Source organism: Phocaeicola sp. HCN-6420 (genome assembly GCF_037890145.1).
In the GTDB taxonomy this organism is placed as follows: Bacteria; Bacteroidota; Bacteroidia; order Bacteroidales; family Bacteroidaceae; genus Phocaeicola.
This window is the reverse complement of record NZ_JBBKBJ010000023.1, coordinates 1-57,518: the sequence shown is the minus strand read 5'-3', so window position 1 is coordinate 57,518 and position 57,518 is coordinate 1. Positions and strand designations below refer to the sequence as shown.

The 57,518-nt window shown below is 44.8% G+C and carries 45 protein-coding genes, 1 tRNA gene and 3 pseudogenes; 24 read left to right on the top strand and 25 right to left on the bottom strand.

Features of this window, described 5'->3' with window-relative positions; translation table 11 throughout:
* Positions 1–304: 304 nt before the first annotated feature.
* Positions 305–1,738, top strand: coding sequence for a cardiolipin synthase (cls, locus tag WKT12_RS12530; RefSeq protein WP_340319871.1), 1,434 nt, complete (start codon positions 305–307; stop codon positions 1,736–1,738).
* 94 nt (positions 1,739–1,832) lie between these two features.
* Here the strand turns inward: cls and WKT12_RS12525 are convergent, their stop codons facing one another.
* From WKT12_RS12525 to WKT12_RS12515, 3 genes are read right to left on the bottom strand one after another with little or no spacing between them, the layout of a single operon-like run.
* Entirely contained in the window at positions 1,833–2,363 is a 531-nt protein-coding gene (locus tag WKT12_RS12525; protein ID WP_340319870.1) for an RsmD family RNA methyltransferase, read from the bottom strand.
* Entirely contained in the window at positions 2,354–3,178 is an 825-nt protein-coding gene (locus tag WKT12_RS12520; protein WP_340319869.1) for a DUF3822 family protein, read from the bottom strand. The genes WKT12_RS12525 and WKT12_RS12520 overlap by 10 nt, the downstream gene beginning before the upstream one ends.
* Before the next feature lie 7 nt (positions 3,179–3,185).
* Entirely contained in the window at positions 3,186–3,872 is a 687-nt protein-coding gene (locus WKT12_RS12515; protein ID WP_340319868.1) for a hypothetical protein, read from the bottom strand.
* A 96-nt stretch (positions 3,873–3,968) separates the two neighbouring features.
* Between WKT12_RS12515 and WKT12_RS12510 the strand changes: the two genes are divergently transcribed.
* Entirely contained in the window at positions 3,969–5,390 is a 1,422-nt protein-coding gene (locus WKT12_RS12510) for an ATP-dependent DNA helicase (RefSeq protein ID WP_340319867.1), read from the top strand.
* Positions 5,391–5,449: 59 nt separating this feature from the next.
* Here WKT12_RS12510 and WKT12_RS12505 read toward each other — a convergent pair.
* From WKT12_RS12505 to WKT12_RS12485, 5 genes are all read right to left on the bottom strand, one after another.
* A tRNA-Leu gene (locus tag WKT12_RS12505) sits at positions 5,450–5,531 on the bottom strand.
* A gap of 76 nt (positions 5,532–5,607) precedes the next feature.
* The gene (locus tag WKT12_RS12500) at positions 5,608–6,624 is read right to left on the bottom strand and encodes a S41 family peptidase (protein WP_340319866.1); all 1,017 of its coding nucleotides are present in this window, start codon (positions 6,622–6,624) and stop codon (positions 5,608–5,610) included.
* Between the two features lie 3 nt (positions 6,625–6,627).
* Complete coding sequence (locus tag WKT12_RS12495) at positions 6,628–7,479, bottom strand: DUF3316 domain-containing protein (RefSeq protein WP_340319865.1); 852 nt, start codon at positions 7,477–7,479, stop codon at positions 6,628–6,630.
* A gap of 10 nt (positions 7,480–7,489) precedes the next feature.
* Positions 7,490–10,123 (bottom strand): DNA gyrase/topoisomerase IV subunit A, encoded by a 2,634-nt coding sequence (locus WKT12_RS12490; protein WP_340319864.1) that lies wholly within the window; start codon positions 10,121–10,123, stop codon positions 7,490–7,492.
* Positions 10,124–10,396: 273 nt separating this feature from the next.
* Entirely contained in the window at positions 10,397–11,731 is a 1,335-nt protein-coding gene (locus tag WKT12_RS12485) for an MATE family efflux transporter (RefSeq protein WP_340319863.1), read from the bottom strand.
* Between the two features lie 179 nt (positions 11,732–11,910).
* Here WKT12_RS12485 and WKT12_RS12480 point away from each other — a divergent pair, with 179 nt between their 5' ends.
* Complete coding sequence (locus WKT12_RS12480) at positions 11,911–13,455, top strand: glycine--tRNA ligase (protein WP_021970374.1); 1,545 nt, start codon at positions 11,911–11,913, stop codon at positions 13,453–13,455.
* 14 nt (positions 13,456–13,469) lie between these two features.
* Positions 13,470–14,114, top strand: coding sequence for an FKBP-type peptidyl-prolyl cis-trans isomerase (locus WKT12_RS12475; RefSeq protein WP_340319862.1), 645 nt, complete (start codon positions 13,470–13,472; stop codon positions 14,112–14,114).
* Between the two features lie 254 nt (positions 14,115–14,368).
* Here WKT12_RS12475 and WKT12_RS12470 read toward each other — a convergent pair whose 3' ends face one another.
* Genes WKT12_RS12470 through WKT12_RS12430 form a run of 9 tightly spaced genes read right to left on the bottom strand, consistent with a single transcriptional unit; the run spans position 14,369 to position 29,526 of the window.
* Complete coding sequence (locus WKT12_RS12470) at positions 14,369–14,845, bottom strand: lipocalin family protein (RefSeq protein WP_021970372.1); 477 nt, start codon at positions 14,843–14,845, stop codon at positions 14,369–14,371.
* A gap of 25 nt (positions 14,846–14,870) precedes the next feature.
* Complete coding sequence (locus WKT12_RS12465) at positions 14,871–15,689, bottom strand: DUF1573 domain-containing protein (RefSeq protein ID WP_021970371.1); 819 nt, start codon at positions 15,687–15,689, stop codon at positions 14,871–14,873.
* An 18-nt stretch (positions 15,690–15,707) separates the two neighbouring features.
* Positions 15,708–17,795, bottom strand: coding sequence for a S8 family serine peptidase (locus tag WKT12_RS12460; RefSeq protein ID WP_340319861.1), 2,088 nt, complete (start codon positions 17,793–17,795; stop codon positions 15,708–15,710).
* A 24-nt stretch (positions 17,796–17,819) separates the two neighbouring features.
* Complete coding sequence (locus WKT12_RS12455) at positions 17,820–19,751, bottom strand: BACON domain-containing protein (RefSeq protein WP_021970369.1); 1,932 nt, start codon at positions 19,749–19,751, stop codon at positions 17,820–17,822.
* 28 nt (positions 19,752–19,779) lie between these two features.
* Positions 19,780–22,488 (bottom strand): DUF4458 domain-containing protein, encoded by a 2,709-nt coding sequence (locus WKT12_RS12450; RefSeq protein WP_021970368.1) that lies wholly within the window; start codon positions 22,486–22,488, stop codon positions 19,780–19,782.
* Positions 22,488–24,119, bottom strand: coding sequence for a hypothetical protein (locus tag WKT12_RS12445; protein ID WP_340319860.1), 1,632 nt, complete (start codon positions 24,117–24,119; stop codon positions 22,488–22,490). Before WKT12_RS12445 ends, WKT12_RS12450 begins: the two co-directional genes overlap by 1 nt.
* 17 nt (positions 24,120–24,136) lie before the next feature.
* Entirely contained in the window at positions 24,137–25,021 is an 885-nt protein-coding gene (locus tag WKT12_RS12440; protein ID WP_021970366.1) for a DUF4984 domain-containing protein, read from the bottom strand.
* Positions 25,022–25,038: 17 nt separating this feature from the next.
* Positions 25,039–26,577, bottom strand: coding sequence for a RagB/SusD family nutrient uptake outer membrane protein (locus WKT12_RS12435; protein ID WP_021970365.1), 1,539 nt, complete (start codon positions 26,575–26,577; stop codon positions 25,039–25,041).
* An 18-nt stretch (positions 26,578–26,595) separates the two neighbouring features.
* Complete coding sequence (locus WKT12_RS12430) at positions 26,596–29,526, bottom strand: SusC/RagA family TonB-linked outer membrane protein (RefSeq protein ID WP_340319859.1); 2,931 nt, start codon at positions 29,524–29,526, stop codon at positions 26,596–26,598.
* Positions 29,527–30,917: 1,391 nt separating this feature from the next.
* Here WKT12_RS12430 and WKT12_RS12425 point away from each other — a divergent pair.
* The 8 genes from WKT12_RS12425 to WKT12_RS12390 all read left to right on the top strand — a co-directional run bounded on the left by WKT12_RS12425 (position 30,918) and on the right by WKT12_RS12390 (position 37,303).
* Positions 30,918–31,460: a TetR/AcrR family transcriptional regulator gene (locus WKT12_RS12425; RefSeq protein WP_269877121.1), complete on the top strand. Its 543-nt coding sequence runs from the start codon at positions 30,918–30,920 to the stop codon at positions 31,458–31,460.
* Positions 31,461–31,470: 10 nt separating this feature from the next.
* On the top strand, positions 31,471–31,926 hold the full coding sequence (locus tag WKT12_RS12420; protein ID WP_340319858.1) for a DUF2867 domain-containing protein: 456 nt from the start codon (positions 31,471–31,473) through the stop codon (positions 31,924–31,926).
* A gap of 11 nt (positions 31,927–31,937) precedes the next feature.
* Entirely contained in the window at positions 31,938–32,786 is an 849-nt protein-coding gene (locus WKT12_RS12415) for an RteC domain-containing protein (protein ID WP_269877119.1), read from the top strand.
* Between the two features lie 227 nt (positions 32,787–33,013).
* Positions 33,014–33,367, top strand: coding sequence for a helix-turn-helix domain-containing protein (locus WKT12_RS12410; RefSeq protein WP_055095684.1), 354 nt, complete (start codon positions 33,014–33,016; stop codon positions 33,365–33,367).
* Positions 33,330–35,375, top strand: coding sequence for a bifunctional DNA primase/helicase (locus WKT12_RS12405; protein ID WP_269877118.1), 2,046 nt, complete (start codon positions 33,330–33,332; stop codon positions 35,373–35,375). Before WKT12_RS12410 ends, WKT12_RS12405 begins: the two co-directional genes overlap by 38 nt.
* 19 nt (positions 35,376–35,394) lie before the next feature.
* Positions 35,395–35,673 carry a helix-turn-helix domain-containing protein gene (locus WKT12_RS12400; protein WP_055095680.1) on the top strand — a complete coding sequence of 93 codons (279 nt, stop codon included), beginning with the start codon at positions 35,395–35,397 and terminating at the stop codon, positions 35,671–35,673.
* 401 nt (positions 35,674–36,074) lie between these two features.
* Positions 36,075–36,581, top strand: a complete 507-nt coding sequence (locus tag WKT12_RS12395; RefSeq protein ID WP_269877117.1) for a dihydrofolate reductase family protein — start codon at positions 36,075–36,077, stop codon at positions 36,579–36,581.
* A gap of 35 nt (positions 36,582–36,616) precedes the next feature.
* On the top strand, positions 36,617–37,303 hold the full coding sequence (locus WKT12_RS12390) for a hypothetical protein (protein WP_249053071.1): 687 nt from the start codon (positions 36,617–36,619) through the stop codon (positions 37,301–37,303).
* A 97-nt stretch (positions 37,304–37,400) separates the two neighbouring features.
* On the opposite strand, the gene WKT12_RS12385 is transcribed toward WKT12_RS12390, so the two are convergent.
* Together WKT12_RS12385 and WKT12_RS12380 are read right to left on the bottom strand one after the other, a co-directional pair.
* A complete protein-coding gene (locus WKT12_RS12385) occupies positions 37,401–39,488 on the bottom strand; it encodes a type IA DNA topoisomerase (protein ID WP_340319857.1) in 2,088 nt (695 codons plus the stop codon).
* A 26-nt stretch (positions 39,489–39,514) separates the two neighbouring features.
* A complete protein-coding gene (locus WKT12_RS12380) occupies positions 39,515–40,837 on the bottom strand; it encodes a DUF3945 domain-containing protein (RefSeq protein WP_340319856.1) in 1,323 nt (440 codons plus the stop codon).
* A 301-nt stretch (positions 40,838–41,138) separates the two neighbouring features.
* On the opposite strand from WKT12_RS12380, the gene WKT12_RS12375 reads away from it, so the two are divergent.
* The 3 genes and pseudogenes from WKT12_RS12375 to WKT12_RS12365 all read left to right on the top strand — a co-directional run bounded on the left by WKT12_RS12375 (position 41,139) and on the right by WKT12_RS12365 (position 45,042).
* Positions 41,139–42,308 (top strand): AAA family ATPase, encoded by a 1,170-nt coding sequence (locus WKT12_RS12375; RefSeq protein ID WP_269877113.1) that lies wholly within the window; start codon positions 41,139–41,141, stop codon positions 42,306–42,308.
* Between the two features lie 17 nt (positions 42,309–42,325).
* Positions 42,326–44,794 (top strand): annotated as a pseudogene (locus WKT12_RS12370) (S8 family serine peptidase).
* Positions 44,795–44,811: 17 nt separating this feature from the next.
* Positions 44,812–45,042 (top strand): DUF2188 domain-containing protein, encoded by a 231-nt coding sequence (locus WKT12_RS12365; RefSeq protein WP_269877111.1) that lies wholly within the window; start codon positions 44,812–44,814, stop codon positions 45,040–45,042.
* A 27-nt stretch (positions 45,043–45,069) separates the two neighbouring features.
* On the opposite strand, the pseudogene WKT12_RS12360 reads toward WKT12_RS12365, so the two are convergent.
* From WKT12_RS12360 to WKT12_RS12350, 3 genes and pseudogenes are all read right to left on the bottom strand, one after another.
* Positions 45,070–46,086: pseudogene (locus WKT12_RS12360) on the bottom strand (TraM recognition domain-containing protein); the annotation flags it as partial.
* 118 nt (positions 46,087–46,204) lie between these two features.
* Complete coding sequence (gene ltrA, locus WKT12_RS12355) at positions 46,205–48,010, bottom strand: group II intron reverse transcriptase/maturase (RefSeq protein ID WP_143722931.1); 1,806 nt, start codon at positions 48,008–48,010, stop codon at positions 46,205–46,207.
* A gap of 33 nt (positions 48,011–48,043) precedes the next feature.
* A complete protein-coding gene (locus WKT12_RS12350; protein ID WP_270244982.1) occupies positions 48,044–48,274 on the bottom strand; it encodes a hypothetical protein in 231 nt (76 codons plus the stop codon).
* A gap of 32 nt (positions 48,275–48,306) precedes the next feature.
* Here WKT12_RS12350 and WKT12_RS12345 point away from each other — a divergent pair, with 32 nt between their 5' ends.
* Positions 48,307–48,489, top strand: coding sequence for a hypothetical protein (locus tag WKT12_RS12345; protein ID WP_165356980.1), 183 nt, complete (start codon positions 48,307–48,309; stop codon positions 48,487–48,489).
* Between the two features lie 86 nt (positions 48,490–48,575).
* On the opposite strand, the pseudogene WKT12_RS12340 reads toward WKT12_RS12345, so the two are convergent.
* The 3 genes and pseudogenes from WKT12_RS12340 to mobA all read right to left on the bottom strand — a co-directional run.
* Positions 48,576–49,565, bottom strand: a pseudogene (locus WKT12_RS12340) (YWFCY domain-containing protein); the annotation flags it as partial.
* A 17-nt stretch (positions 49,566–49,582) separates the two neighbouring features.
* Positions 49,583–50,824, bottom strand: a complete 1,242-nt coding sequence (gene mobB / locus WKT12_RS12335; protein WP_269877108.1) for a conjugal transfer protein MobB — start codon at positions 50,822–50,824, stop codon at positions 49,583–49,585.
* Positions 50,809–51,231 (bottom strand): conjugal transfer protein MobA, encoded by a 423-nt coding sequence (gene mobA / locus WKT12_RS12330; protein WP_269877106.1) that lies wholly within the window; start codon positions 51,229–51,231, stop codon positions 50,809–50,811. The genes mobB and mobA overlap by 16 nt, the downstream gene beginning before the upstream one ends.
* 566 nt (positions 51,232–51,797) lie before the next feature.
* Between mobA and WKT12_RS12325 the strand changes: the two genes are divergently transcribed.
* The 8 genes from WKT12_RS12325 to WKT12_RS12290 all read left to right on the top strand — a co-directional run.
* Positions 51,798–52,583: a ParA family protein gene (locus WKT12_RS12325; protein ID WP_269877105.1), complete on the top strand. Its 786-nt coding sequence runs from the start codon at positions 51,798–51,800 to the stop codon at positions 52,581–52,583.
* A 1-nt stretch (position 52,584) separates the two neighbouring features.
* Positions 52,585–53,013 (top strand): DUF3408 domain-containing protein, encoded by a 429-nt coding sequence (locus tag WKT12_RS12320; protein ID WP_195210769.1) that lies wholly within the window; start codon positions 52,585–52,587, stop codon positions 53,011–53,013.
* Between the two features lie 2 nt (positions 53,014–53,015).
* Positions 53,016–53,642, top strand: coding sequence for a hypothetical protein (locus tag WKT12_RS12315; RefSeq protein WP_269877104.1), 627 nt, complete (start codon positions 53,016–53,018; stop codon positions 53,640–53,642).
* Positions 53,643–53,803: 161 nt separating this feature from the next.
* A complete protein-coding gene (locus tag WKT12_RS12310) occupies positions 53,804–54,100 on the top strand; it encodes a DUF4134 domain-containing protein (protein WP_072531504.1) in 297 nt (98 codons plus the stop codon).
* Positions 54,101–54,110: 10 nt separating this feature from the next.
* Entirely contained in the window at positions 54,111–54,446 is a 336-nt protein-coding gene (locus WKT12_RS12305; RefSeq protein ID WP_269877102.1) for a DUF4133 domain-containing protein, read from the top strand.
* Positions 54,443–56,956 carry a TraG family conjugative transposon ATPase gene (locus tag WKT12_RS12300; RefSeq protein WP_269877101.1) on the top strand — a complete coding sequence of 838 codons (2,514 nt, stop codon included), beginning with the start codon at positions 54,443–54,445 and terminating at the stop codon, positions 56,954–56,956. The genes WKT12_RS12305 and WKT12_RS12300 overlap by 4 nt, the downstream gene beginning before the upstream one ends.
* 11 nt (positions 56,957–56,967) lie before the next feature.
* Positions 56,968–57,318 carry a DUF3876 domain-containing protein gene (locus tag WKT12_RS12295; RefSeq protein WP_269877100.1) on the top strand — a complete coding sequence of 117 codons (351 nt, stop codon included), beginning with the start codon at positions 56,968–56,970 and terminating at the stop codon, positions 57,316–57,318.
* A partial coding sequence (locus WKT12_RS12290) for a DUF4141 domain-containing protein (RefSeq protein ID WP_340319855.1) occupies positions 57,318–57,518 on the top strand: 201 nt, incomplete at its 3' end. The genes WKT12_RS12295 and WKT12_RS12290, both read left to right, overlap by 1 nt.

Here is a 57,518-nt window from a genome sequence, read left to right as displayed (position 1 = left end):
AGGGTCCTGCAGCAACGGTGCTGCGGGACCTTTTTTTATGTCCCTGCCCCAGGGGGTTCCGACTTTCTCTGCCCCGGCGGAATCCCGGAAGAAAGAGTTCCTTCTGCTGCGAGGATTTAAAGCGTGATGATGTCGTTTGATTATACCGTTTTGAAGTAGGCTGTAAAAGGTTATGAAGATGGTATAACGTAAATCATCTGCATTAATCTGATAAGTGTTTTAAAGAGGTTTATAGAAGAAGGTAGATGTGTGTATTTGTTTTTCCGTAGAATTTCTTGTACTTTTGTTTTAAACCTGATTTCTTATGGATACGATTGTTATCAATGAATTGTTTTCTGCAATATTCAATGTATTGTATTTTGGCATCATATTGGCAACAATATTTATTGTCATTTTAGATAACCGTAATCCGGTGAAAACAATGGCCTGGATTTTAGTGCTCTTTTTTCTTCCTATAATAGGACTCGTTTTTTATTTCTTCTTTGGACAAAATACCCGAAAAGAACGACTAATCAGTCGAAAAGGATACTCACGCCTTAATAAGCGTCCGATAGCTGAATATGAAGCTCAGGAACATTTGAGAGAACAAGCAAGTACAAGTCGCCTGATGTCTTTTTTTACCCGCGTAAATAGCGCGTGGGTTTTCGAAGGAAATACTGTAGATATTTATACGGATGGTTACTCAATGTTACAGGCACTGATGCACGATATCAGTTTGGCGAAGCATCACATTCATTTGCAGTTTTATATATTCGAAGATGATGCAGTCGGTCGTTTACTTCGTGATTTACTAATAGATAAAGCACGTCAGGGAGTAAAAATTCGTTTGTTGTACGACGATGTAGGATGTTGGAGAGTCGATCCTATGTTTTATGATCAGATGATGTGTGAAGGCATTGAAGTACAAAGTTTCCTGAAAGTTCGTTTTCCTCGCTTTACAAGTAAAGTCAACTATCGTAATCATCGTAAAATTGCTATTATTGATGGTCGAGTAGGATTTATTGGCGGAATGAATATTGCGGAACGGTATATAAAAGGAGTATCCTGGGGAATATGGAGAGATACTCATGTGCGTATAGAAGGGAAGGCTGTATACGGACTTCAGAGTTCATTCTTGACTGATTGGTATGTGGTAGAACGTACATTGTTGACCTCTGCCGAATATTATCCCAAATTATCTGCTTATGGATCTACTATAGCTCAGGTTGTGACATCCGATCCTGTGGGTGAGTGGCACGATTTGATGCAAGGCCTGATGAAAGCTGTTTGCAGTGCCAAACATTATTTTTACGTAGAAACTCCTTATTTCCTTCCTACTGAAGAAGTCATGACGGCTTTTCAGATTGCTGCTTTAGGAGGAGTTGATGTGCGTATTATGTTGCCGAAGCGTGCAGATACGTTTCTTACTCATATGGGCTCGTTGTCATATTTAGATGAATTGATGAAAGCTGGTGTAAAGATATATTTGTATCGCAAAGGCTTTTTACATTCCAAATTATGGGTATCCGACGATGAGTTTGCATCAGTTGGATCGACTAACATGGATTTTCGAAGTTTTGAGCACAATTTCGAAGCGAATGTCTTTTTTTATGACAGAGAAACCATAAGGCGACTGAAGAATATCTTTTTGACTGACCAGAAATTTAGCTTACTGCTATCTCGCAAAATCTGGGCACAGCGTTCATGGAAGAATAAAGTAATGGAGTCGGTTGTACGATTACTTGCCCCGTTACTGTAGGCATTGAAATAAAAAATATCCCTTGTAGTATCAGATAATGTTGGGTTACTACAAGGGATAATTATTATATAATACTCAGGTTTTGAAGATTTGTTTATCGGAAAAAGGAAAAATTCACACTTCCATAATGTCTATGTTCGATAAAGTGTGGATTACTTTCGAAATTTTGGTCTTTTCCGTGCTCTAAAACGAAGATTCCATCAGACTTAAGTAGATTATACTTAAAAATTTTATCGGGGATTGTAGCCAATTCTTTTAGTGCATACGGAGGATCGGCAAAAATGAAGTCGAACTGCTCGTTACACCGTTCCATATATCTGAATACATCTCCTCGTAGAGGAAGGCACTTGTCTGTTTTCACTTCGTTCATTACTTTACAGATAAAGGCGTGATGCTGGGGATCTTTTTCTACGGAAATGACACGTTCGCATCCGCGTGAAACCAGTTCAATGCTGATGCTTCCTGTGCCGGCAAAAAGATCCAGTGCCGTGATGCCTTCAAAATCGATGTAGTTGGTCAGTACATTGAAGAGATTTTCTTTTGCAAAATCTGTTGTTGGTCGTGCTTTGAATGTATGAGGAACATCAAAGCGGCGACGTTTATAGATACCACTGATTACTCGCATATAAGTAAAGATTGTATATCAAACGGAATATCTTCGATACGGGCCGTGTGCGACGTATTGAAGTCCGCTTGTGGATTAATAATAAATATTCGCCGAAGATATTGTTTCAACTGTTCAGACAGCTGTTGTCGATAAACTATGTTATCTCCTGTGAGGTGCAGTTCATCGTGTTCCTGGTCGTATGTCAGTTGTTTCCAGATATTCAGCAAGTAGTATGCACAGTCGCCTGCATTATTTACGGCATACGAGTTGACGAGCTGTAGTCTGCCTTTGTCGAGAGCAAAGACATCCATGCTATTGGCATGTATATTGGCATACAGTTTATTATTGTTACCTAACTTGCTTCGACTCGTAAGATATTCAATTTGCGGACTGATAGTAGAGAAAAAACGAGCATTGGGGAATTGCTCTGAAAGAAACAGATGAGTCAGTTTGTCTATGGAAAATAACACAACAACATTGCTCTTTCCCAATACATTGCATAAGACGATTTCGTTATTCTGTTTCCGGAAGTTCTGGTAGTAGATGGTTTCCATCTGTTCATCTTCGAATAGCTCGAGAGGTACAGACGTGTAGCGGACTGTATGGATAAGAATATTTATCTGTCGGTAAGTATATTTCAGTTCATCCGTTTGTGCAAGAAAGGCTTTCACATTGGCAGCCATCGACTGTTGTGTGTTTACGGAATAAGTCCGAAAATAAAAGTCACATTCTTCCAGAGGATTGTAGACAGAAAAAGAAAATCCATCCGTACTAAGACGGATGGATAATGTATATTGGTTCGATTTTGTAAAATCAATATTTCCGTTGGTCATAAATAAATTATTCCCAGTTACCAGCGTTGTTGTTAGGCTGTTCGATATCACCAACTTTCAAACCACAGTATTTACCAAGTTTTTCCTGAGTATCTTTCAAGTTGATCAATTGTTGTCTGTCTAAGTCATTCAAATATACATCGTAGCTAACCTGAGCCTGGAACAAGTTCAGAGGAGCACCCGATTTAGTAGTATCTTTACGGATAGCCATTTCGAATTTAGCTCCGTTTCCGTAAGGAACGAATGCCAATGAATCAGGGTTGAATCCTTTTTCGAAGATAGTATCCATAACAGCTACCCACATAGTATCACGACGGAAGTTCTGCAAACCTGCTTTTTCTACTTCACTCCAGTTACCGGTCTTCTTAGCCTTGTTAATCAGTTCCATTGCTTTCTTTTCAGTCATGCCGTTGTTCAGCTGATCATCTGTCAAAGCACCTACTTTCATGATGAACGGCAGTTTGGCTGTTTTTACGAAGTTGATCAAAGTATCGAAGCTTGCAGTGTACGCACCAGCGTGTACTGAACGATATTCCTGCTGAGCTTTACGAATATCAATTAAGCGTGCGATGATAGCATCTTCGCGGACTTTTTTCTCTTTGTCAAAGTTGATAGGACCCATAATACTACCGTAGCAAATGTATACCAAAACAATAGCGCAGGCAGCTAACACAAGATTAATAACTGTTTTCATGATAATATTTGTTTTTTTAGTTTATATTCGTAGCGCAAAAATAAAATAAATAACTTGAACCACGTCAAAGTTATCTGAACTTTTTATTAGATATTTATGTTAAATAATGATTTATCGCAGCAAATTAAACGAAATTTTTTCTATAAACCAACAGGTGAGCAAGAAATTACTATCGAATCTTTTGTAAATTTTTTGTTTTCCCCGAAAACCGATGCTGTTTTCCTTTTGAAGGGCTATGCAGGAACAGGTAAAACTACTTTAATCAGTGCGTTGGTCAAGACGCTCGACCAGTTGAAACAGAAGTGCGTACTACTTGCTCCGACCGGACGTGCGGCAAAAGTCTTTTCGCATTATGCAGGACATCCTGCTTATACCATTCATCGTAAGATCTATCGTCAGCGAACATTTTCCAACGAGTTGGATAATTTTGTAATGAATGCGAACTTGCACCAGCATACATTGTTCATCGTCGACGAAGCCTCGATGATAGCTAATGAAGGGTTGTCAGGGGGAATGTTTGGTACCGGACGTCTGTTGGATGACTTGATTCAGTATGTGTATGCCGGACAAGGTTGTCGGCTGATGCTGATAGGTGATACGGCACAGTTACCTCCTGTGGGAGAGGAGGAAAGTCCTGCTCTGTCGGCTTCCATGCTGGAAGGGTACGGGCTGGAGGTTACAGAACATTGTCTGACACAGGTCGTTCGTCAGGAACAGGATTCCGGCATTTTGTATAATGCAACTTCCCTCAGACGATATATTGCTGAAGAAGATTTCTTTTCGTTGCCACAGATAAAGGTAAACGGTTTTCCTGATATTCGGATTATTTCAGGAAGTGAATTGATAGATACCATCAATGAATGTTATGACAAGGCAGGCATGGATGAAACGATGATTATTTGCCGTTCAAACAAGCGTGCTAACCTATATAATAAAGGCATCCGCAATACCATATTATATAGAGAGGATGAACTGAATACCGGCGACCTGCTGATGGTTGCCAAAAACAATTATTATTGGGGGACAGATTGCAAGGAGCTGGATTTCATAGCTAATGGAGATATTGCAGTAGTACGTCGGGTACGTCGTACGCACGAAATGTATGGTTTCCGTTTTGCCGATGTCGCCTTATGCTTCCCCGATTACAACGATCTGGAACTCGATGTAAAGATTTTGCTGGATACCTTGCATTCGGATGCTCCTGCTCTTACACGAGAGGAAAGTGAGAGATTGTTTCAGGCTGTACAGGAAGACTACAGTGACATTACCGTAAAACGTGAACGGATGAAAAAGATAAAGGAGGATTCATGGTATAATGCGCTTCAGGTGAAATACGCCTATGCCGTAACATGCCATAAGGCCCAGGGTGGCCAGTGGCAGCGTGTGTTCGTCGATCAGGGATATATGACGGAGGAGATGCTTACCCCCGATTATTACCGCTGGCTGTATACTGCCTTTACCCGTGCTACTGAAACGCTTTATCTGGTGAACTGGCCCGAGGAGCAGACCGAAAAGTAATAAAAACAGAAAAGGATTTAATAAATTCTCCGAGAAGATTTTATTAAATCCTTTTTATGTGCGCCTGATAGGACTCGAACCTACACGCCTCGCGGCACCAGATCCTAAGTCTGGCGCGGCTACCAATTACGCCACAGGCGCAAGCGGAACATACGAGATGTTTCCTTTTTGCGTGTGCAAAGATATACTATATTTTTGAAAAAGCAAAATATCAGGGCTATTTCTTTAGTATTTCGCAAGCTGTTTCAATGATCGTATCTTTTCCTCGCTGCATATCTTCACTTTTCATGTCTACTTTTACATCAGGATCGATACCGAACTCCAGTTGGTTCATGTTGGGATCGAACATCGGACTGGCCGAGAAGCGGATAGACCAGCCGTTGGGGATTTCGGAACTGAACGGAAGTCCCGAACCGCCTCCTGTCTTGTCACCGACGAGAGTTACATTGGGAAACTGGTTCATGCTGTTCACGAAATCGTTTGTTGCGCTATAGGAACGTCGGTTAGTAAGCACCACTACCTTTTTTTGCCATCGTATGCCGTCGGACGGTTCGATATATACCGGCTTCGGTTCCGAAAAATCATTGTGTCCGGGACCTGTCTTGTGACACATGTATCCCACGAGGACTTTCTCGTTGGTAAACCGTGCCGCCAGCTTCTGTGCCGTGGTCAGGTTGCCACCGCCGTTGTTGCGCACGTCGATAATCAGGCCGTCGCAGATAGCCAGCTTGTTCAGCGTCTGGTCCAGATTACCGTCGCCTATCCCGTTGGAGAAGCTGGAGCAGTAGATGTAACCGATGTTATTCTCCAAGATGCTGTACGTCAGTCCTGAAGAGTTGGTATAATCCTTTCCTAAATAGATGCTTTGGATACTGTCGCTGAAATTGCGCGGGTAACTGTCGAACCATTCGCGGTACTGCGAGGTAGCCAGCGAGCTGGAAAGATTCACATGTCCGTCGTGCAGTTCGTTTACCATATCCGAGAGGACCTCGAAGAGGTTTTCCCATGTCATATTCGAGGTGATGCGGCGTGCATAGCGCTCGTGCACTTCGTTCCAGTCGAGTCCGTATTCCTGATTTTTATAGTCAAGGAAACAATACTGTTCGTCGATGATTTTCCACAGCGCCTCGAAATTATCTTCGGGTGTATTGCCGGAGATGTCTTCCCGTATGCAGGAAGAGAAAACCAGCAGTCCGGTCAGCATTGTATATAATATGTGTGCAAGTCGTTTCATAAGCTAAAAGGGAGTTATTTTAAGTGGCATGCTGATGCGGTTCTTTCCGCGCAGCAGATACAGGTTGCGTACGAAACCTATCATGAAATCATGCGAGTAGGCGTGGCTTTTCAGGTTGTTCACCTTCGACTGCTGAATGTCGCATACATAGCCCACGCGCATCGTTACGTTGCGTATCGGGAAGTCCAGCGTCACCATTTGCCGTAGTGATGGATTGTTGTGCAGCGAAGTGAACACTACGTTTCTGCCTCCGTTACCCAATGAGAATATTTCGTAGTACGATTCACCGTATTCGGGTGAGAACATGACCCCCAGTAGCGGGAGGTTGGCCTGGTAGCGTACCGTGAGCGGATAGCGTGCTATATGGAACTTGTAGATGAGCATACCCGATGCGCCCAGTCCGCCGTAGGCCTTTGCCTGAGCGGGATTGTTGGAGTTTCGCCGGTTGTAAACCACCCCTCCGTTCAGGTCGAGCATCGGTCCGACCAGGATTTTCAGCTTGTCGTCGTTCATGCGGAACTGATAGTGCAGGGCATAGCTCCAGTTTATCAGCCCGGCATACATCTCTGCCGTCTGCGAAATATTCTTGTTGTATGAAGCGTTGACCTGAAGCAGGCTTTGCCCGGAAACCTTTCCTCCAAGTATGCGTGTCATACGCATGCTTTCGTGCATGAAGCGTACCTCGGTTCCCGTATATTCCAGCGGAGAAAGATATGTTTCGAATACATTGCTGTGTCCTACCCCGACCAGAGTAGACCGCATCACGTAGCGTGTGGCTTGCAGACTATCTTCCTGAGCGTATACAGACAAGAATGTTCCCAGGGCGACGAGCAGTATAATTAACTTCTGTTTCATTGTTCCGGTTTTAGAATAAAGTCATTTGTTCGTTGTCTTCGTCCGTATCGTTGTCTGTATCCGGAACATCTGTTTCTACAACTTCTTCTTGAGGTTCAGGCTTGCGGGTAGGTTCCAGTTCTTCTATATGGTCGACGGTGAAGGTTGTCAGACGTTTCCCTTTTGCCTTGAAGCTCTTTACTCCTACAAAATCGCTGGCTTCTACAATCAGTGCTTCCCTGAAGCTGTCGTGACCGCCGAATACGACTTGCAGACGCGGATAAGCCTCGCTCGACAGCAGAATAAGCTGATTATGCTTGTTCTCGCCCAGATAATTCTGCCGTTTCGAGGTCTGCTCGAAGGTAAATCGTTTCAGGTACGGATAGTTCTGCTGGTCGGCATCGTAGAGTACCGCCGTCCATACCTTGTCGGCATTGAATTTCTCGATGAACTGGATGTCGGCATCGTAATGGTTGTTCAGGTCGAAGTCGGTCGTATAGAATTCTCCGTTCTTGTGTACCACCAGAATACTTTCTCCGCTCTGGAACTCACCCAGATACTGTCCGCGTCCGTCGTAGTTCAGACGCAACACATCGTGGTCGAACCATACTTTTCTGCCACCCAGTGTAGAGCCGCCGCGCTGTTTCAGGCTGATTTTGTGTACCTCGTACTTGGTCAGCAGGTTACCCATCGACTGGCGTCCCTTGATGTTGATGGTACTGAAATCTTTCTCGAATATCAGTTTCTTGATACGCGGGTTAGGACGGAGCGTCACTTTGATGACCTCTGCTTCTCCGTTCGGGTTGGCGGTGAAATACACGATTTTCGAGCCGGGTGTACCCTGTGTTACGTCATATTCACGGTCGCGGATCATCGAAGTTATGTTAAAACGTTTGATGTAGTGGAATCCTTCTTTCCCGTCGCGGTAAATCACGTTGTAGATGGTACGCTTGTCGTTCTTCTTGAAGATGTTCACGTAAAGGATATTCTTGCCTACAAACAACTTGTCGGATATACGTACAATCTTATATTTTCCATCTTTGTAGAAGATAATCACATCGTCGATGTCGGAACAGTTGCAGATATATTCGTCCTTCTTCAGGCCTGTACCGATAAATCCTTCCTCGCGGTTGATATACAGTTTTTCGTTGGCTTCCGCCACTTTGGTTGCCACAATCGTATCGAAGTTTCGTATTTCCGTACGTCGTGGAAAGTTCTTTCCATATTTTTCCTTGATACGTGTATACCAGTCGATAGTATATTCGGTGATATGTGCCAGATGGTTGTCTATCTCCTCGATGTCAGCCTTCAGCTTGGCGATGAACTCGTCCGCCTTGTCTTTGTTGAATTTCAGGATGCGTGCCATTTTTATCTCCATCAGCTTGAGAATATCCTCCTTGGTCACTTCACGCACAAACTGCGGGTAGAAAGGAGTCAGTCGCTCGTCAATGTGTTCACAGGCAGCATCCATATTTTCAGCCTGTTCAAACTGCTTGTCCTTGTAGATGCGTTCTTCGATGAATATCTTTTCCAGTGAGGCGAAATGCAGCGTTTCCAGTGTTTCGTTACGCTGGATATTCAACTCCTGACGCAGCAGCGACAGCGTATTGTCCACCGATTTGCGGAGCACCGCACTGACCGAAAGGAAATGCGGTTTCTTGTTGTCGATGACACAGCAGTTGGGCGAGATGTTTACCTCGCAGTCGGTAAAGGCATATAGCGCGTCCAGCGTCTTGTCCGATGAAACGCCCGGAGCCAGATGTACCAGAATCTCCACCTTGTCGGCTGTATTGTCGTCCACCTTCCGCACCTTGATTTTACCTTTCTCGATAGCTTTCAGAATAGACTCTATCAGCGAGGATGTTGTTTTTCCGTACGGAATTTCACTGATGCAGAGTGTCTTGTTATCTATTTTCGAAATCTTGGCACGCACACGCACTACACCACCGCGTTCGCCGTCGTTGTAGCGTGACACATCGATGGATCCTCCCGTCTGAAAGTCGGGATAGAGGTGAAATTCCTCCCCATGCAGATAGGAGATGGCGGCATCACACAATTCGTTGAAGTTGTGTGGCAATATTTTCGATGAAAGACCTACGGCAATACCTTCTACGCCCTGAGCCAGCAGGAGCGGGAACTTTACGGGGAGCGTTACCGGTTCGCGGTTTCGTCCGTCATAAGAAGCCTGCCATTCGGTTGTTTTCGGATTGAATACCACGTCGAGTGCAAATTTGGAAAGACGGGCTTCGATGTATCGGGGAGCCGCTGCATCATCTCCGGTAAGGATATTACCCCAGTTTCCCTGACAGTCAATAAGCAAATCTTTCTGTCCCAGTTGTACCAGCGCGTCGCCGATGGATGCATCGCCGTGCGGGTGGAATTGCATCGTATGTCCTACAATGTTTGCAACTTTGTTGTATCGTCCGTCGTCCAGTCGTTTCATGGAGTGCAGAATGCGTCGCTGTACGGGCTTCAGTCCGTCGTTGATATGAGGAACCGCACGTTCCAGAATAACATACGAGGCATAGTCCAGAAACCAGTTTTGGTACATGCCACTCAACTGATGTTTTACGTTTTCGTCTCCCTGATCGACAGGTTTATAGTCAGAATGTGCTTCTTTATCGCTTGATTGGATATCGTTTTTTTCGAAAGTATCTTCGCTCATATAAGTGATTTAGTGGAAAAACAACAGACAAAAATACGAAAAAAAATATTCCTATTATATATATTATTGAAAATAAACCAGCATTTTACTGCTAATTCAAGGTGTGAATCATATCTGTTTTTGGGCAAAAAAACGATAATGTCAAAAGGAGTTAAGAATATTCCCTTCATCTTTTCCCAAAAAGCTCGGCACGTTTTCTGAAAATTTGTACAGAAAAAAATAAAATTTGTACAAATTTTATTCGCAACCTCAGGACGTTGCTCGTAGGACGTCTTATTTCTTCATTTCATTCAGCACGGGAACTGTCAGTGGAATGGCGAGCAGGAACGAACAAAGGTCGGATACCGCCTGACACATTTCCACGCCCTGTAAACCCAGAAAGTGGGGGAGAATCAAAATAAACGGAATAAAGAAAAGTCCTTGTCTTGCCGACGACAGCGTGACTGCGCGGACAGGTTTACGGATGGTCTGGAGCATCATGTTGCACAAGATGACCCATGCACCCAGCGGTAAGGTAATAAGCTGCCAGCGCAGGGCTCGTGTTCCGGTTTCGATGACGTGCGGGTCGTCGCGGAACCATGATACGATTTCGGGTGAAAATATGTAACCGATAACGGAACAGACGAGCAGAAATACAACTCCTGTCTTGACACAGAACCAGAATCCCTCGCGTACACGGTGGAATAGTCCGGCTCCGTAATTAAAGCCACAGACAGGCTGGAAGCCTTGCCCGAAGCCGATAAGGAAAGAATTGATGAACATGCAGATACGGGTGACGATGGACATACCCGCAATGGCTGCGTCGCCGTAAGCTCCGGCTGCCACGTTCAGCAGGATGGTCGACAGGCTGGCCAGTCCCTGACGGCAAAGCGAGGGACTTCCGCCGAAGACAATTTCCTTCAGATAAGAAGCCTTGGGAGTAAAGTTCTTGAACCGGATGCGGATATTCGTACCACGGCTGTCCATGATGAGCAGTACTGTAAAACTACATATCTGGCTGGTCAGTGTGGCCCATGCAGCTCCCGATATTCCCATGTCGAATACGAAGATAAGCAACGGGTCGAGTCCGATGTTCAGCACAGCTCCGATGATAATGCCTACCATGGCATATACTGCATTTCCCTGAAAGCGCATCTGGTTGTTCAGCACCAGCGAAGAAGCCATGAACGGGGCACCCAGCAGTACGATGCCCAGGTATTTCTCGGCATAGGGCAGGATAGTGGGGGTAGAACCCAGGGCGATACAGATTTCCGTAAGATACAGGTGCCCGAAAAGAGCAATTACTGCACCTGCCATGAAAGCGTAAAAGAATCCGGTTGATGCCATCTTTTCTGCACTGTCGTAATCCTGTGCACCTAATTTACGTGAAATATAGTTGCCCGAACCGTGCCCGAAGAAAAAGCCAAAAGCCTGAATGATAGCCATGACAGAGAACGAAATGCCGACCGCGGCCGTAGACTGGGTATTGATTTTTCCTACAAAATAAGTATCTGCCATAACGTAAAACGAAGTTACCAGCATGCTGATGATGGTAGGTATGGCAAGCGACCCGATAAGTCTGGGTACCGGTGCGGTAGTCATTAACGTGAATTTGTCTTTCGTGCTCATTGCTTTTCGTTCAATCTTCTGCAAAAGTAGAAAAAAATAACCATCTTTCCTTACAGATTCCACCTATTCATAAGATAAATTAATACAGCTATTCTTATTTTTTGCTTATAAATACCTATCTTTGTGCCCTACTATATAAGAGAATGTAAAATAAGAAATATCAAAAATAAAAAAGAAAAATGGCACAAGAAGACGTTTTCAAAAAACTTGTTTCACATTGTAAAGAGTATGGTTTCGTATTTCCTTCAAGTGAAATTTACGATGGACTGGGAGCCGTATACGACTACGGTCAGATGGGTGTGGAACTGAAAAACAATATTAAACAGTACTGGTGGCAGAGCATGGTATTGCTGCATGAAAATATCGTAGGTATTGATTCGGCTATCTTCATGCATCCTACTATCTGGAAAGCTTCGGGACACGTAGATGCATTCAACGATCCCTTGATTGACAACCGCGACTCGAAGAAACGTTATCGTGCCGATGTGTTGATTGAAGACCAGATTGCCAAATACGACGAGAAAATCAACAAGGAAGTAGCCAAGGCTGCAAAGAAATTCGGAGATGCTTTCGACGAAGCTCAGTTCCGCAGCACTAATCCGCGTGTACTGGAGCATCAGGCTAAGCGTGACGCATTGCACGAACGCTATACAAAGGCTATGAATGCCGGACCGGATTTGAACGAACTGCGTCAGATTATCCTTGACGAGGAAATCGTTTGTCCTATTTCGGGAACGAAGAACTGGACTGAAGTCCGTCAGTTCAACCTGATGTTCTCTACAGAAATGGGTTCTACTGCCGAAGGCTCTATGAAAGTATATCTTCGTCCGGAAACCGCTCAGGGTATTTTCGTAAACTACCTGAACGTGCAGAAGACTGGACGTATGAAGATTCCTTTCGGTATTGCACAGATTGGTAAGGCATTCCGTAATGAAATTGTAGCTCGTCAGTTTATCTTCCGTATGCGCGAGTTCGAACAGATGGAAATGCAGTTCTTCGTTAAACCGGGTACTGAACTCGAATGGTTCCAGAAATGGAAAGAAACTCGTCTGAAATGGCACAAGGCGCTGGGCTTCGGCGACGATCACTATCGTTTCCACGATCACGAGAAACTGGCTCACTATGCTAATGCCGCTACCGACATCGAGTTCCTGATGCCGTTCGGATTCAAGGAAGTGGAAGGTATCCACAGCCGTACGAACTTCGACTTGAGCCAGCACGAGAAATTCTCTGGCAAGAGCATCAAGTATTTCGATCCGGAAATCAACGAATCGTATACTCCGTACGTTATCGAAACATCTATCGGTGTTGACCGTATGTTCCTGAGCGTGATGAGCGCTGCTTACTGCGAAGAAAAGCTGGAAAACGGCGAAACTCGTGTCGTTCTGAAACTGCCTGCTGCACTGGCTCCGGTAAAACTGGCTATCATGCCGCTGGTAAAGAAAGACGGGCTGCCTGAAAAGGCTCGTGAAATCATGAACGACCTGAAGTTCCATTTCCACTGTCAGTACGACGAGAAAGACAGTATCGGAAAGCGTTACCGTCGTCAGGATGCTATCGGTACTCCGTACTGTATCACTATCGACCATCAGACGCTGGAAGACAACTGCGTAACATTGCGTAACCGTGATACAATGGAACAGGAACGTGTGGCTATTGCCGACCTGAATAATATCATTGCCGACAAGGTTAGTATTACTACGCTGCTGAAAACTTTGCAGTAAATAAATGAATGTGCATGAATAAAAATATATTATGGCTGTTGGGTATCCTCCTCTCGCTGAGCATAGGCTTTGCTTCTTGTAGCGAAGATACGCCGGAAGCTGATCCATACAGTGACTGGGCGGTACGCAACAATGCATATATTGACTCCATAGCTTCTGTATGTGCCAATCCTCCAGCCGGGGAAAGCTGGTTGAGGGTACTTGACTACAAGATACAGACTGAGGCTTCGGAGGGATTGGGAAATCAGACTTATACGCCGGGAAAGAACGACTATGTGTATATGAAGCTTTTTCCGGAAGATAATATTGAACCGCTGGGTATTTCTCCCCTGGGAACTGATACGGTGGCTGTACACTATCGCGGAAAGCTGATCAACGGTACTGTGTTTGATGAGAGCTTTTCCGGCGACTGGAATGCTGCGGTCAGTGAACCGAGAAAGTTTGCTGTTTCGGCCGTGATTACAGGCTGGACTACTGCATTGATGCAGATGAAGGAAGGACAGCACGTCGAAATGTATATTCCGAATGGATTGGGATATGGAGCTGTTTCAAGTGATGCGATTCCTTCATATTCTACCCTGATATTCGATGTACGTCTGGAGGAGGTGATTCATCCCAAAGGTCCGGACGACCGTTCTCTGAAACTGAAAGTGGAATAACTCCCCATCTGTGTAAATAAAAAAAAGAAGTATCTGCTTGTTTCTCCGTTCAGGAGGAAAGGCGGGTACTTTCTTTTTTTATGGCTTGTTTGTTCCTGAAAGATGATTTACTGCTTGTGGACATCCTTAGGCTTGTTTCTGTTCAAATTATATAACGATTGGCAGGTATAGATAAAACAATACCCCGAAAGTCTCTTTTTTAAGGCTTTCGGGGTATGTGGCTTTTATGAATCTGATATTGGAAATAATATCGCTTACTGTTCTTCGTCTACCTTGGCAGCTTCTACTATCTCCTCAGGTACTTCGTCGACACGTACATATTTCGAAACTTCATCGCCGTCTTTTACGGTCCATACCATTGAACCGGATTGCAGCAGGTCGGTTACGATATATTTGTTGTTCCAGTCGCCGTTTTCGTAATCGTATTCTCCGCTGAGGATGTATCCGTAGTGACTATCCTTTTCGATAGAATAAGTACCGGTGATGTAGCGTGGATACATGCTGTCGTGTTTCTGGTACATTTCAAAGTTCCCTTTGCGGTCGAATATAACGTAGATATAGAAATCTTCCGGTACCTGTTCGCCGTTCAGTTCAGCCAGTTTCCATGTGCCCTGCATCGTGATGGGAGTCACTTCGAGCGACGGCTCCATAACCACTTCGTCTTCGCTACAAGAGAAAGTCATCAGCGAGATGACAAGCAACATCAATATGTTAACTATTTTCTTTTTCATCATGCTATCAATTGTTTTTTACTATTTATTTATCGGTCAGATTAACTTCCAGCGTGAGTGTGCGGTCACTTGGACGTCCTGTCACTCCATCAAGAATCAGAGGAGCCTTAAAGCTCTGTGTTCTTCCGGCCATCTTCGAGGCATCGATGCTTATTACGATGTCGGCTTCCTGTCCCGGATTGATGATTTCGGGCTCCGTTTTGAATGTTGCATATTGAGGCAAATTCATTACAGAAAGCTTCAGTGCTGTAGTACCGCTGTTGCCGCATAAAATTCTTTCCGTCTGCTTTTCGCTTCCTCCGGTCGTGATTCGGAATGTCACCTTGTTTTGTTTCAGCCTCAGTTTACCCATGGCGTACGGATATCGGCTCCATTCGTCACGACTTGGCAGCACATTGCCCAGCAGTACCAGCTTAGCCAGTGGCTGCTTGTCCGAAAGAGAAGAATATACGAATGTATTCGCATCGATGGTTCCCGGATGGTTCTTGGGGGTATAGGTTACACTGATGGAACCTTTTTCTCCCGGTTGTATCTGCAACTTGTCTGTCTGTGCAGCAGTACATCCGCAGTCGGTATGTATCTTGGTAATGACAACCGGCTGTGTACCGGCGTTTCTGAAGTCGAACTTCACCGTGACAGGCTGGTCATCTTCTGTCATTTCGCCCAGATTGATTACCGTCTGTTCAAACTCCAGCAGCTTTTCCGCTCCCTTCAGCAGTGAGGGATTGAGCAGCGAGTCTATCTCCTGACGGGTGAGCGGATGCGTGCCCTGGGCCATCAATAGCCCGGGGCAGCACATCAGTGCACTCAGTATCGTTAGTCTTATCGAATCAAATAGTTTCATTAATGAATTACTTTTTAATTACATCCAGCCGTTATCGTTAGCTCCTTCGCGTACGGTAACCGTTACAGTCTGCGATTTTCCGTTGCTTGTGCTTACTGTTAGTTTGGTAATGCCGGCTTTTACTCCAGTCACGCTCATCTTTGTGCCTTCTACAGATACGGTTGCGATAGAAGAATCGGCAATCGTACAAGTGTAAGTCAGCGATTCGCCGTCTACGAAATAGCGTGCCAGATCGATAGTTTCAGATTTACTGATACCTACATATACGTTTGGTACAATCATTTCCGAGCCACTGCCTTCAATAGCATTCAGCAGATTTCCGGCATTAACCAGTCCGGCACCCATTTTATCCTTGTATGCAGGCAAAGACATTTTGGTGATAGCCGTACCGATAATATTGTGGTTCATGTGGTAGATTTTGTAACCGGTATAGTTTGTATACAGTTCCTGTGATGATTCTTTCATCAGTTCGATGAATTCATAAGCCTTGAAGTGCTTTCTCATCTTTACTGCATACGACAGTCCCAAAGCTGCTACACCTGATACGTGAGGGCAAGCCATTGAAGTACCGTCCATGTATCCGTAAGCTGGTTGTCCGTTGCGGATAAGAGTCGACAGAATAGAACCTTGAGCATCGGCCAGTGTGAAAGACGAGTCGTAGTAAGTCTTGTCGCTTTCACCTATTTTGCCATAATATTCGAGGTCACCACCCGGAGCACTCAGTCCTACTTCTTCACCGTAGTTAGTATAAGAAGCGGGAGTGAAGTCGGCAGCTGTAGCTGATACTGTAAGACATTTAGAGTATGCACCCGGATAGCCCGGTACAGCAGCGTATTCGTTTCCGGCAGCAAAGATAGCCAGACCTCCGTCGATTACTCCGTTAGGAGAACCGGCATTGTTGATAAAGTAGTCGAGTGCTTCTTTTTCCAGCGGATAGGCAGTTTCCCATTCCTTTTCAGTTGCCGGTCCAGGAGTGTATCCTTCCATCGGGTTTGCCAGACCTGAGTTGTAACCCCAGCTGCACTGGATGATGACAGCACCATTGTCGGCTGCATACTTGATGGCTTTGGCTTCCATATCGAGTGTTACACCCGAATTTCCGGCAAATACTTGCAGTGACATGATTTTTACACCATCCTGCTTGCCAGAACCTCCGGCGATACCGCATACACCCTTGTTATTGTTGTTTACGGCAGCGATGATTCCCGCCACGTGAGTTCCATGACCTGTGTCGTTTACATCGTTCCAGGTAATGATACCAGAATCGGTAACGAAGTTGTATCCGTACTTGTCGCCGGCGTAACCGTTTCCGTCGTTATCCATTTTGCTGCCCAGTGTCTCATTGGGGTTTACCCAAATATTGTCTTGCAAGTCGGGATGGGTATACATTACACCTTCGTCGAGTACAGCTACAATGATAGAAGGGTCACCGGTACATTTTTGCCAGGCATTCATGCAGTCAACGTCACATCCGGGAGTTGCCTCTGCCGGATAATCTTCGTTCTGGTTTTCGAAAGCGTAGTTACCTGTATTGTTATAGTTCCACTGGAACGGGAATCCCGGGTCGTTGGGAGTGCCCGACATTGCAGCAAAAGCTGCCGGAGTGTTGTTTAAGGCATTTTCGCTGACGTATACTCGCTTTTCGTTCGAGTTGTATGCTTTTTTAATACGGTGGTTACACTGTACGTGGCTGATGTCACCCAGTTTCGACAACTGGCGTGCAGCTTCGTGCAGGTCGACGTTTTCATCGAATTTTACCAAGTACCACAAGTGCAGTCCGGCTGCACGTGTACGGGCCTCATTCTTGCTGTCTACCGGAAAGATACGTTCGAAACGGTATCCTCCAAGGATGTCGAGCACTTCATCGGTCGAGGGAATGCCGGAGCGGGTCATAGCCGCTCCGCTTCTTGACGCACGAGTCATGGTCTGGTCAAGAATATCCTCCAATTCCGGTTTGAATTTGATAATGAGTTCTCCGGGCTGAGCATCAGCCGGTATATATATTTCTGTATTTTGTTCCGAAGTATAGGCCTGTTCCAGTTCGTTGTCCGAACATGCTCCTAGGAACAAAGCAAGTGTAGCGATATATATATATCTTTTTTTCATTATATTCTAAAGCTTAAATTGTATTTATTCTCCTGCTGTTTCTTCTTCCATCACATATTTTCCGTAATATTTCGGGAATGCTGCATTCTGGTCGTTTGCTATTTTTCCGTAGAAATATTCAAAGTCCATAGGTACGTTGCTGAAACCGACAACTTCTCCATTCGAGTTCTTTCCTTCTTCCTGAGTGAATACCATTGATTCAGGATACCAGTCAATCAGATGCGGATGGAATAGAATCCAGTTAGGCACTTTTCCTGTCAGGAAGTTCAGGTTGAGGTAAAGCACTTGTGTGTTAGGCAGTACGCAAGGTACGTCTGAACCTTTGACAGAGAATTCTCCTCCATCGTATTTAACAGTAACGGCCTTGTCGGATGTCTTCAGCCACTGGCAGGTATCGGTCAGCAATGTGCAGACGTCAGCATCAGGATGCTTGCTGGCATACTGGCTGTAGTTGCCAAACTTAGCCATCATTTCCTCGTCGGTAGGCAGTTCGCCTTCGATGAATCCGTAAGAAAGTTCCAGCTGTTTGAGGGTATCCCATTCCAGCAATTTCATAAATTCATTCTTGTCGTTTGCCTTGTTGAGGTTTATATACATACCGATGTGTATGCCTTTCCATGTGTTGCCGCCTTCCATCTGCGACATGTCGAGCAGGGTATCGGTCCGTCTGCATCCCGACAATCTCAGATATTTCAGTTTCGGGAAGTTTTCCTTGTTGACCAGATCGGTTATCTGGCTCAGTGAAGCAAAGTTGTTGCTTTCCAGTCCCAATTCTTCCAGTCCTACATAACTCTTGTCGACTGTTCCACCCAGTTTGACGAATTCTTCAGGCAATTCTACCAGACCGTATGATGTGATAGAAAGCTTCTTGAGGTATTTCAGTTCACAGATTTCCGGGCCCAGTACGATTTCACGATCCTGACGGTTGGCGTTGCTCTGTACATGGAATGATTCAAGATATTTCAGATTCTTGATTTCCTGCGGCAATGTTTCCTTTGTATCGATCATGGCGATAGACAAAGAACGTACACGTCCTACGGCAGCTTCTTCAGGCAGGTCTTCGTCGGTTTCTTCCCACAGTGTCACATCGGTCCAGTTCTGCATGTTTTCGCTCACGTCGAGTGCATACATACATTGCAGTTTCTGGTTGATGAGGACTATAGAAATAGAGTCGCCTGCACGGTTGTCTTCTATCTTCATTGCCGGTTTCTGCGTAACAGTCAGGTAAACTCCGTCTATTTCATTACCGTCGCTGTCTATCAACTGGTCTTCACTGTTCTTGGCTACCAGCTTGATTGTAGCTACGCGGGTGTAAGGCACTGCGTTCATTTCCCATTTGAATCTTGCCTTTACCGAGCGTGGACGTGAACCTCTGTCAAGGTTCACGTTCAGATCTGATTCTTTCGGCAGTGTAAGCCAGTTTGCTTTATCCGATTCACTCATGCCTGCTTCGTCTTCTGCCGGAACTTCTTCGGCAAACGAGTAGTTTACGCTTTCGATTGCAAACTGTACATTGGTAGAAATAGTTACATCGAAATAACGGTTGTCTTCGATGTCAGAGTTTTCCAGTTCTACTTCCGGCTTGTCGAGGATGATTTGCTTTCCGAAGCCGAACTGAGTTACCTTCAGAATTTTCGGTGTATTACCTGCCGGGTTGAAACGAACTTGTGCAGTACGTGCCGTATAGGTCAGTGTAGAGTCGATGTTCAGTACGCAGGTAGCACTACCTGTTCCGTTGGCTGGCGATATAGATATCCATGGTGTAGAACTACTTGCCTGCCAGTTAACATCTGCCTTGACCATAATTTCTTTGAATGACTTTTCGGGTCCCACCGTGATTTCCTCTACATCGAGCGAGAGTCCGCCCGGGATGTTCAGGTCATCGTCTTCCTTACACGATGTGGTGATTCCTGCGACAACAGCCAGTCCAAGTATCAATCGATTTATAATTTTCATAATCAGTTATATTTCCTTTATTCTTTAATTATCGTTCTATTCCTAAAATGTCACATCCGCGGATATCCTGAGTCTTGTCGTAGAACAAGAGATACATACCAGCCTGGATAGCCGAACATACTCCCGACAAGTCTATTGATATATTCGGATTATCCTTGATATCAAGAATCCAAATATACGGAGTTATGGTTTCGTCCACTTTACGAATATCGTTTGAACCGATTTGCAACTGTATCAGACTCGGACACTGAGTGATACCTACAGGCCAGTCGCGCAGTGTGCGGTTTCCTTTTTCGTCTCTCTGATAACGGATGGCAAAGGCTTTCAGTTCACTACAGTTCAATGGCTGAGGCGGAACTTCTGAGAATGAGTTGTAACTCAAGTCGATACCGGTCAGGTAAGGAATGTTTGTTGCTCTGAAGTCATCGCACAGCTTGGTCAGCTTGTTAAAACGCAAGTCGATAGTTTCGAGCAGATAAGCATTAGAGCCTTGCATTTCACCTTCTTTCACTTCTGTCAGCTCGTTGGCAGACAAGTCCAGAGTCTTGATAGGAGAGCCAGACTTGAACAATGCTTTCGGGAAGTTTTTCAGCTTGTTGTATGCCAACGAAACCGTATATGCGTTGATACCCTTGAAGTTATCATCTCCTCCTGCAAATCCGGTAATCTTGTTGTGCGAGAAATCTACACTGTTCATGATATAGATAGACTTCGCATTGAAGATGTTAGGTACTTCTGTCAGTTCGTTATAAGAGAAACCTAATGTTTCTACCTCGTTGGTGAATGCACAGAAGTTGTCCGGAATAGATGTAATCTTGTTGTTATCCAGATACAGGGTAGACAATTTGATATCTGTTCCGAATGAGTGCAGGGTATGTATCTTGTTTGTTGTACAGTCAAGCATTTTAAACTTAACCATCTTATGCAACTGGGCATCATCAGGGAACTCTTCCAGGTTATTGTATCCCATGTAGAGAATCTGAAGTCTTGGTCCGGCAGGCATATCACACAGTTTAGACCAGTCTGCTCTCAACTGTTCTCCGGTAATATTCTGGTTGCAGGCAATGTTCAGCAACTGCAGCTCGGGAAGGTTACCTACCATGTCGAGTGGCACACGAGTTAAGTTTATACAGTTGTATATTTCTACGTCTGTAAGGTTAGTCATGTTTGACCAGCTCAGGTTTTCCTTTGCATATTGTTGTGCATAGTCAGAATTCGGGTCAGTCCAGTTTGTACAAATCTTATCGTAGGTGATAGGAGAGTTGGCCAGATAGAACTGCTGCAAATTCTTCAGGCGCATAACGGCCTTCGAAACACCTGTAATCTTGTTGGTTACAACTCCAATCTGAGTATCCTTCTTCGAAATGCTGCTGTATTTTTTAATCTTGTTATTCGGAGAAGAATAGTTGTTGATAGTCCACTGCAACATATCCGACATGTTTGCACGTACATCTCTGTCGAGGAAATGTTGCTTGTATTCCATACGCATTTCGTTGCGCTTGTCATCACTCATGTTGGGCTGTATTCCGTTAGGACCGAACAACATACCACCATAAGTTTCATCGTGTGAGCCCAAGGCAAGAATACGCAACTCTGTCAGCTGACCGATAGCATCCGGCAGTTCGCCCGAAGCACCGAATCCAGCCAAAGTCAGCGAAGTAATACGTCCGTTACCGTCGAGTGTTACTCCCGGCTGGTCACCCCACATGTCGATATCCTTGTTGAAGTTCCAGTTTGTACCTTGCGGATAAGTTGCACCATAATAGCTCCAGTTCTTTCCGCCCATCTTGTCCCATATCTCTTTCAGAGCCAGATAGTCTTTGATGTTTTCGGCAGTTTTCGATACCAGTACAGGAACAATGGCATATTCAGTCAGCTCATTGTCTTTTACAGTAAATGTTTCACCGCTTACTGCTTGAGTTTCGAGTTCGGTTTCTGTTACACCCGATTTAGAGTATACCGTGTACGATATGACCTTATAGTCACCTGCAGGCAACCATACAGCAGAGTCACAATAAGCTACTCCGTGGTCTTTGTACTTATTGTTTTCGCTGTCCGGGTCATTCAGTTCGTATTCCTCTTCGTATCTTGCGTTCAGTTTCTCGAATATATAAGTCATCTGAGTGAAAGTGTTCTGTACCTGAATGGTAGCCAGCTGAATGTTGCTGAACAGGTAACCTTCGTTGTCGCTTGCACGTGACTGCGTATTAACATCAGGCAACTGCTTTTCCAGTTTGAACTTGACAGAACCTCTGGCCTGTGAGTCTATGGTGAGGTCTTTTACCGTCAGTCCGGAAGGAACGACTGTAAACATTTCGTCAGGGTCGGCCGAAACTCCGTCGATGACTTCATCCATTTTATTATAGATCTTATATCCGATCACTCTGTAGTCGCCGACGAGTAACTGTAGTTTGTCACTGCGCAAACCGTATTCCGCATTTTCGTCGTTGTATGCGTTCAGTACCAGTGTCTGTGTAATGCTGATACCATTGTATCGCATTTCCACTTCTATTTTCTGTGCTTCGCTCAGTTTGTCTATCGAGGCACGAGAGGCAGCACTTTGTGCTGCACCTTCTTCATTGTAAGATGCTTCCTTGTAAAGCTTGAACTGAACGTAGCCGTATTGGCTCTGGCTCACTTCTTCATCGTCAGAGCATCCGCTCATAGCCATGCCCGAAAACATGGCTATGAGTGATACAAATAATAGTTTTACTATATTAAATCGTAGTTTATTCATTATAACCAAACTTGTATTCCACATTCAATTAAAAAGTCCATCATATCGAAGTTAGCTACACCCACAGTCATAATAGGTTGGTCCTTAATCTGGTCTTGAGTAGGAGCACCAGATATAACGATATAAGTCTTACCGTCGATTGTTTCGGTAGTTGTCTTGGTATTTGTCCAAGCCCAATTGTTCATTGCTCCTACCTTATATCCTTCAGGGATTTCGCCAACTATTTCTAAGTAGATCTTGTTTCCGTTTTCCATAAGCGACTTGTCGGATAATACTACATACCAGAAGTTAGGAGTCGTCTTATCTTCGTATGGGAAGTACGGTGTGTTCGGATCACTCAGCATAGCTGCACCGTCGGGTACACTTGTAAACGGAACCAGTTCGCCGGAGCTATTCTTTACGTATCCTTTGATTTGCAGGTTCGTCACTTTCTTCTCAGGTTCCTGAGTGAAGCTTACCATAATATTTTTCTGGTAAGTATAAGAATCGAAGTAGCCTTCCGAGTCGAGCAGTATCTCGTTGTATCTTCCTTTATACTTTTCACAGAAGTCCTTAGAGAACAGCAGAACAATAGCTCCTCTTTCTGTATCACCTGTCAGCTTATCGACATCCAGTGAAACCTTTTTGCCGTTGATGTTTACCTTAACCCAGCTTTCCATGCCGGTAGCATCGAAGTTATAGGTGTATACATAATTGTTAGGGTATAACTCTTTTCTTTCTACACTACCGATGATGTAGCCAAATTCATCGTTTCTTACCTGGTCTACTGTCAGTGTAAGCGGTAGTGAGTAAGTAGTTTCCTCTCCAGTCATGGCGTTTGCTATAGAGAAGTAAGTAGAGTTATAATCCAGTGTCATGTGGCTCTTGCTGAAAGACAAGTCTGTTTCAACGTAAGAAATGACCGTTTCCTTCAGCCCTTCGTAAGAAACAGGTATTTCTACTTTCTTCGACATGTCTTTCGTAGCTATAACAATCTTGTCTTCAGCTTTATTGAAAGAGTAAATCGGTGAAAGGCCCGATGTCTTGTCGAATGTAAGCTGGAAAACTCCCGGAGTTTCTTCAGTAGTCAGAGCTTTAAGCCAGTTAGGCTTTTCAGCAAATCCGACCGGCTGTTCCGACTCAACAGTGATGGTGGTATACACGATATCATAGGCATTGTCTGTCAATCCGCTACCTTTGATAACCAATGGATGTTCAGCATCGTATATATTTCCTTCTTCATCCTTTATAACCAGATCAGCATATACTTTTTCGTTGCAGGATATTTTGCAGATCACCTGTGATTGTTCTCCTATCTTAAGTGATATCTCGGCTACATCACCGGTTTCCTGGAAAGGAGAAATAATAATCTGTATGTTTTGTTCACCTGCTTTACCATAAGTAACAGTTGCCGGAATTCCGTCGTTCTCAAACTGACACCATCCTTTGTTACTTGTCAAGGTCCAGTCTGCATTGGCTTCGAAAGACAGTTCCTTCGTTTCTCCGGCGTTGCAAGTTATTTCTGTCAGGGCTGGAAATTCCGGAGTTACAGACGGAGTGTCAGAGTCGTCGCTACATCCTGTAAATGCAATCCCCAGAATCATGGCAAGCACCATAAACAGGTTCGTTGATTTCGTATAAAATGTTTTCATTATTAATTACCTTTAAATTAATAACCTTGTTCTTTTAACTTCTCGGCTTCAGCGTCGCTTATCCATTCCAGAATGTTGACATAAGTACCTACGGTTCCTACACCGTCTACATAAATCGTAACATACTGGAGAACGAAATTCTCGCATGAGCTATAGTAAGAAGTATACATGGTGGGCTGATACATCAGCAAGTTACCGTCGCCATAGATGGTTCCGAATGCTTCGCTGGTATTTCCGCAGACTTGTTCTTCCATGTTAACCAGTGGCTCAAGCAGATTCTTGCGGTCGAAATCCAGAACGATGTCGTAACCCTTGTAATACAAGTCGTGCAGTATTACCGAGTTTTCCTTTTCCGGGTTGACTTCGGTCTTGATAAGACGCATTGTTACGTTCTGCATGTAGTCATTAAAGAATGTAGAAGTAACCTTGCAATATCCGGTAAACGAATTGATGTCGAATGGACATGCTTTCTGCAAAACAACCTTCGAGTCGATGCCATATAAGCTCCACTGCTCTTCCTTCGGGATAATCAGACGGAGTCCTACGGTGAGATAATCATTGATTCCAATGTTATCATAAATTCCCTGAACCTGTACATTGGCTGCACATTCACCAGCCTTGATAGTAACAGTGTTCGACAACAGTTTGTAATGCTTTCCTTCCACTGCATCGCTGATGCTGTCTACCACTTCTACGGCAAATGTACGGTCGTAGTCGACAGGTACAGTGGCAGAAACCGGTACATTGAATACCTCTCCGGTTTCCTGTACGGCATAGCGGTAAAGCGTATCGGAAAACATAAGATAATTGGGACCTTCATAAGTAGTTCTTTCCGAATCACATCCGGCAAGCCCCATCAAAACAGCAATAACTGCGATACAACCTATAAACAGTTTTTTCATTATCGTATGTTTTTAACTTATTTATTACTTTCATTAGGTGCGATGTCAGCTCCCGGTGCCTCTATCTCATGCTGAGGAATAGGCCATACGAAGAGCGGATCGTCTTTTTCTACCTTCAGACTGCTGCCGTTGCTCAACGACTGATCCTGAGGAGTGCGCTGGAAGCCTTTATGCCAACGTTTCAGGTCGTTCAGGCGGAAACCTTCCATGTACAGTTCTTTTACACGCTCTTGTTCGATGACATCCATGGCGTTGTCTTTCGACAGAGCTGTAGAACCTCCGTAAGAAGAGTAGCGTGCCATACGCAGGGTAGTGATGTCGCTTCCCGCCTTTGAGTAGTCGCCTTTCTGTGCGTATGCTTCAGCACGGATAAGGTACTGTTCCGACAGACGGAATACTTTAGGCATACTGACATGCAGAATGTTTGCATTCATGAATTCTTCATTTCCGAAGTACTTGATCAGCAGCGGCCAAGTCAGCGCATGGTCGTAACCGGTAGTAAACGACTGGAAGAATGTAGTAGCACGCAGGTCGTTTGCGTCGTACAGGTTCAGTACCCACAAAGCCGGTACATAGTCAGGCTTCAGAGTCTGATAGTTGTAATTGGCAAAGATGGTACCCAGTGCGCCACCGTATGAGTTGATGGTGAATCCTACTTTCCAGATGATTTCTGTAGAGTGGTCGTTAGTCCACATGTATTTGTAGTAGCTTACGCCCGAAGAGATTTCCTGATTACAACTTGACAATGCATAATATTGTGGTTCTCCGTTTCCGCCGATAACTTTCGATGCGTATTTGATGGCATCATCCCAGCGCTTCATGTACAGTGATATACGTGCGCGCAGCGCGTGTACGGTATATTCATTAAAGTAAGGAGAGTCGTACAATGCTCCGTCGGTAGCCGAGTTGTAGTCGTCTTCCAGTTTCAGGAGATCGGCTGCTCTGTCCAGATCGTCCAGAATGAACTTATACGAATCTTTCAGGCTGGCACGTACGATAGGTTCGTTTCCTTTGTAGTGTTCGGTAATTACCACACCCAGCTCGTTGGCAGCATCCTCATCGCTTTCGTAAGGTTTGCAGTACATTTTAACCAGTTCCGAGTATGCCAGTGCACGTGCGAAATAAGCTTCTCCGCAGTACTGGTCCAGACGGTCATAATCCTCGTCGGTCTTGATTGACTGCTTTACTTTCTCTACGTTGTCGAGCAGAAAGTTACAGCGGTTAATGACACCGTACAGCGCACCGTATACAGCTTCCACCTGTTCGTTGGTAGGATGGATGTCTTTCCAGCGCCAGATATTTCCATAGACATTCGAATTTCCGTTTACGCCATAAACGAAATCGGCCTGCAAATCGGGCAGCAGAGTCAGGTATCCGGAGTACAGATAAGAACTCTTGAATGCATCATATATACCGATTACAGCCAGATTAGCATCACTTACTGTATTGATAGCCTCGTCTTGCAGGATAGAATCTTCCGGATACTTGTCGAGACAGGAAGTAGCAAGCAGGGCTACAGCGGACAATATGAAATATTTCTTTATTTTTTTTATCATTTTTCTTTTCTATATTAATTAAAATGAAACCTCTACACCAAGTGTAAACTGTCTTGACATAGGATACTGTGCCTGGTATATGTTTGAAGAAGATTCAGGGTCAAGACCTGTAAATCCGGTAAACGTCAGTAAGTTCTGTCCCTGCAAATAGATTCTTGCCGAACTGAAGAAATTGGTCTTGCTCAGCAGTCGCTGCGGGAATGAGTAAGCCAGCGTAACGTTCTTCAGACGCAGGAAAGAAGCATTCTCCAGGAAACGGTCGTCAAACTGAGGAGTAACACCGTGACGGGGAATATCGGTAATATCTCCCGGCTGTTTCCAGCGGTCGTACAGCAGTCGTTTAGACTGGTTGTATGCGGCATACAGTCCGTTGCTTTCTTCAAAGTAGCGGTCGTTGTTGAACATCCAGCGGTCGGCTACCCAGCTGAACTGAGCGGCGAGCGAGAAACCCTTCCATGCCAGCGATGTTCCGAAACCACCCTGCCAGGGAGCATCAAAGCTCTTGCCGGTCATCACCTTGTCTTCTTCGCTGTATTCGTTGGTAATCTCACCATCCTTGGTATACCACAGCGCATCACCGTTGGCCGGGTTTACTCCCGCGTAGCGGTTGATATAGAATTCGCTTACTGAATGACCTACAACCAGCTTGGTAGCTGTAGTAGATACTTCGTATTCCTGTACTCCGTCGTAGAGTTCCAGCAGTTTGTTCTTGTTGTATGATGCATTGGCGTTGACGTTCCATACAAAGTCTTTCGTACGGATTACGTCGGCACTAACGTTGAATTCCACACCACGGTTCAGCATGGCACCGATGTTATCCCAGTGTTCTCCTTCGCCGGTCAGGGCATATGAGTCGGGTACCAGCATCAGCATGTTGGTTGTTTTCTTGTTATAGAATTCGATATCGAGGTTGATGCGGTCGATGAATCCCAGGCGCAGAGCTACGTTGCTCGACCAGAGTTTTTCCCAGCTCAAATCCTCGTTTCCGCTCTGTGACGGATAGATACCGGCCTGATCTTCGTAATTGGCTTTACCTGAAACCAGTGCCAGGTGATCGTAGTCGGGGATAGAAGAGTTACCCGAAGTACCTGTACTCAGTGCAATCTGTGCACTGCTCAACCATTCGATGTCTTTCATTAGCGGTTCACTCTTCAGGTTCCACATGAAGCCCAGTGACCAGAATCCTGCCCAGCGGTTTCCTGTACCGAAACGTGAAGAAGCATCGGCACGTACAGAGAAGTCTGCGTAATACAGATCCTTGTAGTTATATTCGCCACGTCCGAAGAAAGACAAATACGAATAAGAGGTTGTAGAATCTGCCCACGATGAAGCACGTGTACCCGAGCTGATGTTTGTCAGGAAGTCATTCGACTGTCCGCTGGTGATAACCTGGAATCCTTCCGAGCGGTAGTCTACACCTTCCTGTCCCAGCAAGAAGTTGAATGAATTGTCGCTGTTCATTTCCCAGCGGTAGTTCACTGTCGTAGTTTCTGTCAGGTTCAGCATATCCGAGGAATTACGTCCTGCCGTACCGTTTTCGTTGTTGATGATATAGCTCGGGAACGATTGCATGAATGCGGTCGTATGCGAGAAGTCAGCACCGAACTGTGCACGGATAGTCAGGTTCTTTATCGGAGTAATTTCGGCAAATACGGTCGACAACACCTTATATTTCTTGTTGGTTACCGGATTGTTTGCCATCCATTCGATAGGGTTTGAACCTGTTCCGGTCCATGTTCCGTCGTTTTCCGAAGCCAGTGAGCCGTCTTCGTTGTACGGATTCCAGTACGGAAGCATAAAGCGGCAAGCCGAAATCGGAGTGTACAAAGCATACGAACCATCGTCGGCCTGTTCTATTTCTTCGTAGGCTACCATCGAGTTGGTACCCACTTTCAGCCAGTTGCTTGCCTTTACTTCGGCATTGGCACGCATGTTATAACGGCGGAAAGTAGAGCTTTGTGCGATACCATCCTGGTCGTAGAAACCTCCCGAAACGAAATAGTTCAGACGGTCGGTAGCACGGTTTACTGATATTTCATAGTTTTGCAGCGGTGCACGGTCGTTAAACACCATGTCCAGCCAGTTGACGTCGGTACGCGACAGAACGTCGTAGTCCTTGCCTGTATCAATACCGATTTCTTTTTCGTACTGGATACGTTCGGCTGTATTCATCATGTTCCAGTTGTTCTGAGCCAGTTGCGAGAAACCGTATTGTGCACGGAAGGTCACCTTAGCTTTATCCATCGCAAGACCGCGCTTGGTAGTGATTACAACCACACCGTTGGCAGCACGTGCACCATAAATAGAGGTAGAAGATGCATCTTTCAAGACAGAAATAGATTCGATGTCACTCGGACTGATTGTATTGAAGTCTGAGCTGGAGATAGGTACACCGTCAAGAATAAAAAGCGGTGAAGTACCCGAGTTGATAGAGTTGGTACCACGAATCTGGAAAGTGGCAGCCTTGCTGGGTTCACCTGAGTTAGAGATGACCGACAGACCGGTAGTCTGTCCCTGCAATGCTTGGTCGAAACTCGGAGCAGGCACGTTTTCCAACTTGTCATTTTTCACGGTAGATACGGAACCGGCGATTGTTCCTTTTTTACGGACACCATACGCCACGACAACCACGTCGTCCATCAGGTGCGAATCGTCTTCCATTGCTACGTTCAGCACGCCGGTTCTCGAGTTCACTTTTAGTTCCTGCGTTTGCAGTCCAATATAAGAGAAGACCAAAGTGGCTTCACCACCTTGAATCTGCAGCTCATAGTTACCATCGATGTCGGTAACCACCCCATTAGTAGTTCCTTTTTGCAAGATAGATACACCAATCAGCGGTTCGTTGTCGGATTTCGACACCACATTACCCTTGACTTTGTACATCTGGGCTAATGCCGACTGGATGCCTAACACTGCAAAAAAGAGTAACCAAAGACTAAATCTTTTCATCTTTTGCCTGTTAATAATAAAATTAATGATTAATAAATAGTTATTCTTTTACTCTCTCTACTACCTTTGATGCCTGATGAATTTATCTGTTTCTTCATTACTCGTTTTACGGAAGCGTTTTTAGGGCTACCTTAAGTTTGATAGGGCAAATAAGAAACCTGGCTGTTATGGTTAAGATAACGCCAATATAAACCTCTACGAAATCTTTATTAAAGACTTCATAAGGCAGATCAAAGGAAACAAAAGTTCGGTTTTTGTGTACTCAGAATCTATGTGTTGTTTAAATTATGATTGGCCTGCTCCGCTCTGCCGATATATGCGGCATAGGTTGGAAAACGGATGGCTTGGAAACACAATGGCAGTTTCTGAAAAAAAGGAAAGGTAGCTAAAAAGCATCACGCGATTTTATGTTGCAGAAAAGTTTTTTTGAGTTGCGTAAAAGCTGATTTGCTGAATAAACATTTGTTTTCATTTTTCCCTCTCTTTAAAAACTGATTTTAAATAAAAAACATTTTTTCCTCGCAAAGTTAGTATAAAAATTAGCAATAAGATGAAAAAATAATATATTTTATTTTAGTTATCTGAAGAAAATATTGGAAAAAGTGCTTGTAAAATACAAATTCGTATTTAATATGTATTTTTATGTGCTTTTACGGCTTTTTATTCCGATAAAAATGGAATTCTTTCATTTTGTATATAAGTTATGGGAAAAAAGTGTTATCTTGTTTCTTCTTAAGTGCTGGATGAAGGGGCTGTGCAAAAATAAACTTTTCCCCAATAACTCGCGCCAGATATAATAGAGGTAGTCTTTGTGGAAAGTAACTCCAAAAAGGTATTTTATGGATAGTCGGCATACTCGTAAAAAATATCTTTTTAATGGAGGAGCTTTATCTATGTCTGTTGAAATTGGCTATGGGTGTTATTGATGGAAAATGTTTTTACGTTGATTCGTGATTGATTTCAGTTTGCGGTATAGATAAAAAGAAAACCGCTGATAATAAGTAATTATCAGCGGTTTTTCTTTCTGGTGATCCGCTTGGGTCTTGAACCATGCGGCTCACAAGTCTTAAAATCAATATTTTAGCGTACCTCAATCTTTAAGGGGGGTACGAATTAGGCACTTTTTTCAAAGAACATTTGACTTCCCTTGTCAGGATTGTGTCTGCCTTTATCTTCGGTTCAAAGATACTACTTTGTTTTCAAATACACAAATTATTGAAAATAAATATTCTACGGTTAGTGCAAGGTGCAAGCTATATATATAAATATAGACTTGCACCTTGCACTAAAGTTTCTCCTACTAATTATTTTTATTGTATTGTTATTTGCTTATTTAGCATTTACTTGATATATTTGCATACCATACAGTATGGTACTACAAAAAAGAAAATATGAAAAAAGTAGAGAAAAAACAATGGTTCATTATGGGGCTTCAAATCATAGAAAATGAAGGAGTTTCTAAAATTACAATAGATAACTTATGTAATCTATTAGAAATCACAAAAGGAGCATTTTATCATCATTTTAAGAATATTGACGGATATATAGATGCTCTTATGACTTTTTGGGTAAAAGAGAATACACTTAATTTTATAGAGGATGTCGAGAAATTAGATACTGTAAAAGAGAAGCTATATACTTTATCGCACATGTCAGCTTCCTCTAAATATAAATGTGAGGGAAGAATTAGAGGATGGAGCTATACAAATAATATCGTGCAACAACATGTAAAGCAAGTAGATAAATTGAGATTAGACTATTTGACAAAGTTATTTCAGAATTGTGGATATGAGGCTGAATATGCGCATAAAAGAGCCATAATACAATACGGTTTATTAATAGGTTTACAACATATATGTTCTGAAATTCCTATCAGTGATTTCAATGAGCTTCAAAATATGTTAATTAAAAGATTTGAAACAAATGTCGAATAATATTCATATAATGATACAAGAGAATAGCTTAATTAAGAAGTATTTACCTGTAAATTATGAAGATTGCTTCAGCCAAACGATGGTGAATAAACCGTATATGTCTGTTAAAGATTTATTTAACTTGATATTTCGCCAATATCCTCAATGGGTATTATGGTTATTAAAGTTACGTGATATAATAGTGAAACCGTTTGGATTAAAAACAAATAAATCATTTGAGGATATAATTGTAGAGCAAAATAATAATGAAATAATTATAGGAACAAATGACAAGCATTTGACATTTCATGTTTCATTATTTTGTTCCGATTTGAGTGATAATAAACAAATAATAAGCATAAGTACATTTGTTAAATATGAAAATATTTTAGGTAGAATTTATTTTGCAGCAATATGGTTATTTCATAGGATTATTATTGCTTATTTATTCAAACGAGCTATTATAAAATGGAGCAAGCAATCATGATATAAATATATATGAAAGAAGTGTTTGATAAAATATTGGCACAAGTTAATGAAGAGATTGATAAAATCGATCTCTACGACTTCGATATTATCGAAACTTCTCTTTCAATGGTACTTCGGCTACAAAGTGTTCTAACTGATTTGAGAAACCAACTACAAACCTATGTGTTTTCCTCAAAAGAGGAAGAAATATTCTTTTTCAAAAATCAGAAACCTGAATTATTAGGTAGATTATTGTATTTCTATAAAATATATCGTATAGAAACGCAATGCCCGACAGGGAGTAATGAAGTAATAAGGCTCTATATCAATAAAGAACTGGATAGTCTGACTTATTTTTTCAATCGAAATTTAGACTTCTACCAATATTACCGTTCTCATTCAACAATCCATGATGAGCACTATTTTTTGCGTGGTAGAACAGACATTCGTTTATGTACCGATAGTGCGCAATTTGATAAAGACCCTAATTTTTCAACCGGATATGATTATAAAGTCGCAAAAATACTTGCTAATGAAATGTTACGCATTTATCTGAACAAGAGATTACAAAAACTTGAATGCGACAGTTACATAGAGGATAAACAAACCGTTACAACAAAGATTCCAATTCGTTTTACAGGGAAAAAGAATGCCTTGATAGAATTAGGCTATGCCCTCGTTTCTTCCGGAGATATAAATCACGGCAATATAGAGATTAAGGAGTTTATGAAATACCTTAGTTCCATATTCAACATAGACTTAGGCGGCTATTATGATGCGTATATCGCCATGAAAGAACGAAAAGACCAGACTGCCTACTTGAATTTGCTGGCAGAAAAACTATCCAAACGAATGAGAGAAGATGACAATAAGAGATAATCATCTGATATTCTTATCTATAAAATACCGTGTTCATACCGACACGGTATTTTTATTTTCATCTTGTTTTGTTCTCAAAACTAGCTTGGCTGTACTTCTTTAAGCTGAAATCTCATTAAAAACAGTCCTAAAATACACTGAAAATATTTTTACCATGACGGTATGAACCATGACTTTTAATCATTTTCATATCCCGAACTTTGCAGCAAAATCAATTAGTTAACAATATGGATGTGATTACAATTGAATCAAAAGCCTATAAGGAGATAGTGGCTAAGATAGATGTGATAGCCAATTATGTGTTTTCACAGGAGGACACGAAAAACGAGGATGAAATCTGGGTGGACAGTTACGAGGTCTGCACATTTCTCCAAATCAGCGACCGAACATTGCAACGTTTGCGTGCAAAAGGTGTAGTCGCTTTTTCTAACATTGGAGGACGGTGTTATTACAAGATAGGCGAACTGAAACGCCTGCTGGAAGAACGGCTGATAAAGAGTAATGACGAATGTATGCGTAACCTGATAACCAATCATGAATTGTATGCTAAGGAAAGAAGAAATACTAAGCAGGACAAATAACGGCTTGTCGGTGTTCAAACACTACCTGTCCGGTAACTGGCGCATCGGTAGAAACTTTCTCAATCCATTGTATGAAGACAGCAAGGCTTCCTGCAACATCTACTTCGACCGCCATAGCGGTATGTACAAGATGAAAGACTTCGGCAACGACAATTACAGCGGCGACTGCTTTTTCCTCGTGGGACAACTGAAAGGGTTGGACTGTAATCGGGCTTTGGACTTCATTGAGATACTGGAAACCATCGACCGGGACTTGGGATTGGGCTTATCTTCCGGGACACCCGTTCCTATATCCCAGACTACCGACAAACGTATTGTGGCGAACACACCTGTTGAACCGCCCGAAAAGCCTGTCAAGCCTTACCAGTTCAGGGAGCAGAAATTTTCCACCGCAGAAATGGAATACTGGCGGCAGTACGGCATCACTCCCGAAGTGTTGGAGCATTACAAGGTCTGCTCACTCCGGGAATACAGCAGTGAAACGGCAGAGGGAAAGCCATACACCTACATTTCATCGGCGACAGAACCGATGTACGGCTACAAGGGCAAACAGTACATTAAGCTGTACCGTCCCTTTTCCACACCCCGTTTCCTATATGGCGGCAGCTTCGGGGAAAACTACTGTTTCGGATTGGAGCAACTGCCCGCCAAAGGTGACACATTGTTTATCACGGGTGGCGAGAAGGACGTACTTTCACTGGCGGCACATGGCTTTCATGCCATCTGCTTCAACAGTGAAACGGTAACGATACCGTCCACGCTGGTTTATCGGCTGACGTTCCGTTTCAAGCACATTGTCCTGCTTTTCGACATGGACAAGACAGGCAGGGAGAGTTCAAGCAGGCAGGAAAGACTGCTGGGGGAATTTGGCGTGAAACGCCTTTCTCTACCGCTTCCGGGCACGAAAGAGGAAAAGGACATATCGGATTATTTCAAGGCGGGTAACACCCGTGAAGATTTCCTGAAACTGTTTATCAGATTTTTAGACGATCTATATAGCGACACACTGATTATGCTTAAATCATGCGAGATAGACTTCAACAATCCGCCCGTCAAAGCACAGGTCATCATATCGGCGGGCGATGTTCCACTGGGAACACAAGGCAACCTGTTCGGCATCACCGGGGGCGAGGGAACTGGCAAGAGCAACTATGTAGCCGCAATCGTGGCAGGCTGTATCAGCCCTCCCGATACGGAAACAGACACGCTGGGCATACGGATAACCGCTAACGACAGTCACAAGGCGGTCTTGTTCTATGATACCGAACAGTCGGAAGTACAGCTTTTCAAGAACGTAAGCAACCTGCTGGCACGTGCGGGGCAAAAGGAAAAGCCGGAAGAACTGAAAGCGTTCTGCCTTACGGGAATGTCCCGAAAGGAACGGTTGAACGCTATAATACAAAGCATGGATAAGTTCTACTACCAGTATGGCGGCATCCAGTTGGTTGTCATTGACGGCATCGCCGACCTCGTAAAGAGTGCCAACGATGAAGCGGAAAGCGTGGCGGTGATAGATGAACTGTATCGGTTGGCGGGTATCTATAACACTTGCATACTTTGCGTGCTTCATTTTGTCCCGAACGGATTAAAGCTGCGTGGACATCTTGGAAGCGAACTGCAAAGGAAGGCAGCTACCATCCTGTCAATCGAAAAAGACGATGAACCCACGCAATCGGTAGTGAAAGCCCTGAAAGTAAGGGACGGAAGCCCGCTGGACGTGCCGCTGATGCTTTTCGCATGGGACAAGAAAGCCGGGATGCACACGTACCGGGGCGAAAAGCCACGTGAAGAAAAAGAGAAACGCAAGGAAAGGGAACTGGTGGGTGTAGCCCGTGATATTTTCGGACGGCAGACACACATCACCTACATTGACCTTTGCGAACAGTTGCAACAGGTGCTGGACATCAAGGAGCGGACAGCCAAGAACTATATCCGTTTCATGCGGGAGAAAGAAATCATCCTGAAAGACCCAGCAAACCAGAGTTATTTTATGATAGGTCTCATTTAATTTCAATCGGGGGTAGCTTATGTATATAGACAATGACAACTTCGTGGCATGGATGGAGCGTATCATGGACAGGCTCGACATGCAGGATAAAAAGATAGACCGTCTGATGAACAGCCACAACTGCCTGAACGGTGAAAAGCTGCTCGACAATCAGGACTTATGCTTTATGCTCAAAGTGAGCGTCAAGACCTTGCAGCGTTACCGGAAGAAAGGCATATTGCCCTATCTTCTTCTGGACGGAAAATATTACTATCGGGCAAGCGACATACACAGGCTTATTCGTGAGCGCACGGATTAGACAGTGTTTTTTGTCATCATTCAATTAACCTTGTCCTGCCTTGTTGTGATAACACGGCGGGATTTTTTATTATACGCCATGATTTCTCAATGATTTTCACTACATTTGCAAAAGTAGTACAAGAGAATAGCGGCGATTGAACAGTTTTGACTGTGATTTCGTCTTTATATATAATATTGAAAATTAGCGTTCCGCCGAACGTCCCGATGCGAAAACTGGCACTTTTCAAAATGTGGGGATATTCAGCGCAGGATATGCTATGCTTTGTCATAGCGTGGTCTTGCCTGTTTCCACATTTGGGTATGCCAGTACCTCGCATTGAAGCAGTGTAAGAACCACGCTTTTTTGGGGTACTGGCGGACAGTTGAATACGAATATTAAACTGTTAAATACCTGATAGTATGAAACAAATAAAAGCGCACATTGCCGTATCTCTTGACGGATTTATTGCAACCCCAGACTATGAATTGGACTGGATACCACAGTCAGTAAAATCACAGATTGGAAAAGAAATTGCAGCTGCTGATACACTTTTGATAGGAACAAATACTTACACCTACATTTTCGAACATTGGGGAGGATGGCCATATAAAGGAAAGCGTTCTTTTGTTGTGTCCAGCAATGATATTAATGTTACACCAAATTGTGGTGTGGATTTTCTGACAAATAAACCGCTAAATCAGGTATATAAATTAAAACAAGAAAATGATTTATTAGTTATAGGCAGTAGTAAATTACTCACGTCTTTGATAAAAACTAATTTATTAGATTGTTTAACCGTTTATACTGTACCTATTATACTTGGAGAAGGAGTCAGATTTATGTGTGAAACCTTAGATTCCAAATGGAAATTGGATAAATTCTGTATTATGGATGATTTTTTATACTCATCATTTTTAAGGGTTTAATCGATTATCGTATTTTTGCAAAAAAATAGTAAGTTATGAAATTTCCTAATTGGTTTAAGGTTACTTGGTGGTTAATACTTATTTTAGTATCAGGATATATTTTATGTCATAGAATCAATGAGATTATTAATGGAAACTCTAATCAAACTGATACTGTAATATTTCTTATTTTCATAGCTTTGATGTTAGTCCCTATATTTCCAGAAGTAGATTTATTAGGAATAAAACTAAAACAAAGCTTAGATGATTTGAAAGAATACATAAATGTAAAAGTTGGTGACATTAAGACTGAAATACATTCAAATCACGTTCAGTCTGTATATATACAAAATTATGAAAAGCCTTCTCCAGAAAGTAAATTACGAGATATAGAAGAAAAAATCAAACAAGAAATAACTCCTGAATTAAAACATAATTCAAAAATAGATCTTGATATTCCTGATGCAAATCTTTTATTATTTAAGGTTCGATATAATATAGAAATTGAACTTCGACGTATTTGGGAGAAGTATTACCCCAAATCAAATAAACCTATTCCTTTAATGGAAATTATCAGGACTTTATTAAAAGACAATATATTAAATACTAATATATATAATCCATTAAGAGAAATTTTGGCTATCTGTAATTATGCAATACATGGAGAAAAGGTTAGTGATAATCAAGTGTCTTTCATTAAAGATTATGCGAATGAACTGATTCTATACTTACAGCAGCAATAAAAAATGCGCCCGGTTTCCCTCCGGGCGCAACCACTAAAATTTCAATTATCATAAGCCTTAAAACCCATCACAATGAAATTTCAGCGGTAAAGATAAGTCATTTCTTCGGTTTTCCTTTCTTTTCAGGGAATGAAAAAGCGACATTGAACTGTTCGTCCAATACCAGCGAAGCATCGAAAACCTTGCCGTTCTTTCCCTTGAAGCCCTTGATTAACTCGGTCTTCCGCTTCGTCACTAGTTCGACAACCTGCTTGTCGGTCAGTTTCTTGTCGCACTTGTTACGGAATATGGTAAGCGTACAGTCCACGTTGGAACATTTCGCCACTTTCGGGTAGAATAGTATGCGTCCGCTGCCACATTTCGGACATGGACAGGTTTCACCTCCAGCAATGGACAGTTGTACGGAAAGCAGTTCCGCCGTGATTTGGGCGGCATAGACCTCGATGCCTTTCCTGAATGTGTCGGCATCCATACAGCCCGCTTCTATCTTGGTAAGGGCGGTTTCCCACATACCCGTCATTTCGACATCGGCAATCTTCTTGTCCTTGACAATCCTGTAAACGGCAAGTCCCTTTTCTGTGGGTATAATATTCCTTTTCTCACGCACGATATACTGGCGTGCGAACAATGTTTCTATAATCGCCGCACGGGTGGCTGGCGTACCTATCCCGGCATCTTTCAGGCTGGCTTTCAATTCGGCATCCTCCAGTTCCCTGCCCGCATTTTCCATTGCGGCAAGCAGGCTGCTTTCCGTATGCAGCGGCTTCGGCTTGGTCTGCTTTTCGAGCAGATCCACGCCGGAGAGCGACAAGGTTTCTCCCTCCTGAAGCTGTGGCAGTCCGGCAGCTTCTCCGTCCTCGCCTGCTTCCTGTTCGTTGAACACAGCCCGCCATCCGGCTTCTTTCATTATCGCCCCTTTTACGGTGAAATCGGTATTTCCGGCGGACAATACAGCGGTGGTAACGTCTTTCACGCATTTGTCCGAAAAGGTTTCCAGCATACGCCCGGCTACCAGTTCATAGACCGCCCTTTCATCTTCGAAAAGTTCATCGGGCAGGTTTTCGGTAACGATTAAAGCATGGTGGTCGGTTACCTTGCCGTCATTCACGCTGCGGCGGTTCAGTGTGTTGCTGTTCAAGCTGGCGGCATATCCGGCAAAGCGGGGGTATTTTCCCAACAGTGCGATGCGCTCCGGCATTTCCTCGAAAACATCCTCCGAAATATAACGGCTTCCGGTTCTCGGATAGGACATCACTTTCTTTTCATACAGGCTTTGTGCTATCGAAAGCGTCTTGTCCGCTGAAAAATCCAGCTTCGTGTTCGCTTCCTTTTGCAGCGTGGTAAGGTCGTACAAAAGGGGCGGTTCTTGGCTGGTTTCTTTCCTCTCAACAGACTTCACCACAAGCTGCCCGGCATCCTTTACCCGTTGCAGGGCGGCTATGGCATCGGACTGCTGTTCCCACTTGTCGGTCGATTGGGCGGTGAAACCTATTCCCCCGCTGGCGGTCGCCGCTTTGAGCTGCCAGAACTTGGTCGGGACAAAATTCCTGTTCTCCAAAAAACGGCTGCATATCATCACGAGCGTGGGTGTCTGCACCCTGCCCAACGAGAACACGCCCTGTCCGGCGGCTACGCTCAACGCTTGGGTGGCGTTTATCCCTATCAGCCAGTCGGCTTCACTGCGGGACTTGGCGGAGAGGTAGAGGTTATCGTAATGTCCGCCCGGCTGCAAATTGTCCATCCCCTCACGGATAGCCTTGTCGGTAAGGCTGCTTATCCACAGCCGGACAAAAGGCTTGCGGCAGTTCAGGTAATGGAATATATACCTGAAAATCAATTCCCCCTCACGCCCGGCATCGGTGGCGACAATAATCCTGTCGCACTGGTCGAACACCTCCTTAATCACTTTCAACTGTTTCAACACGCCGGGGTCTGCCTTGTAGCCCTTTTCGGCTTTCACCTGACGGGGGATTAGCCGGAAATCGGACGGAAGTATGGGCAGGCTCTCCCTGCGAAAATTTGCCACGCCGTAGGCTTCGGGCATGGCAAGCTGTATCAAGTGCCCGAACGCCCATGTCACCATGTACCCGTTGCCGGACAGATACCCGTCATTCCTTTGTGTCGCCCCGATGATACGGGCGATGTCTTTTGCCACGCTGGGCTTTTCCGCTATCAATGCAATCATAATTCTTCACTTTTTAATGGTAGGTACTACATTTTCATCCCTCTGGACTTTTTGGACTTGTCCGCTTTCAGGCTCTTGTCCTGTGCTTTTTCCTGTTTCTCTTTCTGCTTGGCGGTGGGTTTCTGTTGTCCCTGTTTCAGCGGCTCTTTGGTCTGCTTGGTAGCTTCATCTGTCTTTCCTCCAGAATTGACCGCTACCTGCGTCCGGCTCTCGGAAACGGGGATAACATCTTTCGGCTGCACCTTGCCGGAGGATTTGCCCTGTACTCCGGGCTGCACATGACCGTTGAACTCCACACCCTTGCCGTCCTTTAATCCTGTGACCTGCTGCTGTGCGGGCTGCTGCCCCTGCTGCAAGAACTGGACGGCAGACCTCGGCAGGAACTCCAAACCACGCTCCACTGCGCTGACTTGAAGATAGGCACTGCGTTTCGTCCCGTCCTTGAATTGCAGGTTTTCCATCTTGACGGGTTTCCCGGCTTCAAAAGCGGCTTTCTGTTCCGGGCTTACTTTCACGCCACAAACGGTATCGGGACATTTCCACTTGTCTGCCCGCATGTACTCCAGTTCGTGAGTGTACCTATCCCGGCTGACGAACACGGGGATTTGCTCCCCGTTTTTCGGGTCTTTGATTTGGATAATACCGCCCAGATTGCCAGTTCCCAGCAGGTTTCCTTGTTCCTGCTTGGGAAATTCGTGCCCGTTATACGGGCGTTGAAGCAGCTTTTCATCCATTTGCACGCCGTGCAGCTTAGGCACTACCGTCCCGTCCTTTGCCTGATAGAAAGAGAGCTTGACATCGGTAGGTTTAAGGTAGAAGCCGCCTACCGTCCCCGAAACGGTATAGGTGTTGCGGGATTTGTAGCCACGCATCACCCTGTCGAAATCCTTTGTGTTTTTCAACGTGTCGGCAGTAATGCCGACTTTCTTCAAGTCCTCCCAGTTGATTTTAGCCGGGTCGAAACGGAAATTCTGCCTGCCCCCGTTATTGTCGGGATTCGGAACTCGCAACATTTCCGCCCGTCTGTCGCCCTCCGGCGTGGGGTTGCGGTGGTTGTCCTCGATAGCTTTTGCGTCCTGTTCCGCTTCCGTAGCCTTGCTGCGGAACAAAGCCAGTCCCTCCGTGTCCTGATACCTGTGGAAAAAATTGGAAATGAAGTTGCTGAACACATCGCTGTTCCTGTCCACCTGCATAAACTCACCGCTATGGGATTGGGTCGGTTCTACGGTCTGCAAATTGCCCTCGTTGTCGATACCTTTAACGGCACTCACTTTCCCCTGCTGTTTATCCAAGACCAGCAGCACGTCTTTTTCCTGCCCCTCTGCGGGCGGGTTCATTCTGTTTGCCATAAATAATTGGAATTTTAGTGGTTACGGGATTATTCCCGTCCAAAGGTAACGACTAAATATGCTATATTTTGACAGGCGGCAATGAGTGTCCCGATTTGTCCTACAATGTCTGAATTTGACTATATAATATGGCAAGCTTAATTTTATATGAATCAAATCTTGTCTGTTTGTTCCAGTAGGCAGCATGCTTTAATAAACAAATCCATATAATAGGAAATTAATAAATAAAAAATGGAAATTATATTTTGATTATGGAAATTAATTGTTATATTTGCGAAATAATTTACTTATATCAGAAATAATGGAACATTTTAATATTATACAAGCTTTATGTCGGTCTGCATTGGCAACTCCCAATAGTGCGGTTATACAACAAATAAATAGGCTTAAAGATGCATTAAAGAAAGATGGAAATGAAAAGGAAGCCAAGTCAATAGAATCTCTCCTTGCGTCATCAAAAAAATCTATAGAAATGACCCCTAGTCGAATTAAGCAATCATTTGCAATGAACAAAGGAGAAGTAATAACATCTAAGACTTCTATTCCTGTTGATAAAGAAACTTCTATCCCTATCGCAGAAGTGTTCTTTAATGAAGACTTGCCAGATGAAATTCCTCTTTTTGATGACAATATCAAAAATGCTATTCTTTCTATAATAAACGAATGGTCAAAATTTGATCAATTACTTGAGATTAATGCAGCCCCTGCAAGTTCTTGCTTGATTTATGGACTGCCAGGAACGGGAAAAACTCATTTAGCGAAGTGGATAGCTAAGCAAATAGGATTGCCTGTGGTTTTGGCTCGTTTAGAAGGGTTGATGTCCTCTTTTTTAGGAACTACAGCTAAAAATATAGGCAATTTGTTTTCATTCGCAAATAGATACAATTGTGTTCTTTTGCTTGATGAATTTGATGCAATTGCAAAATTACGGAATGATCCTCAAGAAGTAGGGGAAGTAAAAAGAGTTGTGAACACATTGCTCCAATGCTTAGATAGCAGAAAGGATTGTGGTTTTACAATTGGAGTTACAAACCATGAAGCATTATTAGATCCTGCAGTGTGGAGAAGATTTGACGTCCAAATAGAAATCCCTAAACCTTCACCGCAAATTATAATAGAGCTTGTTAAAAAATTTCTTTATCCGCTTAATTTTGGAGAAAATGAAATTAAACTTTTCGCTTGGTGTATAGAAGAAGCTTCTGGAGCAGATATAGAAATGCTAGCAAAATGGATAAAGAGAGCTTATGTTGTTGATAACAATATAACGGCATCAAATATTATTAAACAATTTACACTCTTAAATTCAGGACGCGTAACTGAAAAAAAGAAAAATGCTATATTAAAAAGTGACGAGGAATTTATTAATGCGCTTATTGAGGATGAAACATATACATTCAAGCAAGTTGATATAGCTCCAATGTTTGGAATGACCACATCTTCTTTGAGTAAACTAAAATCAAAAATGAAATAATTTAATATTTATATATTATGGGAAACAGTCCAATACAAGTGGTATTAAATACCAATAATTTTATAGAAGAAGTTGAAAATAAAGGAGGGGGACCATCCACAGATTTTTTTGCTGACAACGATGTTGCATTTATTGAACATAGAGAGCTGTTAACTCAGCAATTACGTGAAATAAAAAAACTGCAAATTGATAATGAATTTGCTCCTGTTTCTTATGCAAAAATCACTTTAAGACAATCTGCTCTGGCAAAAAGCCACTGTCCAACTCATGCTATTTTTAAGCCTGATATTACACCCATTGTGGGAGCTGGAGAGCTTGGGGAGTTATATGTAGAATTAACTCCAGAAAGTATTGAACGTGTTTCTTGCAAAATGGACAAAGCGGAAACAACTACAAATAAGAAAAATATAGATGGAAAAGATATCCCTTATCCAAGTCGAATACGTAGTGAAATAGGAGCAATTGATCATATCTCCCAACACACAAAAAGCGATAAAAGGAAGTTTTCAATAAAAGAAGCTATAGAATGGTTATCGGACTCACGTTCTGGAGGAGCATACATCGTTGAATTATTCGAAGATCCACCAGCTAAAAAAGACTGGGACACATTAAGTATACAAAAAAGACAATTATTCAGTACATTCATAAATGGACTTGAGAACTTTGGTTCTGGACTATACGCATTAAAAATTAAACAGGATAAAGGAGCAGCTGTTTTATATGGAATAAAGCTAGAAGAAGGTGGAATGCCTATAGTACAAATGGTTCCACTACAATCATCAGCTACAAAAAATATAAATCATAAGGCTGTTTGTTTGGATTATAAACAACACGAGAAACTATTAGATTTCTTGGATAGACATCCGTTAGTAAAAAGAATAACTTTGCCTCCTATTATAACTAGAGGTGGCAATAGTTCTATTAATTTAGGTTCTCCGGCAACAATACCAGCCATAGATCCAAAAGTGAATTACCCCAAATTATGTGTAGTAGATGGAGGCGTTTCAAATATATTGGGAAATTGGATTCAAGACAGATGGGGGTTAATTAGTCCAGAAGATAAAAATGAGCAACATGGGAGTTTTATAGCAGGATTGGCAGTATTAGGAGGAAGCCTAAATAGTGTTTGCAAAGAATTAGATGGATGTTACATTATTGATCTTGATATTCTTCCTTCTAAATTTTACGATTCTTACTATTCTAAGCCTTTAGAGTTTTTTAATGAATTAGAAATTGCCGTCCAAGAATTAAAAGCAAGAACAGGAGTACGTATATTTAATTTCAGCCTTAATGTTGAAGAACACGTAACATCAAGCGGGTATAGTATTCCAGCTCAAATCTTAGATAAAATTGCGGAAGACAATGATATTATTTTTATTATTTCGGCTGGTAACACTCATCCAGCACAGATGAGGAAAGAATGACCATCAGATCCTGTCGCTGCATTAAAAACTTTAGTGACAACAAGAAATGATGCACTTAAAGTTCCTGCTGAAAGTTGCCGCAATATAAGTGTATCAGCCTTAAATCCACCAGATATTGATGGTGTTGTTGCTTATGGGTTAAGTAATTATAGCTGTAAAGGCATTAGTTCTAGAACTGGGTTAAAACCGGACTTAGCTCATGTTGGAGGAAGTGGAACAAAAAATATCACAAAGGGTTATGGCCTTTTCTCAATAAATGAGAACGGACTAATTGAGGATGGCTGTGGAACTAGTTATGCAGCTCCAAATGTAGCAAAAACTATTGCAGCATTAGAAAATAAAATAGAAGGGGAAGTTTCTAGAGAAACTTTAATAGCTTTATCTATCCATTATGCTGTTATACCAGAACCTTTCAGACACAAGCAGTTAAGTAGTGTTGCAAAACATTTAGTTGGTTTTGGTATGCCGTTAAGCTCTTCAGAAATATTGAACGGTGGGGATAATGCTATTACTTTAGTTTTTGCAAATAGGATTACGACAGGTAGAAAACTTAGCTTTAACTTTACATGGCCATCATGTCTTGTAAAGAAAGGAAAGTGTACAGGCAAAGCCAGATTGACAATTGTTAGTACCCCTCCGCTTGATTATAAATTTGGAGCGGAATTTATACGTGTAAACATTGATGCAAGATTAAGACAGCTTCAAAGCAATGGTAAATATAAAGGACGGTTAGATGCTATTTATGCCCCCGAATCTGGAGAAGGTGGACTTTATGAAAAAGATCAAATTGAACATACATTCAAATGGAGTCCAATAAAGGTTTATGAAAAATACTTTTCAAAAGGAGTTGGTCCTTCTACGGAATGGAAACTTGATGTAGAATATTTAACTAGAGATGGAGAAAATATTCCTAGTGAAGGCATTCCATTTACGGCAATTCTAACAATTTCTGATCCAAAAGAAGAAGAACCTGTTTTTAATGATATGCGACACATCTTACAGTCAATTGGTGTCCACACTGTTGACATAAAAACAGCAGCAAGGATTGTATCTAGAGTATAATTTAAAACAAAATATATATGAGAAAAATTTATCATGTAACAAAAACAGAAAATGGTTGGCAAGGTAAACTGGAAAAAGGTCAAAGAGCATCTGTTGTTGGAAGCACTAAGGCAGAAGTCGTTCAAAAAACAATAGAAATTGCTAAACGACAACCCGAATCATCTATTAGAATTCATAAAACAGATGGTAAAATCCAAGAAGAAAGAACATATCCTAAAAAGTCAGATCCATATCCACCTAGAGGATAAAAAATTGATAATAAAGGAAGGAGAAAATTATCCTTCCTTTATTAAATATCGTAGCTCCGGGTCATTCTTGATACGGGTTATCTCGTCTTCGACAATCTGCCGGACTTCCTGACGGATGCGCTCGTAGTTGGCTTGTATCTCTTCCTGCATACGGTCGTTGCCGTCCTTGTCTGTAAAGTCGATAATCTGCGGCAGCTTCACGTAACGGGCAGTTTCCCGTTTCACCTTCTCGTTGTCCACCACGATTTCACAGTGGAAAATCTTCTGTTCTATCCGTTCATCGAAGTTGTCCGCCACCGCCCCCACGAACATGCCTTGCGTGAGGTTGGATATTTTGCTGGCAGGTATCAGGCTGTCCATCTGGGTGCTTATCGAGGTGGACTTCTCCCGCTGGTTGATTGTCATGCTCTGCCGTTTCTGCAACACCTTCCCGAAACGCTCCGACAGGATTTTTGCCGTTTCACCGACCACCTGACCGCTGAACACGTTGCCTACCGTATTTTGTATCACACGGCTTTCCTTGTCCCCGTAGTCACGAGTAAGCTGGCTGTAATCCTGAAAGCCAAGCAGAACCGCCACCTTGTTGCTTCGGGCGGTCGCAATCAGGTTGTCAAGACCACGGAAGTAGATAGTGGGCAACTCGTCTATAATCACCGAACTTTTAAGCTGACCTTTCTTGTTTATCAGCTTCACAATTCTACTGTTATACAATCCCAGTGCCGCCGAATAGATGTTCTGGCGGTCGGGATTATTGCCGACAACCAGTATTTTAGGCTCTTTCGGGTTGTTTATATCCAGCGAGAAATCATCACCCGTCATTACCCAGTAAAGTGCCGGGCTTATCATACGTGAAAGCGGTATTTTGGCACTCGCTATCTGCCCCTGCAACTGCTCTTGGGCATCTGATTCCCAAGCGTCCACGAACGGGGAAAGATAATTTTCCAGTTCGGGATAGCTGCGCAAAATCGTGAACACATCGGCGTATTTCTTGTTCAACAGTTCAATGGCATGGGGAAACGTGCAATACCTGCCGCCCTGATAGATGGTAGGCTCGGCACTCGGCGCCTTGCCGCATTTCTGCGGTAGGTTTCCGAGAGCCTGCCCCCGAACCGTGCTTACATGTCTCCATGTACACGGCTCTCCGTTATAATTCAACTTAGTGTTATACATTGCCATGTATTTTAGCATTACATTCTGGACAGACTGCCAATGTTTTACGGTGCATTTTGAGCATGATGCGTTCCCATTCGTTCTTGCCTGTCAAGTCTTTCAAGGCACGAACATGGTGCATCACCGTTTTGCCATGCGCTCCGCATACCTCGCACTGTTCCGCCTTTAGTCTCTCAACAAGGCTTGAGGCTGGCAGAAAATTGGTGTTTGGCATTATGTCGCATTTAGCATCACATTGAGCGTCTTTTCTCTTGAAACCCTCATTATATAACACACGGCATTTGCATTGCCCTTTTGCATCCGTGTAACTGATTACAAAGTCTTTGTCTTTCGAGTATTTCTTTTTAATCTTCCGTACACTGCTGCTTTGCTTTTTGGCGATGCTTTTGTACATACTGTATTCCATAATATAACCGAACCTTTTGCAAAGAGTAGATACATTGTTCGCTATCGAGTAATAATTGTAGAATCCTCTTATCTCCTTATTGAATTGGGCTACAATATCCTCCGGTTTGCAGTTCATCATATAACTGCGTGCCTTTGGCTTCCAATCCTCCTTGCCATTGGTTTGTATAACCCTCATGGCTTTGTAGTCAATCAACTTGTTCTTGACCACCTCTCTCGGGAGTAGAAGTACAACCTTGCGGTTGAACATTCTTTTGAGCACTCCATTCTTATCTCTCTTGGTGGCTTTGGAGTTGCGTACGGTTATTTCATATCCCAGAAATTTAGCTTTTTCTTGTGCTTGGGTTATAAGCGTTTTCTCTGCCGACAGTTCAAGTTTTAGCTTATCTTTCATGAATTGTGTGATATTCGCTTTGATTTGCCCACATTCTTCATGGCTGCCGACAACCCCAATCAAGAAATCGTCTGCGTATCTGACATATTTCAACCGTCTGTACTCTTCATCCATTTCCATGACACAAGGCATTTGTTGCATCTGTCGGTAATACCCTTTGATTTTATCAATAAGGTCTTTCCGTACCTTTGTATCGGTTTCGGATTTCAGTTTCTTTTCCAGCTTGTTCTTACGGTCTTTAATCCGACGGTAATCCTTATCCAATCTTCTGCTTGCGCCTTTATTGAAAGATTGGGCGTATTCCTCCATGTACTTGTCGAACTTGTCAAGGTAAATATTAGCCAGTATGGGACTAATGATGCCGCCTTGCGGAGTTCCACTGTACGTGTGTCTGTATTTCCAATTTTCAATATACCCAGCGTTCAGAAATTTACGGATGAGCCTTATGAACCTCTCGTCCGCTATGCGTTCTTCGAGTATGCCAATCAGAACGTTATGGTCTATGTTGTCGAAGAAGCCTTTTATGTCCCCCTCTATAAACCATTTTGTTCCGAGAAACGTATCTTGAATTTGGGTTAATGCAGTCTGGCAACTCCTACGTGGTCTGAATCCATGTGAGGTATTTTCAAAACTTCCCTCGTATATGGCTTCCAGTATCATGTGTACCACTTCCTGCACCAACTTGTCTTCAAAAGAAGGGATGCCCAACGGGCGTTTCTTTCCGTTCTTCTTAGGGATATAGACCCTTTTGGCTGGGTTGGGTTTGTAACTTTCGTCTCTAAGCTTGGAGATTAGATTTTCTATTCTCTGAATACTCATTTCGTCAACTGTCTTGCCGTCTGTCCCAGCGGTCATATTGCCCTGTTTGGCATAGATTCGCTGGTAGGCGGTATAGAACATCTGTTCATTGAATAGAATACGATACAACCGTTCGAACTTATAGCCCGATACATTGCTGTGTTTCACTAAGTTGTTCAATACATTCTTTGGATTTCTCATAATGTCTCTCACATTTTCCTTTGATTATATTGATTATATAACTGCTTCCCTTCGCCATGTGCAGGGCATTACCCTGCTCGGACTATTACGGAAGCTCCGTTGCCATGCCGAATATTCAAGAACGACTTCTATAGCCTTTCGGCGTTTCGGTTTAGGCAATCCCCATTTAGCGGGTGTAATAACAAGCATGACAGACTGTCGGATGCAACGTTCGTCCGTTAATCTGCTTATTGCAGACGTGTCGCAGTCAGTTCTTTGCCCCATACAACCTAAACACTTGCTGGGGTACATGCGATATGGCGTTGGTAACTGCCTTCCGCCACAGCCCTGGTATGTGCCACTGGATTGTTGTTCAACCAGTTCAGGCTTCATCCTCATGTCCGTCTTTCTGTCTTGCCATTCAGTCGCAGCGTGGCAGTTGGCTGACTTATGGCTTCTCCGACATGCTACACTCCCCCTCGGGTTTCCCTCTGGGATAAGTCGGATGACAGTAGGTCTTATTTTCATAGAACTCTAACCTAATCTATTGCTAAATAGATATTTATTACACCGCCTTATGGGCGCACCGCAAATACCAAATGATAGCCGCCAAAAGGATAATCGGGCTTTCCACGAAGAAGTCGCCCTGCTTGGTTATCCAACTGCGATTGAGGTTGAGCATTATCGTGTAGCTGGCTTCGTAAGCGTCCGCTATGTCCGACATGAAGCTGGCGTTTATCGGGTTGCATCGGTGGCTCTTGCGTGGGTCGTCAAAATTGATAATGTAAAACTTGGGCTTGACCTTATAGCCGTCCAAATGCGTGAGCAAATGATTATATGCTATTTCCGACAGGTCGGGAAACTTATAATCATAACAGTAGAGTGCAAAACCCTTCTCGATTTGCTGTTTTATGTAATTGTTTACTACCGCGTATGACTTTCCGCTTCCCGGCGTGCCCAGCACAAGGCTGGCACGGAACGGGTTCACCACATTTATCCAGCCGTTGTTCCATTTCTTCTTATAATAGAAACGTGTTGGCAGGTTTATCGAATACTCGTTCTCGATAAGCCGGGTTTCCTGCTGGAAACTCTCGTTCTCGGTGTTAAAGACATCATCCATAAGGTTGTTCTTCAACAGGCGGGACATCCATGTACCCGCCATGAGCAGGCATATATAGCCCGCAGACAGCATGGCGATGTAAAATGCTGTGTCCGCCGTATGCGGCAAGGGCAGTTCCAGCAGCCACCAGTTCAGGAAAAACAGGACGAAACCCACCGCAAGGCAGCAATGTATCTTCGTCCAAGTTATCTTCTCGTTCTTCACCCCCTTTGTCCCGATGCACGACAGGGCGAGAAACACCACCGCAAAAAGTTTCGTCCACAGCATGGACGAGAACAGCCCGGTGGTACGCTGGAAGTTCCACAAAATCTTGTCAATCACCTCAAAGGTTACTCCCCATCCTTTTAGGCTGGAGTAACAGAACCAGTACACGTTTATTCCCACGAATAAAATACTGATTGCCCGCATAAAGTCCATGACCCTTGCAAGCCCCCTCAAATCATCTTCCTGTTGCATAGTCGTATGTTTTTAAGTTATTCGATGCGTCTTGTGCGCTTCTTTTTCTTCTTTCTCTTTTGCCCGGCGGTGTCCTGCGGCGGTTCTTCTCCTATGGAAGATCCGCCGAACAACCCGCCCAGTCCGCTGACCGGAAGCCGTGCCGCCGTATGCGGCTGCTGCGTGAAGTCCTGCTCTTGTCCCCGCTGCGGAGCAACGCTTTCGGTCTGTCCCGTTTGGACATCCGAATACAGGTCATTGAACACGTTCGCCGAAAACTCCTTGCCCAAACGTGAACCGTTCAATACCACCCGGCTGTCGTGGTCGATGAACGTAACGCCATAGATGCGCCCACTGTCGTTCTGCCGGAACACCACGTCAATGCCCTGCCGTTTCAGTTCCTGTTCAAACTTTTGTCGGTTACGGGCGGTCTGCATGGCTGCGGCGACAATCTTCCGGGTACGCTCTTTCAGCTTCCCGTCCTTAATCGCCTTGCCAGACTTTTCCATCCTGCACAGCACCGCTTCGTAGCCCACCGACTTGCCGATGCGGGATGCCTTTACCGGGTTGCCCACCTTTTCGCCCTTATCGTCCGTGGCGGAATAGACAATGCCCTGATAGGGTCTGCCGTTTATCTCCCCCTTGACTTCCTCGGCGCACACGTTGCAGGTGGCAAGCAACGCCCTGTACTCCCCGAACGACTGGAAGCGGTAGCCGTAACAAGCCGCTTTCACGGTATTGCCAATCTGGTGCTTCACGTCCCCGGCTGCGTAATCGACCTTTTTAAGTTCGGGGCGTTCGGCACGCTCCTTTCTCTCCGCCGGATGCAGGTTGTATTTCCGTTCCAGTTCACGGGTAATCTGCTTGCTTCTCCGGTGCTCGAACCTGTCATTCAGCGGCTTGCCGTTTTCGTCCACCCGTAAGCCCACGATGTGGATATGGTGGCGGTCGATGTCCTCGTGTTTATAGACCAAATAAGGCTGGTCACCATAGCCCAACTTCCGCATATACTCCCGTGCGATGTCAGACAACTGCTGGTCTGAAAGCACGTCTTTCGGGTGCGGGTTTATGGAAATGTGCAATATCGGCTTCTTGGTGGACAAATGGACGGGCATCTGCATTTCAAAACTGCGCATACACCCGCCGATACTGGAATGCCCGTCCTCGTCCAACAGCATTTTATTGGAGAAAAGCACCTTTGCTTCCCCGTTGTCCACCTTTTCCTGATTGTATGCCAGTGCGCCGAACATGGAACTTCCTGTACTTATTTTGGCAACCATAGTTCCCTGCACTCGTTTGTCAGGTCGATAACCTGACGGTTCAACATAGCCAGTTCGGTAGTCGCTTTCTCCAGTTTATAGAGAAAAGCCAGTGCCTTTTTCTCCGAAAAGTTACTATTTAGAGCCTTTACCACTTGGTTGTAATTGACCGCTACCGCTCTGAATTGTGCATAAAATTCGGTCAGTCGGGCGCAATACTCGACCGCCGACTTGTCCACTTTCACCACCTGGAACGGCTCGCCGAAGATACGTGCGGCGATGAAACGGGACTTGCTCGAAACGCCCGACTGCTCCCACTGCGATAGGAAGCGGGCGTTCTCCCGGTCGTTCAGGTAAAGGACATGGCGATGTTTCGCCGGGTCTTGGAGGGCGGGGCGACCGCCCTTGCTGTTTTTCCTTGTTTCCATACTTTCTTGAATTAAAAAATCACGACTTCGGAGTGGTTTTTACCCCCGCAAGGGGCAAGGTGTTTTCAGGCACGGAAAACGGTTTCGTGTGCCACGAAACACACCTTGCTATTTTCTGGCGAAAATCGAAAATCCGTCCGGGACGGATTGGGGTCTGCATCAGGCGGCAAGCCCTGCCGTCCACCAGCACCGTTACACGTCTTTACCCCTTGCGGCTCGTTACTCCACTGCAAAGTAACGGTGATTTATAATGCTGTAAAATAGGCAGTTGGTGGACAAACCGGGACACGAAAGGACAAATCGGGACACATCTAAAAACGGACGTTTTTTCTCCTTTTATTTGCATAAGATTTCAAGATTGAAAGCAAGATTGAAAGACACATTTCAATCAGGCAAGAACGGTTGAAAGCAGGATTTCAAGAAAACGTGATTGCTGGATTTCAAGAAAGAATGAAAGCAGGAAAGCAGGAAAGCAAGATTGAAATAAAGCAGTCTTTCCATATTTCAAGCCTGCAATATGGAAAGCCCGAATGATTGGAAGCAATAAACAAATATATCAACCAATAATGAACGGAAGCAATATGGAAAACGAGAAAATACCCCTTTATGTCGCCTTTTCCACCCAAAAGGGCGGGGTCGGCAAAACCACCTTTACCGTGCTTGCGGCGAGTTACCTCTATTACCTCAAAGGCTACGATGTGGCGGTAGTCGATTGCGACTACCCGCAACATTCCATTGCCGGGATGCGCAAGCGGGATGCCGAACAGGTCGGGGCGGACGAGGATTACAAGCGCATGGCGTATGAACAGTTCACCCGTCTGGGGAAGAAAGCCTACCCGGTGCTGTGCAGTTCGCCCGAAAAGGCGATAGCCACGGCTGACGGATATACGGCAGAAGCCGGACACGTACCGGACATCGTGTTTTTTGACCTGCCGGGCACGGTGAACAGCGAGGGCGTGATAAACTCCCTTGCGGGCATGGACTATATCTTCACCCCGATTTCCGCCGATAAGGTGGTTCTTGAAAGCAGCCTGTCGTTTGCGGTGGCTATCCAAAAGCTGCTGGTGAGGAATGAAGCCTGCCGCCTTGCCGGGCTGTACCTCTTCTGGAACATGGTGGACGGTCGGGAGAAAACCGACCTCTATGCCGCCTATGACAAGACGATAAAGGAACTGGAACTGCCGCTGATGAAAACCTTTATCCCCGACACCAAACGCTACAAAAAAGAACTGGTGACGGACAGGAAGGCGGTGTTCCGCTCCACGCTCTTTCCCGCCAGCCGCCCACTGGTAAGGGGCAGCAACTTGGAAGAACTGATAACAGAAATGATGTATTACATTAAATTACAATGATATGGCAAAGCAAAACGGCACTCTGCCGAAAATAGACGAGGATTTCATGCGGGAACTTATCTCGCAGGGTGTCCCCACTAAGCAGGACAAGCAGCCGGAGGACATACCGAACCCCGGCGGCGAAACGGGCATCCCCCAAGAGGGACAACAGACGGAAACGGTACGGATGGAGAAACCGACACCCCGCAGGCGCAAGGGTTGCACGGGCGACTACCGGGAAACCTACTTCCAGAAAGTGGAACTGGCAGACCGACAACCCTTGTACGTGAGCCGAGCCACCCACGAGAAACTGATGCGTATCGTGACGGTGATAGGCGGGCGCAAGGTGACGGTAAGCAGCTACGTGGAAAATATTCTGCTGCGGCACTTCGAACAGTACCAAGACGAGATAAACGCCTTGTACGAAAGCCACTTCCAAAAGCCTGTATGACTATGGTAACCTATTGCATACTTACCGGGCTTCTGGTGTACTATATCGCCCTGTGGCTGTGGTATCGCCATGCGGACAACAGGCGTTTCGAAAAGGGAACAAATGATAAAACCGTTCCCGAAAGTCTGGCGGACGGCTACACGCTAATAGGCGAGAGCCGCTACAAGGGTGGACTAATCGGGACAGTGCAGGACAAATCGGGACACCTCCCGCAAGCGGCTGAAAATGATACTATTTTTGCGGCGCAAGCTGCCGGACAACCGGACGAAACACCCGACTACGGGGATGACGAACCCGATTACGAGGGCGAAGAAATATCCGGGTACATGGACGGGTACGATGATATGGGCAGGGCTGCGGGCGTGAGCTTTGAGGAACTGGGCGAAACGGTACGCACGGCGAACGCCGACAACTCCACCGAAGCGGAACAGCGGCAAGCCGCCGTGACGCTGGCACGGATTGAGGGGACGAACCTCTACGATGCGGTGGTGGAGAATATCAACGGCGGGCTGGCAAAGGTGGCGGAACTGCTGGGACGCAACGAAGCGGAACTGGCTGCGGCTGATCCCGCCGGAACTGGCAATACCAGCGGGGAATACGAAGCGTTCGACATGAACGAGTATCTGTAACATAACAAGTAACGATATGAAGCAACATGATTACGGTTGATTGGCAATACTGACAACAACAGACGGCATCCGTGCCGCAACCACTAAAATTTCAAATTATTCATCCGCCGTGCGGCAGCGGACTATCCACCCGCTGTCCCGGCATTAAAATCCAATTCGCAATGAAAAAGAAAATCTTTTTGTCGGCGGCTCTCCTTGCCGCTGTGGTAAGTGCCTACGCACAAGGTAACGGACAGGCAGGCATTACCGAAGCCACCAACATGATAACCAGCTACTTTGACCCCGGAACAAAGCTGGTGTACGCAATCGGGGCGGTCTGCGGCTTGATTGGCGGTGTAAAGGTGTATAACAAGTTCTCAAGCGGTGACCCCGATACCAGCAAGACCGCCGCAAGCTGGTTCGGGGCGTGCATCTTCCTGATTGTCGCCGCCACTATCCTGCGTTCGTTCTTCCTCTAAAACGGCGGCTATGTCTGAATATCCGGTAAACAGGGGTATCGGAAAACCGGTGGAGTTCAAGGGGCTGAAAAGCCAGTACCTTTTCATCTTTGCGGGTGGCCTGCTCGCCGTGTTCGTGGTGTTCATCGTCCTGTTCATGGCAGGTGTGAACCAGTGGCTATGTATCGGTTTCATCGTGTCGGCTTCGCTGTTGCTCGTATGGCAGACGTTCCGGCTCAACGCCAAGTACGGCACGCACGGACTGATGAAAGCTGCCGCCCGCAAAAGACATCCCCGCTTCATCATCAGCCGAAAGGCGATACCCAGATTATTTACCTATAAAAATAGAAAGGAAGAAAGACCATGAGGAATATGTTAAAGGCTACCACGCTGGAAAGGAAATTTCCCCTTTTGGCGGTGGAGAACGGCTGCATCATTTCAAAGGATGCCGACATAACGGTAGCTTTCCGGGTGGAACTGCCCGAACTGTTCACCGTCACCAGTGCCGAATATGAAGCCATACATTCGGCATGGTACAAGGCAATCAAGGTACTGCCCGACTATTCCATAGTACACAAGCAGGACTTCTTCATCACGGAGAACTACCAGCCTGACACCGGAAGGGACGAACTCAGTTTCCTGTCCCGGAGTTTTGAGCGGCACTTCAATGAACGCCCGTTCCTGAACCATTACTGTTACCTGTTCCTGACAAAGACGACAAGGGAGAGAAGCCGCCGACAGAGCGACTTCTCCACCCTCTGCCGGGGCAGGATTGTTCCGCAGGAGATAGCGGACAGGGAAACGGCTATGAAATTCATCGAAGCGGTCGGACAGTTTGAAAGGATCATGAACGACAGCGGGTTTGTCACGCTTACCCGGCTGGCGGCACCGGAAATCACCGGGCAGGACGGAAAGGCTGGCATCATCGAGAAATACTTCTCGCTCTCGCAGACAGATACCACCTGCCTGAAAGACATCGGGCTTTACCCGGAAGAAATGCGTGTCGGGGATGACATACTGTGCCTGCACACGCTTTCGGACGTGGAAGATTTGCCGGAAAAGGTCGGTACGGACACACGGTTTGAAAAGCTTTCCACCGACCGGAGCGACTGCCGCCTGTCATTCGCCGCCCCGGTGGGCGTGCTGCTGTCGTGCAACCACGTCTATAACCAATACATCTTCATAGACGACCATGCCGAAAACCTGAAAACGTTCGAGCAGACCGCCCGGAACATGCAGTCGCTTTCCCGCTACTCCCGTGCCAACCAGATAAACAAGGAATGGATAGACGAGTACCTGAACGAAGCGCACAGCAAGGGGCTTGTTTCCGTGCGCTGCCACTGCAACGTCATGGCTTGGAGCGATGACCGGGAGGAACTCAAACGCATACGCAACGATGTGGGAAGCCAGCTTGCCCTGATGGAATGCAAGCCACGCCACAACACGGTCGATACGCCCACGCTCTTTTGGGCGGGCATACCGGGCAACGAGGGGGACTTCCCGGCGGAAGAAAGTTTCTACACGTTCTTGGGGCAGGCTCTCTGCCTGTTCGTGGAAGAAACGAACTACAAGAGTTCGCTTTCGCCCTTCGGCATCAAAATGGTGGACAGGGTGAGCGGGCGACCGCTGCACATCGACATATCAGACCTGCCCATGAAGAAAGGTATCACGACCAACCGCAACAAGTTCATACTTGGGCCGAGCGGCAGCGGGAAGTCTTTCTTCACCAACCACATGGTACGCCAGTATTACGAGCAGGGGGCGCACGTGCTGCTGGTAGATACGGGCAACAGCTATTTGGGGCTGTGCCAGCTTATCCACAACCGCACGCACGGCGAGGACGGGATTTATTTCACCTACACCAACGAGAACCCGATAGCGTTCAACCCGTTCTATGTCGAGGACGGGGTATTCGACATCGAGAAGAAAGAGAGTATCAAGACCCTTATACTCACCCTGTGGAAGCGGGACGATGAAGCCCCGAAGCGGTCGGAAGAAGTGGCGTTGTCCAATGCGGTAAGTGCCTATATCGAACGCATCACGGGCGACAGGTCGGTAACACCCTGCTTCAACACGTTCTACGAGTTTGTCCGGGACGAATACCGCCGACAGCTTGAACAGAAGAATGTCAGGGAAAAGGACTTTGACATTGACGGCTTCCTGAACGTGCTTGAACCCTATTACAAGGGCGGCGAGTATGACTACCTGCTCAACTCCGACAAGGAACTGGACTTGCTGCACAAACGCTTTATTGTCTTCGAGCTGGACAATATCAAAGACCACAAAATACTGTTCCCGATAACGACCATCATCATCATGGAAGCCTTTATAAACAAGATGCGCAAATTGAAGGGAATAAGAAAATTAATCCTGATTGAAGAAGCGTGGAAAGCGATAGCGTCGGCGAACATGGCGGACTACATAAAATATTTGTACAAAACCGTCAGAAAGTATTTCGGGGAAGCGATTGTGGTAACGCAGGAAGTGGAGGATATTATTTCCTCGCCTATCGTGAAAGAGAGCATCATCAACAATTCGGACTGCAAGATTCTGTTAGATCAAAGGAAATATCTCAACAAGTTCGACAGCATACAGACCCTCTTGGGACTGACCGACAAGGAACGTTCGCAAATATTGTCCATCAATATGGCGAACCATCCCGGACGGAAGTATAAGGAAGTGTTCTTCTCGCTGGGCGGCACGCAGTCGGCGGTGTACGCAACGGAAGTTTCGCTGGAGGAATATTACACGTACACGACCGAAGAAAGCGAGAAAACGGAACTGTTCGCCCTTGCCGACAAGCTGGGCGGCAACCTTGAACTGGCTGTCAAACGGCTTGCGGAGAGCAAAAGAAATCCCGGATTATCAACCACCTAAAAATAAACGATATGAAATTAATGGACAACCTGATTTACACGCTGCTGTCCGCCTGCCTGCTGGCTGGCTGCAAGGACAGTGAAAGCAAGGAACTGGAAAGGATGCGGGGCGACTGGGTACACGTCAGGGGACACCCGGCTTTCACACTCACGGAAACGGACGGCAGATACACCGTCACCCGTAAAGCGAATGTCAGGGGCAGGGTATTGGAAACGACTTATCCGGTGACAGAGCAGAACGGCTGCCTGTTCATTGAAACAGGCTTCGGCATACAGTTCACCTACGACAAAAAGAACGACCGGATAACGCTCCTGCCCGGCGGCGAATACAGGCGTGTTACAAATCCTAAAAACAAAAAATGATGAAAAGAACGATTCTTCTTATGGCGGTATGCCTGTGCTTCATGGGCAGGGCATCCGCCCAGTGGGTGGTGTCAGACCCCGGCAACTTGGCTCAGGGCATCATCAACACCGCCAAACAGATTGTGGAAACGGCGGGAACGAAAGCCAACACCCTGAACGGCTTTCTGGAAACGCAGAAGATTTTCCAGCAGGGGAAAGCC

Excerpts from the sequence above, each read along its gene's own strand:
- ltrA (WP_143722931.1), bottom strand. The coding sequence starts at position 48,010 with ATGAGAAATCCAAAGAATGTATTGAACAACTTAGTGAAACACAGCAAT.
- WKT12_RS12345 (WP_165356980.1), top strand. The coding sequence starts at position 48,307 with ATGGCGTTGGTAACTGCCTTCCGCCACAGCCCTGGTATGTGCCACTGG.
- WKT12_RS12455 (WP_021970369.1), bottom strand. The coding sequence starts at position 19,751 with ATGAAAATTATAAATCGATTGATACTTGGACTGGCTGTTGTCGCAGGA.
- WKT12_RS12305 (WP_269877102.1), top strand. The coding sequence starts at position 54,111 with ATGTCTGAATATCCGGTAAACAGGGGTATCGGAAAACCGGTGGAGTTC.
- mobA (WP_269877106.1), bottom strand. The coding sequence starts at position 51,231 with ATGGAAACAAGGAAAAACAGCAAGGGCGGTCGCCCCGCCCTCCAAGAC.
- WKT12_RS12300 (WP_269877101.1), top strand. The coding sequence starts at position 54,443 with ATGAGGAATATGTTAAAGGCTACCACGCTGGAAAGGAAATTTCCCCTT.
- WKT12_RS12510 (WP_340319867.1), top strand. The coding sequence starts at position 3,969 with ATGTTAAATAATGATTTATCGCAGCAAATTAAACGAAATTTTTTCTAT.
- WKT12_RS12440 (WP_021970366.1), bottom strand. The coding sequence starts at position 25,021 with ATGAAAAAACTGTTTATAGGTTGTATCGCAGTTATTGCTGTTTTGATG.
- WKT12_RS12350 (WP_270244982.1), bottom strand. The coding sequence starts at position 48,274 with ATGGGGCAAAGAACTGACTGCGACACGTCTGCAATAAGCAGATTAACG.
- WKT12_RS12400 (WP_055095680.1), top strand. The coding sequence starts at position 35,395 with ATGTATATAGACAATGACAACTTCGTGGCATGGATGGAGCGTATCATG.
- WKT12_RS12515 (WP_340319868.1), bottom strand. The coding sequence starts at position 3,872 with ATGAAAACAGTTATTAATCTTGTGTTAGCTGCCTGCGCTATTGTTTTG.
- WKT12_RS12375 (WP_269877113.1), top strand. The coding sequence starts at position 41,139 with ATGGAACATTTTAATATTATACAAGCTTTATGTCGGTCTGCATTGGCA.
- WKT12_RS12465 (WP_021970371.1), bottom strand. The coding sequence starts at position 15,689 with ATGAAACTATTTGATTCGATAAGACTAACGATACTGAGTGCACTGATG.
- WKT12_RS12425 (WP_269877121.1), top strand. The coding sequence starts at position 30,918 with ATGAAAAAAGTAGAGAAAAAACAATGGTTCATTATGGGGCTTCAAATC.
- mobB (WP_269877108.1), bottom strand. The coding sequence starts at position 50,824 with ATGGTTGCCAAAATAAGTACAGGAAGTTCCATGTTCGGCGCACTGGCA.
- WKT12_RS12445 (WP_340319860.1), bottom strand. The coding sequence starts at position 24,119 with ATGAAAACATTTTATACGAAATCAACGAACCTGTTTATGGTGCTTGCC.
- WKT12_RS12495 (WP_340319865.1), bottom strand. The coding sequence starts at position 7,479 with ATGAAACAGAAGTTAATTATACTGCTCGTCGCCCTGGGAACATTCTTG.
- WKT12_RS12315 (WP_269877104.1), top strand. The coding sequence starts at position 53,016 with ATGGTAACCTATTGCATACTTACCGGGCTTCTGGTGTACTATATCGCC.
- WKT12_RS12390 (WP_249053071.1), top strand. The coding sequence starts at position 36,617 with ATGAAATTTCCTAATTGGTTTAAGGTTACTTGGTGGTTAATACTTATT.
- WKT12_RS12380 (WP_340319856.1), bottom strand. The coding sequence starts at position 40,837 with ATGGCAAACAGAATGAACCCGCCCGCAGAGGGGCAGGAAAAAGACGTG.
- cls (WP_340319871.1), top strand. The coding sequence starts at position 305 with ATGGATACGATTGTTATCAATGAATTGTTTTCTGCAATATTCAATGTA.
- WKT12_RS12520 (WP_340319869.1), bottom strand. The coding sequence starts at position 3,178 with ATGACCAACGGAAATATTGATTTTACAAAATCGAACCAATATACATTA.
- WKT12_RS12480 (WP_021970374.1), top strand. The coding sequence starts at position 11,911 with ATGGCACAAGAAGACGTTTTCAAAAAACTTGTTTCACATTGTAAAGAG.
- WKT12_RS12525 (WP_340319870.1), bottom strand. The coding sequence starts at position 2,363 with ATGCGAGTAATCAGTGGTATCTATAAACGTCGCCGCTTTGATGTTCCT.
- WKT12_RS12395 (WP_269877117.1), top strand. The coding sequence starts at position 36,075 with ATGAAACAAATAAAAGCGCACATTGCCGTATCTCTTGACGGATTTATT.
- WKT12_RS12420 (WP_340319858.1), top strand. The coding sequence starts at position 31,471 with ATGATACAAGAGAATAGCTTAATTAAGAAGTATTTACCTGTAAATTAT.
- WKT12_RS12470 (WP_021970372.1), bottom strand. The coding sequence starts at position 14,845 with ATGAAAAAGAAAATAGTTAACATATTGATGTTGCTTGTCATCTCGCTG.
- WKT12_RS12500 (WP_340319866.1), bottom strand. The coding sequence starts at position 6,624 with ATGAAACGACTTGCACACATATTATATACAATGCTGACCGGACTGCTG.
- WKT12_RS12310 (WP_072531504.1), top strand. The coding sequence starts at position 53,804 with ATGAAAAAGAAAATCTTTTTGTCGGCGGCTCTCCTTGCCGCTGTGGTA.
- WKT12_RS12460 (WP_340319861.1), bottom strand. The coding sequence starts at position 17,795 with ATGAAAAAAAGATATATATATATCGCTACACTTGCTTTGTTCCTAGGA.
- WKT12_RS12415 (WP_269877119.1), top strand. The coding sequence starts at position 31,938 with ATGAAAGAAGTGTTTGATAAAATATTGGCACAAGTTAATGAAGAGATT.
- WKT12_RS12430 (WP_340319859.1), bottom strand. The coding sequence starts at position 29,526 with ATGAAAAGATTTAGTCTTTGGTTACTCTTTTTTGCAGTGTTAGGCATC.
- WKT12_RS12325 (WP_269877105.1), top strand. The coding sequence starts at position 51,798 with ATGAACGGAAGCAATATGGAAAACGAGAAAATACCCCTTTATGTCGCC.
- WKT12_RS12410 (WP_055095684.1), top strand. The coding sequence starts at position 33,014 with ATGGATGTGATTACAATTGAATCAAAAGCCTATAAGGAGATAGTGGCT.
- WKT12_RS12475 (WP_340319862.1), top strand. The coding sequence starts at position 13,470 with ATGAATAAAAATATATTATGGCTGTTGGGTATCCTCCTCTCGCTGAGC.
- WKT12_RS12450 (WP_021970368.1), bottom strand. The coding sequence starts at position 22,488 with ATGAATAAACTACGATTTAATATAGTAAAACTATTATTTGTATCACTC.
- WKT12_RS12435 (WP_021970365.1), bottom strand. The coding sequence starts at position 26,577 with ATGATAAAAAAAATAAAGAAATATTTCATATTGTCCGCTGTAGCCCTG.
- WKT12_RS12295 (WP_269877100.1), top strand. The coding sequence starts at position 56,968 with ATGAAATTAATGGACAACCTGATTTACACGCTGCTGTCCGCCTGCCTG.
- WKT12_RS12490 (WP_340319864.1), bottom strand. The coding sequence starts at position 10,123 with ATGAGCGAAGATACTTTCGAAAAAAACGATATCCAATCAAGCGATAAA.
- WKT12_RS12485 (WP_340319863.1), bottom strand. The coding sequence starts at position 11,731 with ATGAGCACGAAAGACAAATTCACGTTAATGACTACCGCACCGGTACCC.
- WKT12_RS12385 (WP_340319857.1), bottom strand. The coding sequence starts at position 39,488 with ATGATTGCATTGATAGCGGAAAAGCCCAGCGTGGCAAAAGACATCGCC.
- WKT12_RS12320 (WP_195210769.1), top strand. The coding sequence starts at position 52,585 with ATGGCAAAGCAAAACGGCACTCTGCCGAAAATAGACGAGGATTTCATG.
- WKT12_RS12365 (WP_269877111.1), top strand. The coding sequence starts at position 44,812 with ATGAGAAAAATTTATCATGTAACAAAAACAGAAAATGGTTGGCAAGGT.
- WKT12_RS12405 (WP_269877118.1), top strand. The coding sequence starts at position 33,330 with ATGCTAAGGAAAGAAGAAATACTAAGCAGGACAAATAACGGCTTGTCG.